The 57,671-nt window shown below is 34.8% G+C and carries 48 protein-coding genes and 1 pseudogene (1 of these 49 running past the window's edge); 4 read left to right on the top strand and 45 right to left on the bottom strand.

The features are described from left to right. The 12 genes from Q1K37_RS05490 to Q1K37_RS05435 all read right to left on the bottom strand — a co-directional run. Positions 1–623: the 5' portion of a 4Fe-4S binding protein gene (locus Q1K37_RS05490; protein ID WP_300410297.1), read on the bottom strand. It extends 184 nt beyond the left edge of the window; 623 of the gene's 807 nt are visible here — the first part of the coding sequence; it begins with the start codon at positions 621–623; its stop codon lies beyond the left edge, outside the window. Then, entirely contained in the window at positions 616–1,341 is a 726-nt protein-coding gene (tatC, locus tag Q1K37_RS05485) for a twin-arginine translocase subunit TatC (RefSeq protein ID WP_300410295.1), read from the bottom strand. The genes Q1K37_RS05490 and tatC overlap by 8 nt, the downstream gene beginning before the upstream one ends. Beyond that, positions 1,334–1,540: a twin-arginine translocase TatA/TatE family subunit gene (gene tatA, locus Q1K37_RS05480; RefSeq protein ID WP_300410292.1), complete on the bottom strand. Its 207-nt coding sequence runs from the start codon at positions 1,538–1,540 to the stop codon at positions 1,334–1,336. Before tatA ends, tatC begins: the two co-directional genes overlap by 8 nt. Position 1,541: 1 nt before the next feature. Further along, entirely contained in the window at positions 1,542–2,069 is a 528-nt protein-coding gene (locus tag Q1K37_RS05475) for a 4Fe-4S dicluster domain-containing protein (protein WP_300410289.1), read from the bottom strand. 13 nt (positions 2,070–2,082) lie between these two features. Further along, positions 2,083–4,611 carry a molybdopterin-dependent oxidoreductase gene (locus Q1K37_RS05470; RefSeq protein ID WP_300410287.1) on the bottom strand — a complete coding sequence of 843 codons (2,529 nt, stop codon included), beginning with the start codon at positions 4,609–4,611 and terminating at the stop codon, positions 2,083–2,085. Beyond that, complete coding sequence (locus Q1K37_RS05465; RefSeq protein ID WP_300410286.1) at positions 4,608–5,219, bottom strand: molecular chaperone TorD family protein; 612 nt, start codon at positions 5,217–5,219, stop codon at positions 4,608–4,610. The genes Q1K37_RS05470 and Q1K37_RS05465 overlap by 4 nt, the downstream gene beginning before the upstream one ends. Before the next feature lie 402 nt (positions 5,220–5,621). Next, the gene (locus tag Q1K37_RS05460; RefSeq protein ID WP_300410283.1) at positions 5,622–6,473 is read right to left on the bottom strand and encodes a DUF169 domain-containing protein; all 852 of its coding nucleotides are present in this window, start codon (positions 6,471–6,473) and stop codon (positions 5,622–5,624) included. After that, positions 6,474–7,274: a MetQ/NlpA family ABC transporter substrate-binding protein gene (locus Q1K37_RS05455; protein WP_300410281.1), complete on the bottom strand. Its 801-nt coding sequence runs from the start codon at positions 7,272–7,274 to the stop codon at positions 6,474–6,476. Between the two features lie 365 nt (positions 7,275–7,639). Continuing rightward, complete coding sequence (locus Q1K37_RS05450; protein WP_300410279.1) at positions 7,640–9,007, bottom strand: amidohydrolase; 1,368 nt, start codon at positions 9,005–9,007, stop codon at positions 7,640–7,642. A gap of 11 nt (positions 9,008–9,018) precedes the next feature. Then, a complete protein-coding gene (locus Q1K37_RS05445; RefSeq protein WP_300410276.1) occupies positions 9,019–10,203 on the bottom strand; it encodes a M20 family metallopeptidase in 1,185 nt (394 codons plus the stop codon). 20 nt (positions 10,204–10,223) lie between these two features. Next, on the bottom strand, positions 10,224–10,886 hold the full coding sequence (locus Q1K37_RS05440) for a hypothetical protein (RefSeq protein WP_300410274.1): 663 nt from the start codon (positions 10,884–10,886) through the stop codon (positions 10,224–10,226). Positions 10,887–10,895: 9 nt separating this feature from the next. After that, positions 10,896–11,612: a DUF5058 family protein gene (locus Q1K37_RS05435; protein ID WP_300410271.1), complete on the bottom strand. Its 717-nt coding sequence runs from the start codon at positions 11,610–11,612 to the stop codon at positions 10,896–10,898. 236 nt (positions 11,613–11,848) lie between these two features. Between Q1K37_RS05435 and Q1K37_RS05430 the strand changes: the two genes are divergently transcribed. After that, the gene (locus tag Q1K37_RS05430; protein ID WP_300410268.1) at positions 11,849–12,397 is read left to right on the top strand and encodes a TetR/AcrR family transcriptional regulator; all 549 of its coding nucleotides are present in this window, start codon (positions 11,849–11,851) and stop codon (positions 12,395–12,397) included. A 334-nt stretch (positions 12,398–12,731) separates the two neighbouring features. Here Q1K37_RS05430 and Q1K37_RS05425 read toward each other — a convergent pair whose 3' ends face one another. Continuing rightward, a complete protein-coding gene (locus tag Q1K37_RS05425) occupies positions 12,732–13,970 on the bottom strand; it encodes a M20 family metallo-hydrolase (RefSeq protein WP_300410265.1) in 1,239 nt (412 codons plus the stop codon). Positions 13,971–14,503: 533 nt separating this feature from the next. Between Q1K37_RS05425 and Q1K37_RS05420 the strand changes: the two genes are divergently transcribed. Further along, positions 14,504–15,151 carry a Crp/Fnr family transcriptional regulator gene (locus Q1K37_RS05420; protein WP_300410262.1) on the top strand — a complete coding sequence of 216 codons (648 nt, stop codon included), beginning with the start codon at positions 14,504–14,506 and terminating at the stop codon, positions 15,149–15,151. Between the two features lie 62 nt (positions 15,152–15,213). Here Q1K37_RS05420 and Q1K37_RS05415 read toward each other — a convergent pair whose 3' ends face one another. The 7 genes from Q1K37_RS05415 to pepF all read right to left on the bottom strand — a co-directional run bounded on the left by Q1K37_RS05415 (position 15,214) and on the right by pepF (position 24,520). After that, positions 15,214–16,719: a sodium:solute symporter family protein gene (locus Q1K37_RS05415; RefSeq protein WP_300410260.1), complete on the bottom strand. Its 1,506-nt coding sequence runs from the start codon at positions 16,717–16,719 to the stop codon at positions 15,214–15,216. Between the two features lie 219 nt (positions 16,720–16,938). After that, on the bottom strand, positions 16,939–18,096 hold the full coding sequence (locus tag Q1K37_RS05410) for a serine/threonine protein kinase (RefSeq protein ID WP_300410258.1): 1,158 nt from the start codon (positions 18,094–18,096) through the stop codon (positions 16,939–16,941). A 78-nt stretch (positions 18,097–18,174) separates the two neighbouring features. Then, on the bottom strand, positions 18,175–19,167 hold the full coding sequence (argF, locus tag Q1K37_RS05405; protein WP_300410256.1) for an ornithine carbamoyltransferase: 993 nt from the start codon (positions 19,165–19,167) through the stop codon (positions 18,175–18,177). Positions 19,168–19,185: 18 nt separating this feature from the next. Next, positions 19,186–20,409: an arginine deiminase gene (arcA, locus tag Q1K37_RS05400; protein WP_300410253.1), complete on the bottom strand. Its 1,224-nt coding sequence runs from the start codon at positions 20,407–20,409 to the stop codon at positions 19,186–19,188. Positions 20,410–21,341: 932 nt separating this feature from the next. Next, on the bottom strand, positions 21,342–21,860 hold the full coding sequence (locus Q1K37_RS05395) for an isochorismatase family cysteine hydrolase (RefSeq protein WP_300410250.1): 519 nt from the start codon (positions 21,858–21,860) through the stop codon (positions 21,342–21,344). A gap of 81 nt (positions 21,861–21,941) precedes the next feature. Next, positions 21,942–22,742 (bottom strand): pyrroline-5-carboxylate reductase, encoded by an 801-nt coding sequence (gene proC, locus Q1K37_RS05390; protein WP_300410248.1) that lies wholly within the window; start codon positions 22,740–22,742, stop codon positions 21,942–21,944. After that, complete coding sequence (gene pepF / locus Q1K37_RS05385; protein WP_300410246.1) at positions 22,742–24,520, bottom strand: oligoendopeptidase F; 1,779 nt, start codon at positions 24,518–24,520, stop codon at positions 22,742–22,744. Before pepF ends, proC begins: the two co-directional genes overlap by 1 nt. Positions 24,521–24,746: 226 nt before the next feature. On the opposite strand from pepF, the gene Q1K37_RS05380 reads away from it, so the two are divergent. Continuing rightward, the gene (locus Q1K37_RS05380) at positions 24,747–25,982 is read left to right on the top strand and encodes an aminopeptidase (protein WP_300410244.1); all 1,236 of its coding nucleotides are present in this window, start codon (positions 24,747–24,749) and stop codon (positions 25,980–25,982) included. Between the two features lie 147 nt (positions 25,983–26,129). Here the strand turns inward: Q1K37_RS05380 and Q1K37_RS05375 are convergent, their stop codons facing one another. The 23 genes and pseudogenes from Q1K37_RS05375 to Q1K37_RS05265 form a co-directional block, all read right to left on the bottom strand. Next, on the bottom strand, positions 26,130–26,555 hold the full coding sequence (locus Q1K37_RS05375; protein WP_300410241.1) for a DUF3139 domain-containing protein: 426 nt from the start codon (positions 26,553–26,555) through the stop codon (positions 26,130–26,132). A 123-nt stretch (positions 26,556–26,678) separates the two neighbouring features. Then, positions 26,679–27,395: a hypothetical protein gene (locus Q1K37_RS05370; protein WP_300410239.1), complete on the bottom strand. Its 717-nt coding sequence runs from the start codon at positions 27,393–27,395 to the stop codon at positions 26,679–26,681. 139 nt (positions 27,396–27,534) lie between these two features. Continuing rightward, a complete protein-coding gene (locus Q1K37_RS05365; protein ID WP_300410236.1) occupies positions 27,535–33,855 on the bottom strand; it encodes a cell wall-binding repeat-containing protein in 6,321 nt (2,106 codons plus the stop codon). Between the two features lie 162 nt (positions 33,856–34,017). Further along, positions 34,018–34,704, bottom strand: coding sequence for a TIGR00266 family protein (locus tag Q1K37_RS05360; protein ID WP_300410234.1), 687 nt, complete (start codon positions 34,702–34,704; stop codon positions 34,018–34,020). Between the two features lies 1 nt (position 34,705). Next, the gene (locus Q1K37_RS05355; RefSeq protein WP_300410232.1) at positions 34,706–35,209 is read right to left on the bottom strand and encodes a GNAT family N-acetyltransferase; all 504 of its coding nucleotides are present in this window, start codon (positions 35,207–35,209) and stop codon (positions 34,706–34,708) included. Between the two features lie 69 nt (positions 35,210–35,278). Beyond that, positions 35,279–36,679 carry a beta-Ala-His dipeptidase gene (pepD, locus tag Q1K37_RS05350; RefSeq protein ID WP_300410230.1) on the bottom strand — a complete coding sequence of 467 codons (1,401 nt, stop codon included), beginning with the start codon at positions 36,677–36,679 and terminating at the stop codon, positions 35,279–35,281. Continuing rightward, complete coding sequence (pepT, locus tag Q1K37_RS05345) at positions 36,679–37,890, bottom strand: peptidase T (RefSeq protein ID WP_300410312.1); 1,212 nt, start codon at positions 37,888–37,890, stop codon at positions 36,679–36,681. Before pepT ends, pepD begins: the two co-directional genes overlap by 1 nt. A 29-nt stretch (positions 37,891–37,919) precedes the next feature. After that, positions 37,920–39,449, bottom strand: a complete 1,530-nt coding sequence (locus tag Q1K37_RS05340) for a YfcC family protein (protein WP_300410227.1) — start codon at positions 39,447–39,449, stop codon at positions 37,920–37,922. A gap of 86 nt (positions 39,450–39,535) precedes the next feature. Then, positions 39,536–40,651, bottom strand: coding sequence for an ATP-NAD kinase family protein (locus tag Q1K37_RS05335; RefSeq protein ID WP_300410224.1), 1,116 nt, complete (start codon positions 40,649–40,651; stop codon positions 39,536–39,538). A gap of 131 nt (positions 40,652–40,782) precedes the next feature. Then, positions 40,783–41,544, bottom strand: coding sequence for a hypothetical protein (locus Q1K37_RS05330; RefSeq protein ID WP_300410222.1), 762 nt, complete (start codon positions 41,542–41,544; stop codon positions 40,783–40,785). Positions 41,545–41,618: 74 nt separating this feature from the next. Next, positions 41,619–42,749, bottom strand: a pseudogene (gene mtnK / locus Q1K37_RS05325) (S-methyl-5-thioribose kinase); the annotation flags it as partial. A 73-nt stretch (positions 42,750–42,822) separates the two neighbouring features. Beyond that, on the bottom strand, positions 42,823–43,476 hold the full coding sequence (locus tag Q1K37_RS05320) for an L-fuculose-phosphate aldolase (protein ID WP_300410219.1): 654 nt from the start codon (positions 43,474–43,476) through the stop codon (positions 42,823–42,825). Then, a complete protein-coding gene (locus Q1K37_RS05315; protein ID WP_300410217.1) occupies positions 43,476–44,528 on the bottom strand; it encodes an S-methyl-5-thioribose-1-phosphate isomerase in 1,053 nt (350 codons plus the stop codon). The genes Q1K37_RS05320 and Q1K37_RS05315 overlap by 1 nt, the downstream gene beginning before the upstream one ends. Before the next feature lie 526 nt (positions 44,529–45,054). Beyond that, the gene (locus Q1K37_RS05310; RefSeq protein WP_300410215.1) at positions 45,055–45,786 is read right to left on the bottom strand and encodes a hypothetical protein; all 732 of its coding nucleotides are present in this window, start codon (positions 45,784–45,786) and stop codon (positions 45,055–45,057) included. A 1-nt stretch (position 45,787) separates the two neighbouring features. Further along, complete coding sequence (locus tag Q1K37_RS05305) at positions 45,788–46,621, bottom strand: hypothetical protein (RefSeq protein ID WP_300410213.1); 834 nt, start codon at positions 46,619–46,621, stop codon at positions 45,788–45,790. A gap of 11 nt (positions 46,622–46,632) precedes the next feature. Further along, positions 46,633–47,226: a hypothetical protein gene (locus Q1K37_RS05300; protein ID WP_300410211.1), complete on the bottom strand. Its 594-nt coding sequence runs from the start codon at positions 47,224–47,226 to the stop codon at positions 46,633–46,635. After that, positions 47,216–47,857, bottom strand: a complete 642-nt coding sequence (locus tag Q1K37_RS05295) for an ATP-binding cassette domain-containing protein (protein ID WP_300410208.1) — start codon at positions 47,855–47,857, stop codon at positions 47,216–47,218. The genes Q1K37_RS05300 and Q1K37_RS05295 overlap by 11 nt, the downstream gene beginning before the upstream one ends. A gap of 12 nt (positions 47,858–47,869) precedes the next feature. After that, the gene (locus Q1K37_RS05290; RefSeq protein ID WP_300410206.1) at positions 47,870–48,685 is read right to left on the bottom strand and encodes a hypothetical protein; all 816 of its coding nucleotides are present in this window, start codon (positions 48,683–48,685) and stop codon (positions 47,870–47,872) included. 9 nt (positions 48,686–48,694) lie between these two features. Continuing rightward, positions 48,695–49,339: a hypothetical protein gene (locus Q1K37_RS05285; RefSeq protein ID WP_300410203.1), complete on the bottom strand. Its 645-nt coding sequence runs from the start codon at positions 49,337–49,339 to the stop codon at positions 48,695–48,697. Between the two features lie 78 nt (positions 49,340–49,417). Next, entirely contained in the window at positions 49,418–49,870 is a 453-nt protein-coding gene (locus Q1K37_RS05280) for a hypothetical protein (protein ID WP_300410201.1), read from the bottom strand. A gap of 408 nt (positions 49,871–50,278) precedes the next feature. Next, positions 50,279–50,923, bottom strand: coding sequence for a hypothetical protein (locus Q1K37_RS05275; RefSeq protein ID WP_300410199.1), 645 nt, complete (start codon positions 50,921–50,923; stop codon positions 50,279–50,281). 255 nt (positions 50,924–51,178) lie between these two features. Further along, the gene (locus tag Q1K37_RS05270; protein ID WP_300410195.1) at positions 51,179–51,391 is read right to left on the bottom strand and encodes a molybdopterin-binding protein; all 213 of its coding nucleotides are present in this window, start codon (positions 51,389–51,391) and stop codon (positions 51,179–51,181) included. Positions 51,392–51,400: 9 nt separating this feature from the next. After that, positions 51,401–52,159, bottom strand: coding sequence for an exodeoxyribonuclease III (locus tag Q1K37_RS05265; RefSeq protein ID WP_300410192.1), 759 nt, complete (start codon positions 52,157–52,159; stop codon positions 51,401–51,403). 257 nt (positions 52,160–52,416) lie between these two features. On the opposite strand from Q1K37_RS05265, the gene Q1K37_RS05260 reads away from it, so the two are divergent. After that, positions 52,417–55,320, top strand: coding sequence for an insulinase family protein (locus tag Q1K37_RS05260; protein WP_300410189.1), 2,904 nt, complete (start codon positions 52,417–52,419; stop codon positions 55,318–55,320). A gap of 835 nt (positions 55,321–56,155) precedes the next feature. Here the strand turns inward: Q1K37_RS05260 and Q1K37_RS05255 are convergent. Next, positions 56,156–56,926 carry a hypothetical protein gene (locus Q1K37_RS05255; RefSeq protein ID WP_300410187.1) on the bottom strand — a complete coding sequence of 257 codons (771 nt, stop codon included), beginning with the start codon at positions 56,924–56,926 and terminating at the stop codon, positions 56,156–56,158. Continuing rightward, positions 56,913–57,554, bottom strand: a complete 642-nt coding sequence (locus tag Q1K37_RS05250) for an ATP-binding cassette domain-containing protein (RefSeq protein ID WP_300410184.1) — start codon at positions 57,552–57,554, stop codon at positions 56,913–56,915. Before Q1K37_RS05250 ends, Q1K37_RS05255 begins: the two co-directional genes overlap by 14 nt. Positions 57,555–57,671: the final 117 nt, after the last annotated feature.

The raw sequence follows: 57,671 nt of genomic DNA, 5'->3' as shown, positions 1-57,671 counted from the left end.
TTTACTGTAAAAAATGATATATGAGTTTTTAGTTTTCTTTGCAGTATAATAAAATATTGAAAAACATTTTCTTTTTCCCCAACTATAAATTTAGCTCCGTTTAATATACTAGTAGCAAAATTTTTTAATAATGCTTTTCGATTAATTAACTCGTCATTTTTCTTATACTCAACAACCTTATCTGTGTGTACGTTCTCAATTGTTTCAAGTGAATTAACTTCCAATATCGAATTAAACTCCATTAGTCTATCAATGAAATTCTGTTCTTTTATATTATGTACAATTCTTTTTACACCGTTTAAATACCATTTGGAAAAATAGCCAAAGCCAATGTAAGAAAAAAAACCATCTGGAAAATCTTCCATGTCTATAATCAATGTATCTTTAATGTATTTAAAATTTATTTTTTCACCAGTTAAGGCTCCTACTGGACAATTATTTACACAGGAATTACAATTTTTACAATTGTCCTTTACTATGATTTTTCCATCTTTAAATTCTATTGCCTCTTCTTGACAAGATATAACACATCTTTTACACTGGCTCTTAGTAGATTTGTTATAAAGACATTTTGAATTATCAACTTGAGTTTTATAATCAACAAAATCGAATAGATTAAACATGTTTTTTTCTCCTAAAAACAGTAGATAATTTAACTAAAACATTTCCAATTTCCATTAACAAAATTAATGGTCCTGCCATAAAAAGTTGAGAAATAACATCTGGAGGAGTCACTATCGCAGCAAATATAAAAATGATAAGTACAGCGTATTTCCTATGTTTTTTTATAGAATTTTCAGTAATTAAGTTAAACCTCCCTAAAATAAACATAAGAAGTGGAACTTCAAATATAAATCCAAATAAAATGGATGTATTAGTAACAAATGATAAGTACCTTGAAATTTCAAAACTCACAAAAACTCTTTCGCTAAAATCCATAAAAAACTTTAACATATTAGGAATTACTATTTTCACCGCAAAGAAAAGACCCATATTGAATAATAGCAAACCCATAGCTATGGAAATAAGACAAATGCCCCTGTCCTCTAACTTTACAGCTGGTTTAATAAATTCCCAAATGTTATACACTATAAAAGGAATCGTAAATAATAACCCTCCTAATAGAGAAGTATTTAGCTGAACTTTTAAAAAATCCACAGGAGAAAGATATAAATACCTTATTAAAAATCCATATTTAATATAATCGTAAAAATAAGGTATGTATTTAAAGAGAAAAAGGGATACTATGACCCATAATAATACACAATATACTATCCTCTTTCTCAGTTCCTCTAAATGTCCAGCTATAGTTAATTTTTTTTCATCCAACTTTTTATTCATCTTCTTCTTTTTTTGTTTCTACTTCCTTGTTTATTTGATTTTTTGGTTCTTCCGTATCTTTACCATTTATGCTATCTTTAAAATTTTTAATAGTTTTCCCCATAGTTTTACCTAAATCAGGTAAATTTTTAGGCCCAAAAATTATTAACACTATAACAAAAATAACTAATAGCTCTTGAATTCCTATTCTTCCAAACATTTTATAACTCCTTTACATAAAAATTAGGTTTAATATCTACTCTTTCATCATTTTCTAAATAGTTGTTTATACGCTTATGATTTTTAGTAATATCCTTTTTTTCTATAACATTTAGACATCGTGTTACACAAGCTCCTATACAAATAGGTTTTAAATCTTTTTTTAATCTTTCAATACAAAAATCACATTTTTGTATCTTATCATTGTCATCAAGACTGATTTGATGATACGGACATTCTTTAAAGCAAATATGACAATTAATGCACTTTTCGTAATTTACTTGTATAGTGTTAAATTCCTTTTCAATATGCATAGCACCTGTAGGACACTTTTCTACGCATTTTGGTTTATCGCAATGATAGCATGAAGTGGAAAGAGTTAAAGCTGAAACTTTTGGAAATTTTCCAAATTCATACTGTTTTAATTTTCTTATATCACACTTTGTACCGAGATTATGATAATCTGCACAAGAAATAACACAAGCTCCGCAATTAGCACATCTATCTTTAACCATTTCAAATTTAAGCATATTTATACCCCTTTTAAAAGAATACCTTAGAAGGTCTTTCATAGTCATCTAAAACTTTATTATCATATTTCTCCATCTGACCTATACAAGTTTGAAAGGCTTCAATATCTGGCCCCGATGGATAAGTACCTGTCAAAATATTCGGTTGCCCGGTAATACAATTTCCTTCATCATCAAATTCCACAGCTGGCCCTTCCATAATATATACAACCCCTGGTTGAGCTCTCTCTGTAAGAAGGACTTTTCGTACAATTGATCCATTATCATTAAATATCCTTACTGCATCCCCCATCTTTAAATTTCTCTCTCGTGCATCTTGAGGGTTAACATAGGCATTATAGGGAAATGTGAATTCTAACCACTTAACATTACCAACTAGGGAGTGAGTATATCTTTGCTGGTGAAGACCACAAATTTGAAGAGGATATTTACCTTTAATTTGTCTTTCAAAATCCTTAAAAGTAGCTTCATAACCCTCACTCGCTGGTTCATATTTTGCAATAGGAACACCTTCATTCCATCCAGCCTTTGTGACTTGATCTGCTAAAGTTTTGCAATATAGCTCTATTTTGCCCGATTCGGTATCTATAGGATTTTCCTCTGGGTTTTCTCTAAATTTTTTGTGATGAATATAGCCTAATTTGTCGTTCTCGCTTCGTTTCACTTGATATATACCATCTTCTCTTAGTTTTAATATAGGAACTCTACCATTTTGAACGTTTCCCTTTACACCCAATTCATTTAAATCTTCTTGTGTTATTGAAACTAAATTTTCATAAACACTACCATCTTCTTTAATGACCTGGGCTCCTTGAATAATATTAAATAGTCTTTGAGATTCGTCGACAGGAGCTATTAATTTTTCATCTATCCCTAATCTTTTGGCTAATTCAATTGCTATCCAGATATCATCTTTAGTTTCAAAAATAGGTTTTGTAACTTGTTTAGTCCATATAAGAGTTTCTCTATTTCCTTTCATAATATGGCCTTCTCTTTCCCAAGGAGTAGTTACAGGGAGTACAATATCGGAATATCTAGCATTTGTATCAAAATAATGCTGGTGTGTAACTACCAAATCAACTTTTCTATGAGCCTTTATCCCCATATTTGTATCGGGTGTTTGTGATAAAGCGGCGCAATGGCTATGATATATCATATGAATGTCCAAAGGCTCTTTCTTATTAACCCCAGCAGTAAACTCCCCATCTAAAATTGCTTTCCAATGTTCATTAGTGCAAAGTTTTTTCTTTATGGGATTTTCAATCTCAGGAAATTCAAAGTCTCCAGGTTTAACTAAATACGGCCCTCCATTAGTAGATAACTCTTGATTACTAACCGCAACCGCTCCTCCTTCGACACCAGTATTTCCAGTTATCGCCATTAGTGAAGCTATAGCTAAACAAACATGTGTACCTTTCTCAATACGAGCAGATCCCCATCCAAAGTATATAGTTGCAGGTTTTTTAGATCCTAATTCTCTTGCCAAATAATAAATATCTTCTACGCTAGTTCCACATATTTTACTAGCCCATTCTGGAGTTTTTGGTATTCCATCATATGTACCTAGAACATAGTCCTTAAAATTTTCTTTTTTATCAGCGCCTTCAGGCATCGTTTCTTCGTCAAACCCAATAGTACATCTATGAATAAAATCCCAATCCACATAATTATTATCTTGAGAATCTTCTTTAAGCATAACATAACAAACAGCTAAAATAAGAGGAGTATCTGTTGTAGGTCTTATTGGAATATACTTATCAGCTATCATCTCAGCAGTTTGAGTATACATAGGATCAACAACTATTACAGGAATCCCCAGCTCTTTTGCTCTCAGTATATTATTTACTTGTCCGCCTATTTGAGTAGTTGCAGGATTATTTCCCCAAAGTACAATTAACTTAGATTTTAATATATCAAATCTATCATTCATGCAGTGCTGCTTTTGGTCAATCCCAAAAATAGGCTTCATAGATTTTTTCCATGCCCCACGGGATCTGCTACCATACTTGGCTATATATCCACCATATGCTGCAAAAGTCCTGGCAGTTTCCCCTCCATCTAGAACATAGATAGCCTCATTCCCATATTTAGATACTATTTTCTTTGTACCTTCAGCTATATAATCTAATGCCTCATCCCATGAAATTCTTTCCCATTGATCTTTACCACGTAATTCACCATTAGGATTGTCAAGTGACCAATTTACCCTCTTCATCGGATATTTAAGTCTATCTATACCATATACTCTTTGCCTTTGAGCTCTTCCTCTTGCACATGCACGTTGTTGCGGATAATCTAAACTATCTTCATGACTATCATCAGTTTTAAGCTTTAAAACTTTATCATCATTAACAAATGCGTTTAAGACACATTTACCTCCACAATTATCCCAGCAAGGAGCCGGTATCCACTTGCCTTTGTTATAAGTTTCTTTTTGTATATTTTCTTTTTTTACCTTTTCAAATCTTTCACTACATGCAGTTAATCCAAATAAAGCTAAGGCTGATGACAATTTCAGAAAAGTTTTTCTTGTAATTTTCATTCTTTTTTCCTTTCTATAATTTTTGCTAACTCTTCCTGATCTTTAATTGTAAATAGAATTGCAAATTCTAAAAGATACCTATAGAAAGACTTCTTTTTATTAAAACCTTTTGTTTTTAGCATTAATTTAATCCAATTTAATAGATGTTTGGAGATAAACATTTCTTGAACTTGTAAACTTTTATTATTATCACTTTCAGTATTAGAATCTAATAACATGTCATTTATAAGGTTTGCAACAAATCCAAATTCCAACACCAAACTATCCTCAGGAACAAATTCTTCTCCGACAATTCTATATTCATTGTCTTTATAAAATTCTTTAACTTTTATTGTCTCTTCGGTAAAAATTAAAGTCTGATTGTTTAAATAGTATGAAGCGAATAAAGGTATTGCTTCTTCTTCATCTAAAAACAAAGCAAAGAGTTTGTTGAATTCTATCTTTAAATCCTCTACCTCCCTGTCTAAATCTGTCACATCATCAATCATATTTATAATCTTGTTTTTTAAATTAACTAAAGTAATCTCTCCGTATGTATATAGGTCAAGAAAAATATTGTTTTCTTTAATTTTTACCAATTGTTCCTTGGTTAAACTATTGTCAAACATTGTTCCTAAAATAATATAATTATACTCTCTAAGAGCATGAGTTTTGTTGTCTATTTTTTAACACCTTCTTATTTATTAATTCTTTTGGTTTTTTATTTATTCAGATTTCATGGTACCAAACATATTTATCTGTGTCAAGAATATAAAATACTTAATCCGTAGAACTCAAGCTATTTTTGTTAAACTTTTATTGAACTTTTTGAAATTAGATTTACATAATCGAATTACTACACTTATCTAGATTAGTTTAATGAGTATATAAAGATATAATCACTAAACAAATTGAGTCCGTCTTTTGTTCTTTAAAGAACGAAAGGCGCATCTTATCATGATGCACCCCTTTAACTATAGGTATTAATATTTAATTTAGGATAATATATAAATTAATTAAACTTTCGTAATCTATCTATGATTTTCATTAAATTCTTGTATTTCTTTTTCCGTCATTCCCACATAAGCGGCATCATCATAATTTTGATCCAGTTTTATATCAATACCAATATCCAAATCCTTGTCTTTTAAATTTTGAATAATCTTTCTTTTTCTCTTCTTTCTTTCAAAAGGATTAATAGTATTAACAATCCCTTCAACTGTGGAATAAAATTGAGAAAATGGAATTCCAACTGCCATTTCATTAATGTCCCATTGACACAACATTCTAGTTCCTGGGCACATCATTGAAATATTAATTTTATTATTCTCATATGGAAATGATGTCACTTCTCTACAAATAGCTCCCAAGCCGATAAATTCAAATCCATCATAAAAAGAATGATTATGGTTATAACCTTGAATTATCCTCATAGCATTATTAGGATTGCAGACGATTATTACCACGTCAGGTTCGAAATCAAAATCTTCCAAAGGACCAATGGAAACACCATAAGTTTGCATCTTTATATGAGCATGTCTTTTCGCATAGGATATACTTATTGGCATAGTACCATAAGTAGAGTTTTCGTACTGTCTAAAACCTGTTTCAGAATTTGTCCTTGCTTTTGTAATACCCAAAGAGGCCGCCGCGCCAACGCATGCAAACTTGTCTCCCGCTATCTTAATTGAATCTCCCCTAGTGGCATTCCTAACTAGTGTACAATATGCAATTTTTCTATTAACCTCTCTAAATTTAGATTTGACAAAATCATCTTTTGTCACATGGACTTTAACCCCTACAATTTCTCGTTCTATATCTAATATGGATTTTAAGACCTTAATATAGTAATTCTGTTTTGTTGTTTTGTTTTCTTTGTCCATTTAGTAAAGCACCAATACACCTTCATATTTCTCATTAAAGCCATCTCTAAATTCTTCACTTTTAATTATTTCTTGAGCAGCTTTAACCCAGTCGTCATCTTTTGAACCCTCTTTAACCACTAGTCCTGTAGGAAAATCTTTTTTGTGCATATTTTCAGCTAAAAAATCATCAACATTTAATCCATAATCTCTAGCTCCATTTACACCTACTATTACAGCATCTGCATCTTCAATACTTCTTATAGTTTCAGTTATTTCCGTTTCTAGTAAATTTAATTTTTTTGGATTTTCAACAATATCTACCAAAGTGTAAAAATCACCTTTTTTCTCTCCTAGGGTAATAAGTTTATTATCCTCTAAAAATTTTAGAGATAGTTCTAAATTAGTTGGATCACCAGGAAGGGCTATAGTCGCATTATCTGGAAGATATTCTAGACTTTTATGCTTTAGAGAATACATGGCAGTTCTAGCATAAAATATGTATGGCTCAACTGTTACCAAATCCGCTCCAGTTTCCTTATCAAACTTTTCAATCCATGGAACGTGATTGTAAACCAAACCATCGATATCTCCTTCATTGCAAGCAGTTGCAGGAACATGATTTCCAGAAAATACCTTTAGTTCAACTTCATATCCTTTTTTTCCAAGTTCTTTTTTTAGTAACTCAATAATGGGTTCGTATCTTGGCCCTGTACCCAAGATTATTTTTTTAGATTCATTCGGTTTGCCACTACATCCAATTAAACAAGTTGTTAGAAAAGACAATGTAAACAACATCAATAAAACTTTAAATTTTCTCATATAAATCCCCCTTTTTTATTACAAATCATTCTGATTTATTAACAAGTTGATTATACTATGTGAGGAGTTATTGGTCAATTAATATAAAGATAGATGTTGGCGTCTATGTGTGTTTCATAATTAAATCTAAGTTCAATTTTTAAATAGGCGAAAACCAGAAAAATGTTTTGTTATTGTTATAAATAATAGTAACCTGTTATTTTGTTACTGCTATTTAATTTACATACCTATTCCAAAGGTAATCTATAATATGCTGAAATCACCAAAATGCCCTTTCAATTTAAAAGTTTAACATTCAAACTTAAAAAGAGAGCGTTTGGAGGCTCTCTTCTTAAATATTATTTGCAGTTTAGAAGTTGTCAAATTTATAATTCTAAGTCCTTTGGAATCGGACAGATATACTCTTTGTCTTGCATATCAATCTTAAACTGTTCTTTTGCTTTTTTAACTAAATTTTCATCTTGAAGGAGTTTTAGTCCTGCTAAACCCATACTCTTAGCAGCATATAACATCCCTTTAAATCCTATACCCATTCCAGCACATGCTGTATTTTGCCAACTATGTCCTGCTGCTCCTAAATTGGTAGTAGCAGTTATAAATAAAATACCAGGACAAATATGTTGAACATCTCCTACATCTGAAGATCCATATGAATCTAAATAACTAATAAATGGTTCTCCTTCATACAAATACTCTCCAGTGTTTTTGTCCGTTGGGAAGGCGCCTCGAGCATTGGTTCTTACTTCTTCCATTTTTTGGGCAAATTTTATATCTTCTTCGGACCATTTTTGACTAGGAGTTTCTTTCATAGCTTCTAACAAAACGTCCGCTAGAACTTTATTTCCTAAGGTATTGTAACATCCACCTAAATATTTAACACTAGACTCTGTTTCAGTCATTATAGCAGCTCCTTCTGCTACTTTTTTTATTCTTTCGTAGGTATCAGTTACCGCCTCTCTAGATAAAGCTCTAACAAAGTACCATGAAGATGCACTATCTGGGACAATATTTGGAGCTTTGCCACCATTTAATATACTATAGTGGATTCGAACATCATCTGTAACATGTTCTCGCAAATATTGTACACCTACATTTGTTAGCTCTAAAGCATCTAATGCAGACCTTCCATTTTGTGGATCTGCAGCAGCATGAGCAGTTTGTCCTTTATAATGGATTTCAAAGGTATTTAAAGCTGTTAATTTTCCCATAACTATAGCATTTCCATTCCCCGGGTGCCATGAAAAACTTACATCTAGATCTCTAAAAGCTCCTCCTCTTGCCATAAAACCCTTTCCTGTTAATTCCTCTTCTCCTGGACAGCCATAAAAAACCACCGTTCCTTTGGCTTCTTTATTCTTAATTGCATTTTTTAGGGCAATAGCCGCTCCTAAATGCCCAACTCCTAAAAGGTTATGTTGACAAGCATGACCTGGATCCCCTTCTTTTACAGGTTTTTTTACAGTATCTACTACTTGGCTCATACCCCTTAAGGCATCGTATTCTCCTAAAAAACCTATAACTGGTGAACCAGACCCATAAGATGCTCTAATAGATGTAGGCACTCCGTAGTCTCCTACAGTGACATCAAAGCCTTCCTTTTCTAAAAATTCTTTATACCACTCTACAGCTTTATATTCTTGAAAAGAAACTTCTGGATTTTCCCAGATTTTCTTAGCTAGTCCGATTAGCTCCTCTTTTTTTTCATCAATATATTTAGAGATTTGATTTTCCACAAAAAGCACCTCTATTCATTTAAATACTCTACTGCTACAGCTGTCATTACGCCCACAGCCTTATAAAACTCAGCTTCATCCAGTGCAAATTTAGGATTGTGATGAGGATGAATTTCGCCATCTATTTCCATTGGATTGTAGAAGAAAATAAAGGCTCCTGGAACTTTTTCTAGATACTCAGCAAAGTCTTCTCCACCCATAACTGGTGTAGTCATTTCAAATACCGCACTTTCATCAAGTACTTTATTTAAAGTTTTTTCAAAGAATTCTATACTATCTAAGTCATTTACTAGAGGTGGTGCTGCCCATCCATATTCAAAATCTGCTTCTCCTCTAAAGGATTTAGCTATAGATTCAGACATTTCTTTCATTCTTTTAGCTATATATTCTCTAGTTTCATGAGTTACTCCCCTAGCTGTTCCCTCTACATGAACCTCTTTAGGTATAATATTATAAGTTTTTCCTGCTTCTATTTTCCCAATAGTAATAAGCCCAGGTTCAGTTGGAGCAATTTCTCTACTTATTATCTCTTGGAAAGCAAGTATAATATGAGAAGTGATAACAGTTGGGTCAACACTATCTTGTGGATAAGCTCCATGAGCCTGTTTTCCTTTAACAGTAAATTTAAATGAGTCTAGTGAAGCCATCATCGGCCCCTTACAAACTGAAAATTGACCTTGACTCATCCCTTTTCCTATTGAGCCTACATGTAGTCCATATATTCTATCCACTTTTGGATTATCTAAAACTCCAGCTTCAACTAACGGTTTAGCTCCAATTGATAATTCTTCTCCTGTCTGAAATATCAATTTTACCGTTCCTTTGATCTTGTCCTTATTGGAAGATAAAAGTTTAGCCACTCCTAATAAAATAGAGGTATGAGCATCATGTCCACAAGCATGCATGCATCCATTTTTAGACTCAAAGTCTAAACCCGTTTCTTCTTTAATAGGTAATGCATCCATGTCCGCTCGTAAGGCTATAACTTTTCCATTTTCTTTGCCTTTTATGATTCCTACTACTGCATGTTCAACCCCAACATTTTCTAGAACTTCTACACCCATCTTTTTTAATTCTTCTCTAACGAACTTAGAAGTGTTAGGCAAATCATTACCTAGCTCAGGTATTTGATGTAAATATCTTCTAGATTCAATTACATAATTTTCAATGTTTTTAGCTTCTATTAAATAGTCCATGATCTCTTCCTTTCTTTAAATTATTTGTTTTTCCTTTTATACAATAAAACTGCAACTATTACACAAGTAAATACATTTACAGGAATCATAATTGCAAATGAGCTCCACTGTAAAACCAGTAGCATAAATAGTCCAAGTACTAGAGATAATAAACCTAGTTTTAAGTCTTTTACAGCATTCATTCCAAACACCGCTCCAAATATAGCTGGCCCAACATATGTGAACGCTTCTAAAACAGATGGTGGGAAAATAGACATTAGTGCTTGACCACCAAATGCAGCAATAGTAACAACAATTATATTAGTTACAACTGACCCTGCAATTCCCAAAGTTGAAACCAATTCTGCCTTTTTTGTTCCTGGCTGAGTTCCTAAAGCTTCCTGTGCTATAGCTGAACAAGGAACCCTCATATTTCCAATATTTCCAGCTATGAAAGACATATATGTTCCTGGAAGTCCTAATACTGGAAAGTATGAAACAGCCTCTACGATAGCAACAATTAAGTAAGCGGATAAAACTAACCCCCAACCTTTGAGGATATTCGCCACACCTGGAAATGCTCCAAACTTTATATAAAGCATTATAGCTGGCAACATACAAGTCAGCACAGCAAATAGATTTACCGCTCTACCTACTTTTATAACTGGTCTTGTAAAGACATCATTGTAATTTTTATTTTCCATAATTTTCACCTATCCTATTACATTCTTGTAGATTACGCCTGCAATCATTCCTAAAACCATTGCAATTCCAAGAGTATATTCAGTCAATTTAGGGTATTTCTTTGAAACTTGATGAAGTAATACCATTGCAATAACAGAAGTAAATCCCGCTGCAATTGCAGGTGTATTTCCTCTTACACCTTTAGCTATTTCATTAGCAAAGAAGAATCCCATAGCACCACAAATTGCACCTATTGAAATTACTCCAAGAAGCTTAGTGTCTCCTCCAGTAATTTTTTTACTAGCTATGTCTAATTTATCTGCAAATAAACCAGAAATAACAAGCCATGAAGCCCCATTCAATGCGGTAACCCATGCTGCATTCGCAAAATTAAGCAAATTATAATCAGCAGCACCTAGAGTAGTTCCCATTGCGTTAGCTGCCATTTCAGATGCAGCTAATTCCGTAGGTGCAGCACCGATAATAGACAAACGTAACCAAGCTAGAGGTCCACCAATTTGTGAACTAAGCCCTAACATTACTACAAATACTCCAAATGCAGGTCCTATCGCGGACATTGCACCAATTTTAAATGCTTTAGTCACTTCTCCTGATCCCATATCAACTAGGACTGAAGCTTCTTTAACCCTTTTATAAAAATATATTGCTTGATAGATGACCAACAGCAATGTTGGTACACATGCTAACCATAACCAAATGGAGTTAGCAGCTTTTAAGTATGACATATTAACCCCCCATTAAATATAACGAATCGTTTTCATTTAGTAAGATAATTATCTTCTACTTCAATTATTTCACACTGTAATAATTTATCAATGCACAGTATTAACGTTATGTAATGCTATCGTTTTCATAGTCTTTTGAATGTTTGATTAACGTGACACTTATAGTTAAATGTAACTGTTGTGTTGACATCTTGAAGAAGGGTATATATTAGTGTAGAATGAGGTTGAGGTGAATTATGGAAAATTTAAACCCAAAAGATGTTTTTCGAGATGCACTTCTCGAATTATCTGAAGTCAATAAAATTAATAATATTACAGTAGTTGATTTGGTAGAAAAAGCTGGTTTGTCAAGACAAACTTTCTATAGACATTTCTATAATATAGATGACCTTGTGTTTTATATACATAAGAAAAACGTTGAATCTGCCCATATTTCAATGGATCAATTAAATGATGGAGCTATGTTTATAGACTTATATGTAAAATTAATGCACTCTAATAAACGCTTCTATAAACAAGTGATTTCCTTTAATCCTCAAAGTCCTTTTGTTCAAACCTATATTAGTGAGACTAAGAAAAAAATGCTTGTTTATACTTTTAATAAAAATACCCAAGAATTGCTGGAAAGTCGTAAATTGTATTTTGACTATTCCTTTTATTGCATTGCTTTTTGCATTTCCTTATTAGAATGGTTGAAATATGATAACGATATACCACCACAAGAAGTGGCAAACTCCTTTAAAGCTTTGATACCTAATAGTTTAGTTAGATTTTTATATTTTTAAAACTTTATGTAACAATACAAACGTTTATAAATCTTAGTGGTGAATAGGCTGTTACTATAAGTTGAACCGCTACTTAATCACAATGGCATAAATCAACTATTATTAAACGGGTTTAAATTTTTAATGTATATGAATTTATAGGCAGATGCTTATATTTTTTGAGCACAAAAAGCATATAAACATATAATCTAACGAACTTTTATACGTAAGAATAACTTAAATTGACATAGAAGAAGGATGCCAACTTAAGATGTTAGCATCCCCTCTCTAAAAGTTTTTTATCCGAAAAAATAAGCTTTTGTTTTATTGCATATTTTCCTTACAACTGATAATTTCATTCATTGCTTAATTTAATTACTGAATTCAATAAGGCTTGAACACCTAGTTTAATGTCTTCTTGTTTCGTAAATTCTTCTTTTGTATGGCTTTTACCTAAAACACTAGGTACAAATATCATTCCTGTAGGAGTAATATCTGCCATCATAGCAGCATCATGAACCGCACCACTATGTAGTTTCATCCATGAATCCGTTAGTGATTTAACTTCATTTGTTATAATATCGACAATTGATGGAGATAATCCTACAGGATCCGAAGCTCCTAATACTTTAATTGCTATTTCAAAATTTTTTTCATTTTCAATTCTTTTAGCTTCTCTTCTAATTAACGTTTCTGCTTTCTCTAAATCATACTGATTAATATCTCTTATGTCTACTGTAAATCTAACCTCTCCAGGAATCACGTTAGCCATATTAGGTTTAGAAGATATTTTTCCCACTGTAGCTACAGTTGTCTTTTCAACTTTGTATTTAGCTATGTTCTCAATTTCTTTTATTAAATCAGCAGCTATCACTAGAGCATCTTTTCTCATATTCATAGGAGTAGATCCCGCATGATTTTCTTCACCCTTAACTGTAACATCTAATGTTATCATTCCCGCAATAGCTTCAACAATTCCAATTTGTTTATTTTGATTTTCTAATACAATCCCCTGTTCAATATGCAGCTCTAACATACAAAAGATCTCTTCGGGTTTTAAAACATGTTTCTTCATTTCTTTTGGATCTAATCCAAAATCTTTAAGAACTTCAACAGCGGACTTTCCTTCACTATTTTCTAGTTTTGATAAACTTTCAAAATTAAGTTTACCTGTCAATGCTTTACTACCAACCATAGTTGTTCCAAAATTGGAGCCTTCTTCTTCAGAAAAAATTATTAACTCAACAGGTCTATTAGGAATATAATTATTTTCTTTCATTACATTTAATACTTCTAGTGCTCCTATTACACCTAAAACACCGTCATACTTTCCTCCATTTTTCACTGAGTCAATATGAGAACCTATTAATAAAGGAGGCAGTGAGTTAGATTTACCTTCATATCTTGCTCGTAAATTTCCAACTGAATCTACAGAATAATCCATGTTTAAATTATCTAAAATGTTTCCTATCCAGTCTCTTGCTTTTTCGTCTTCTTTGCTATAAGAAAATCTAGTTACTCCTTCTCCTTTTGTACTATTAAACTTGGAGATTTCTTCAATTCTTTTTGCTATTCTAGCTCCATCTACTTTCATTAAAATCCTCCTACCACTTTTTAGATATCTACTATTTATCATTTTTTTATTAATCTTTAAAAACAATATCAATAATAATTTTAAACGAATCAATAATAACCTTTTCTTCTATTTATTAGTACCCATTGATAAACACATCATATACAAGCGAACATTTTTAATCCAAATCTTACAGATTTGAAACACTAAAGGACAAAGCCCTATACTGGACCATGGACCAATAAAAACAACTTTATTGATAACTAGACTACTATAAGCCTAGAAACTCCTAGGCTTATGTCTTTTTATCTGATGTATTGTCTTTTTGGCTGTCTATGATTTAATTTCTATTTGTTATTTGTTAATCCTTCTTTATGTTCTATATCGATTCTACAACAACTTAACATCAACTCACAACCCCAGTACCAATACTTTTTCTAATCTTTCATTTGTCATACTTTATTACTACTTTATAGTGAAGTTTTACCCATGGGAAATCCTTTGTTATAATAGTTATAGGTAATTTCTCATCTTTACAAAGAAAGGAGGAGTTTATGAATTTACTGGATTTTAAAATTTTTGAAGGCATTTCAGAAGAGAGTAAACAGGCCATTTTGGATATCAATCCGCGAATTTACCATTACGGTGCAAGGAGAATTTCCGTTAGAAATGGTGAGATTCTAAAGTATGTACTGTTGATTAAACGAGGATGTTTAAAGACTACTGAGTATATGATTGATGGCAAGGAGATTGTTTCTTCTTATTATAATGAAGGGGATGCTTTTCCTTTTTATCTTCATTATGGAAAGTACACTCACTTTCCCTACGACGTCTATGCTGTTAAACGTTCTGAGGTTTACTTTGTTCCCTTTAAGGAGTTAAAGCCTATTATTGACAAGGACCCTGTTCTGATGAACAATATTTTGACCTTTGTAGCTGAATACACTTGTTTTAATAAGTTTGTCCTTCGTTCTACTCAGTATCATAAGATAAGTCAGAGGATTGCATATTGGCTTCTTCATATAGATGAAATCGATTCTTTAAAACTTCCTAAAACCCAGGAGATGCTCTCTGATATCTTGCAGGTTAACAGGTCTTGTTTAAATACGGAACTGAAACTAATGGAAAGTCAGGGACTAATCCAGGTTAAGGGAATAAAGATAAAGGTTCTAAGACCAGATCTTTTAGAGGATTTAATTTAGGCATAAAAAAACAATCAAGCTATGGATAACTAAGGGCTTGATTGTTTTTAACTTATTTCTTTTTAACTATTAACACTCAGATTTTCTTTTTGATTATATACTAATTCTTCTTCTTGTTCTTTCTTTTTATAGTACCCTTCCGGTATTCTCTTATATCCATTTGTTACATAGCCCATTACTGCATATACTACCGCTGAAGCAAGTCCTCCTAGGATTGGCGCTTCCACCCATCCTGTTTGAACTCCTAATACTAGCACTACATTTGTAATAAGCCCTGCCAACATGGATATAAAGCAGGTTTTGGCATTACCTTTAATGAAGATTTGTACTATTGTAGGTCCAAGGAACATTGCTATTAGTCCACCTGTACCTATATAAGCTATTTGATTTAACATTCCTTGAGGAGCCACAAAGGTTAGCCACAAGGAAACCAATGCAATTACAAGTACCATCCATCTGTTGAACTTGTCTCCCTTTGGATGCATCTTCTTCTTTATGGACACATACATATCGTGGGAAAGTGCTGATGCCTGTGTTTGCAATACAGAACTGATGGTGGAAAGCATTGCAAATAGTATGAATAGGGTTATGATTCCCCCTATTGCAGGATGTAAGTAGGTGTTCAGAAATACTGGCATTGCCGCATCTGGGTTTTCAAGTCCAGGATTTTTGTATCTCATATAAAGTCCTACTATTGGTATGAAACTTAGTATTAGTCCCATAGGTGCCATGTACAAGGCCATTTTATGAACTTTCAGGTCGTCTTTTAATGACAAAAACCTTACTGACATATATGGCAATGTTGTGGTAAATAACAGCGCATATATGAATACCAGAAACACTTGATATTTGTTATGTCCATAGGGCGCCGAACTGGTTGGATTGATAATTTTAGGGTCTATCTCTCCTAGCTTATCTATCAGTTCCATTATGGAAATGTCCTGCTTTATAACAGTCACTACAATTACTGCAGAGATCAACATTCCTATACACATGATGGTGTCTGTTATGGCCACAGCCAACAGTCCACCTTGCATGGTGAATATGATTACAACTAGTAACAATATGGTAGCGGCTATACTTTCAGAGATTCCAAGCCATTTAGAAGCCACAAGTCCAACGGCTCTGATCTGACCAACTATATACACTGTCAAAAATAGCAATGTGGCAAATCCCGCCAATAGATGGACTCTTCTCTTTTCAGCTTCAGTTCCTCTATGTATCTTTGAAAGATACTCAGGTACCGTAAGTCCTCCCATGGACTCGGCGTTTTTTCTCATATAGTTTGCAAACCATAGGGTACCAAAGGTTATTGCAGGTGCAAAGAAGAAGTTTGCAAATAACTCTATGGTTCCATAGGCATAGGCAGTTCCTGGAGAACCTATAAATCCCCATCCACTATAGCCTGTGGCCATTAAAGTTCCTGCACCGATAAAAGGTCCTATTGACTTTGCTCCAAGTAAAAATCCTTCTCCTTCTACTTGATCTTGTTCTATCTTCCTTCCTGAGAAGTAACCTACCCCAATTAAAACGCAGGAAGCTATGATAAATACTATCCAATTAGCCATGCTTACCTTCCTTGTCCTTTTCCTTTACTTTCTCTATATATGAATACTATAGCAGGATATGCTAAAAGGACTGCGCAACCTACTATAAAACAATTCATAACCCATGAATTTGTCATAATTACCTCCTTTGAAGGCTGTTACAATTCATCATCTATACCCTTAAGGTGTTAAAGTAAAGCCGTTACATCCTTTGTAACAGCTTTACTATTAACTATTCAATTACCATCTTTTGTCTTCAAAAGTGATAAGAGTAGGATCTTCAACTTGGTTAGGGAAGTAGTCTTGACAGTCACCTTCACGGTAAACGTCAGCTGTAGCACAGTGTAATCCTCCACCAAATGGATATGCATCTCTAAAAGGAACCGGTATTACGTTCATACCCAACTTATCCATCTGTTCACATTGAGCAGTTTCAGAAGCTTCTACTATAACTGTGTTGTGGTCAAGAACTAAACAGTTCATTGATAGCCATACACTTGAGTAGCATAGTTCAGGTGGTTCCTTATGTGCAGGCATTGCTGCATCTACAATTTCCCAATCGTTTGCTTCAAATATCTTTCTTTGTTCCTCAGGTAATCTTCTATGTGGGTTGTTGATGATTAGACCAGGTCTAAGTGGTACAAATGTCGCATCTATGTGGATTGGGTATGGGTCGCCAGGGAAGTTTAGTGAGTGAACTCTAAATCCTGGGTACATTCTTCTCAACCATTCCATAGCCTTCCAGTTAGTAGTTAAACCCTTTTGAACAAATAGGTCTTTACCAAGTCTTAACACGTCTGCCGCGTCAAATAGGATTTCATGTTCCTTAGTAACCATTTCTAGGTTTGCAGTTCTTTCAAGTAAAATCTCTTCGGTAACAGGTTCTCCGTCTACATCGTCCCAGTAGTGCATGTCATAACTTTTGTCGCTAAGTTGTGGTCTTGGTCCGTAGAACCATCTGAATTCTGGGTCTTCTTCAAAATATTTACGAAGATTTCCATGATAGCAATAATGTTCAAAGAATCTAGATCTAAAGGACATAGATGCACAGATAATATCGCTACCGATTGTAAGTAATACGTCTCTAGGTGGCATACAACCAAATTGAGAACCAGTCATAAAGTAAGGTGTAACAACCGCTTGATTAAATTGTAACGGTTCAGGTCTATCTACAGTAACACCATGTTCTTCCAATACCTTTGCCAAATTGTCCAGTTGAGCATTTGCCTTTTCAACAGTATCAAGTGGTCTTGGACCAGTCATACCTCTCATAGGACTGTCTAGTGGCACCTTAGCTTCAGAAGCAGGTTCTGAAGGTGAAATACAACAATTGTCTGCTCTACCTACGATAACTCTTTTTAAAGGGTCAAAATCATTCCATGAATTAACTATTTTCATTTTTTCCTCCTAATTTTTATAATTTAATTGCCTTGCAATTATCTTCTTCTTTTAATTTATAGTCCTGTCTAAAATTTATTATTTCAACGTTGCATACATAACAGCTTTGATTGTATGCATTCTATTTTCCGCCTGATCAAATACCTTTGACTTGCTGGATTCAAACACTTCATCAGTTACTTCCATCTCTGGAATATTAAACTTTTCATTTACCTTTACAGCAGTTGTGGTTTCCAAGTTGTGGAAAGATGGCAAGCAATGTAGGAAAATTGCATCGTCACTAGCATTGTCCATAACCTTTGAATTTACTTGGTAAGCCTTTAACTCCTTGATTCTCTCTTCCCAAATCTCCTCAGGTTCACCCATTGAAACCCATATATCCGTATATAGAACATGTGCATCTTCTGTAGCCTTCATAACATCGGATTCAAATTCTATAGAACATCCGTTTTCCAAAGCTAGCTCTTTAGCCTTTTTAATAAGATCTTCTTCAGGTTTTAAGTTTTCTGGACAACATCCCACAAAGTTTACACCAAGTTTAGCTGCACAGATCATAAGAGAATTTGCAACATTGTTTCTTGCATCTCCAAGATATACAAACTTTAGTCCCTTTAAGTCCCCAAACTCTTCCTTAACTGTCAAGAAGTCTGCAATCATTTGAGTTGGATGAAACATATCCGTTAAACCATTCCATACGGGAACTCCAGAGTACTTTGCCAAGTCCTCCACAAGATCTTGGGAAAATCCCCTATACTCAATACCATCAAACATTCTACCTAGTACAAGGGCAGTGTCCTTGATACTTTCCTTATGTCCCATTTGAGAACTTCCAGGATCCAAGTAGGTCACTCCCATACCCAGGTCCCTTCCAGCAACTTCAAAGGAACATCTGGTTCTGGTCGAAGTCTTTTCAAATAGAAGTACAATGTTTTTTCCCTCTAAGTACTTGTGAGGAGTGCCAGAACGTTTCAAGTTCTTAAAGTCCTCCGACAGACTCATCAAATATTTGATTTCATCCGTTGTATAATCTAACAGCTTTAAAAAGCTTCTACCTCTTAAATTAACTCCCATTAATTCCCTCCAAATCTATTAAATATCTTCTCTGACAAATGGCATGCTCATACACCTTGGGCCGCCACGTCCCCTAGATAGTTCACTGTCTCTAATTTCTAAGACCTTTATTCCCTTATCTCGAAGAATCTTATTTGTCACAGTGTTTCTTTCATAAACTACAACCGTTCCCGGTGCAATACATAGAGTGTTAGAACCGTCGTTCCATTGTTCCCTTTCAGAAACCAACTTGTCTCCACCACCGCAGTAGATAAGTTCAACATCCCTATCCAGATACTTACTTAGGATATGTTCTAAGTTGTCATACATCTCAACAGATTTTATGTCGCCATTGCCCTTTCCCTTGGTTAGTTCGAAGACCCTTAAAGTCTTTAAAATACCAGGGTGCACTGTAAACTTATCATAGTCGATTTGAGTAAAGACAGTATCCAGATGCATAAAAGCTCTAATCTTTGGAATGTCGATAGCTAAAATCTTTTCTATCTTACTACTTGAATTATAGAAGATGTTTTGAGCCAGTTTTTCAATGGCCTCTGGGTCAGTTCTTTGAGAAATACCAACTGCCAAAGTAGTTTCATTAAGATTTAAAACATCCCCTCCTTCAATGGAAAACTCATCATATCTGCTATAAAGCTTGTCCACATCCTTATATTCATCGCTATAGTTGAATAAAATATCTGCAAAGACAGTTTCCCTCTGTCTAACCAGATTCCTCATCCTATTGATGATGACTCCAGTTCCAGCGTGTGCAAAGGGGTCCCTTGTAAAGTAGAGATTTGGCATAGGAAGTAAAGCCATCTCGAAGCCTTTCCCATTGTAGGACTTGATAAAGTCAGATTGTTTTAAATCCAACTCGCTACATCTAACTCCTGCAATCACCTTATCCACAAGCTTTTTTGAATCTTCAATTGCATTCAGATACTCTCTAACTGCCTCTTCTTTATACTTACAAGAAATTTGTGAATCCTCTAAAACTTGTTCGATAAATTTCTCTCTAGCCTCTGGCTTCGCCTTTAGAATATCGGCGATTAAACTCTCTATGTAAAGGACTTCAACCCCCTCGTTTTTGAGAACGTTTGCGAAACCGTCGTGTTCTTCCTGGGCCCTTTCTAGAAAGGGTATGTCATCAAACAATAAATCTCCTAAGGTGCTAGGTGTCATATTTAACAATTCCTCACCTGGACGATGTAATAATACTTTTTTCAATTTTCCAATTTCATTAGGTACATAAATACTATGCAAGTCGCCACCTCTTTTCTATATTTGAAATTATACGAATACACATGAATATTCTAATAATTTGTTGTACTTGTTCCTTACAACTATATTTTCACACGAGAAGAGACCTGGTTCAAGTTGTACGTCCAACAAAATTTAAATTATTGTAGAAGTAACATTTAGTAGTCTGTACTTGTTAGATAGGTAACTTTATTGCATGAATATTTAAAATATTCCCAACATTGTCGTTAATTATTAAACTATCAATCGGTAAGTCTTCTATTATATAAAGGAGGAACGTTTCATGCTAATTGAATATTTATTAATTGATATTTATTTTCTGTGAATCAAAAAGTATTCTTTTTCTTGAAATTAATTTTTATTTTTCTAGAACTTATTTTTGATAAGCTGGTGAACCGGTTGTGAAGTAAAAAAATATAGAGAGTAAAAAGTGGTGGTTTAACCCATCGACACCTGATAGCAATATAGAGAATAGATATAAAATAAATAGGAAATCATTTCCCTTGGTCTACTTACTTGAAAATGTCCATTAAATTTTATTTAACAGCCACTAAGTTTAAAACACTTTAAAAAGCTTGGAATTAAGCCAATTCCAAAGGATATCTTATAAAAATTTTTTTGCACAATGTTTTGTAATAAGAATTGAAAATCTAATTTTTTTCGCCATAACACAACAACAGAATGTCTAGGCAAAACCTTCTAACTTATGGGATTTACCTAGTTTCAAAGGCTTTTTTCTCATTTTCCATGTCAAAGATGATAATCCTCTACAAAAATATATTTGTTTTCTCTAATGTTAAATATCTTCCGAGTTAAATTTTCTTTAACATCCACTAAGTTTAAAACCCCTTGAAAAGCCTCTAATTAAGCTAGTTTCAAGGGGTTTCTTTTAAATATTTTTTTGCACAATGTTTTTAACGGGTCATACCAAAATACTATTCTACAAATATTTGGCAGGCTTTCATGGACTCTAAGGCCCTTTCGTGACTTTCAGGACTCACACCAGCACAACAATTTTCATCAACGATGATCTTTACTTCCGGTATAAAGGCCTTTAGTATTAGGGCATTTGAAATCACACATATATCCGTACATAGTCCAACCAATGTAATAGAGTCTATCTTCTCCTTCCCATGTACTTCTTCTATCTTTTCTGCCAGTTCTTTTGACCCAAAGGTCACTTTGTCGATTATATTTTCCTTTGCATACTTCTGTATTTCTGGATGAAGTTCCCAGCCCTCTGTTCCTTTAATACAATGTTTCACTGGAAGCACTTTTCCTTCCTGTGTATTTAAATAGTCTTCTTCGTGGGTATCCCTTGTAAAGTAGATTTCTCCATCAAAACCCTCTATCTTTTCTACCACCCTTGGTAAGATCGCCTTTGCCTCTTTAGTTCCAAGACTTCCAATTACAAAATCATTTTGCATGTCAACAACTACAAGTATATCCTTCAACTTATTCCTCCTAATTCTACTGCCTATATCATATAAAAAGAGGGATTTCTCCCTCAATTTAGCTTTAGGTTGTATCAGCTGCTACTTTTCTTCATTCATCTCATTAAATCTATCCAAGGTCTTTTTAAGACCTTTGATAATACTTCCTCTAAAGCCATTTTCCTCCAGCTCCATAACACCTTCTATGGTACTGCCCTTTGGTGAACAAACTTCATCTTTAAGTTCGCCAGGATGTTTTTTTGTCTCAAGGACCATTTTTGCAGAGCCTTCTACTGTTTTGGCAACTAAATTGTATGCATCTTTTCTCTTTATCCCTGTGGAAACTGCCATATCAGCCATAGCCTCTATTAACATGTACACATAGGCAGGTCCAGAACCACTTACTGCAGAGACTCCCCCCATTAGGTTTTCCTCTATTTCCAGCACTTCTCCAAAGGATTTTACAAAGTCAAAGACTTTTTGTCTTTCCATTTCTTCAAAGTTTCCACTAAAACAAAGACCTGTAATCCCACAGTTTACAAGGGCTGGAGTGTTTGGCATGATTCTAGCAACTTTAACCTTCCATCCAATCAGTTCTTGAATGTCGACAGTACTAAAACTTGGAGTTATTGGCATGAGGATGGTAAAGTCTCCTATTTCATTTTTTATCTCTTCAATTACCTTAACATATTGGTAGGGTTTGGTTGCAAGAATAACTATTTCGCTATTTCTAGCCACTTCAACATTGGATTTAAACCCCTTTATTCCAAATTCATTTTGGGTTTCTTCAATGTTACAAACCTTTGAAAAGGCCATATCCTCCTTGGAATATCCACTCTTAAGGGCTCCAAGTGCCATAGCCTTGCCCATGTTTCCAAACCCTATAAATCCTAGTTTATACATTATTCCAACGCCTCAACAAGGGATCCAATGTACTGGATGGTGTCCTTTAGGGGTTTGTCTGTAGAAATGTCCACTCCCGCCTTCTTGGCAAAGTCCATAGGCTTTAACTTGCCACCAGTCTTTAGAACTTCAATCCAGTTCTTAGAATTGTCAGGATTTTCTTCTATCAACTTTGCAACCTGTGTCCCAATGGTAAGTCCTGCAGAATAGGTGTATGGATAAAGTCCCATATAGTAGTGAGGCTGTCTCATCCATGTAAGTTCTGCACCCTTTGTAAACTCAACATCGTCACCCCAGAACTTCTTCAAGGTTTCTAAAAATATTTCAGACAAGTCATCGGCAGTAAATGTCTTACCTTGATCAATCAATTTAAGAACTTCCCTTTGGTAATAGCCTTCAATAAAGTGGGTCACAAAATTATGATAGTAGGTTCGTGCAATAATTTGACCCTTAAGGTATTTCTTTTCCTCTTCAGACTGGGCCTTTTTCAAAAGCTCCCTTCCCATAATAAGTTCATTGGCCGTTGATGGCGCTTCCACAAGGTACATGGAAAGATCAGTATCTAAAATATTACAGTTTTCATTGGTGTACTTACCCTGTCCTGCATGACCTAGTTCATGGGCCAAGGTCATGGCTTCCGTCATAGTTCCAGTCCAATTTATTAAAACATAGGAATGGGTTCCATAAGGGGATGAACAAAAAGCTCCAGTGGACTTTCCATGGTTGTTTACAAAGTCAATCCACCTGTGCTCAAAGGCTTCATCAAGCATTTGAACATATTCCTCTCCTAGTACTTCAAGGCCTTCCTCAATCAAATCCTTAGCCTCTTCTACGGATATCTGTCTATCAAAGCCAGTTATAGCGTCAATTTTTAAATCCATATAGGTCATCTTGTCCAAGTTGTGATTTCTCTTAAGAATCCTTGCATACTTTCTCATTATTGGAGAAAGTTCCTTCATGATAACATCAAGTTGTCTATCATAAAGCTCCCTTGAAACCCTTTGGTCATGTAGTAGAAAGTCGAATACAGAATCGTAACCCCTAAGTTCAGAAAGAACCTTCATCTTTTGACATTCTCCGAGGTAGGCGGCAGCAGTTGAATTTTTATGCTCCTCCAATACCTTTGAAAACTCCACAAAGGAATTTCTTCTAATCTCTGTATCATTAGATGCCTCATATTGTCCTTCAAATAGATTATAGGAAAGCTGCATTTTCTTTCCACCCGCTTCAAAATCAGGAAATTTCATATCCTGTAATTTAATAGCGTTATATATGGAGTAAAAAGAATTTAAAGGAGTCATCTTAGCCAAGGCTTTTTCCGTCTCTTCAGATAGCACATAAGGTTTATCCTCTAAAACCCTTTGAATATATGCCCCATAGGTTTCGTCCTTTTCCAAATCCTTTAACACATCTTCATTGGTAGTTAATATCCTTATCTTAAAAAATGAAATCTTAGCCATTAAGTCACTTAATATTCCATCGGTTTCCATAAATAGCTTATAATTCTCTTGATTTCCATAGTCCGTCTCCATACTTAGGCTGGTATAGGCCCAACAAAGGTACGCCTTTTCCAAGATTTCACTATATAAATCCAAGGCATTTTTCACATCGTCCTTATTGGAATAGAGCTTATTGTGTTCATCTAGGAATTTATTAACCAGTTGTTCAACTCCACTTAACTGTCTTTGTAATTCCTCCTTGGACTTGAAAATATGAGTCAAATCCCAAGTGTATCTTTCATCAACATCTTTTCTATCAACCATTTTTAGTATATCCATAAAACCCCTCCTTGTTATTAGTATATATCTTTTGAAAACCTTTTGAAACATTTCTTCAAAAAACATGCTATGATATTAATACCAGCTTGATTTTAACTAGACAAGCCCTATGATGAAATAGCTTTCAATAGTTCTATCTTTCCTTGGGTATATATATTTGAGGAAAAGATTTTAAGCTAAATTCATAAAACTACCTTTTGGTAAAATATTTTGATGAGGTGATATAATGACAAATATTCAAGCAAATATGGAAAAATTAGCAGATTTAGTTGTAACAAAGGGAGTTAATGTTCAAAAGGACCAACCAGTATTACTACGTTGCCCAATTGAAAGAGCAGATTTTGGGAAATTAGTGGCAAAAAAAGCCTACGAAAAGGGCGCAGTAGAAGTAATAGTACAATGGTCTGACGACGACCTAACCCTAATGAAATATGAAAATGCACCAGTGGAATACTTTGAAGAAGTTCCACAATGGATGGTGGATAGAACAAAGTACTATATGGAAAAGGGAGCCGCTGTAATTTCCGTTGCTGCAACAGACCCAGAACTTTTGAAGGATGTAGATCCTAAGAAGATGGCAAATTGGAACAAGGCCTTTTCTGCAGCAAATAAAGAAAATATGAAGTACACCATGAACGATATCAACTCTTGGTGCGTGGTGTCCGTTCCAACTAAGGGCTGGGCTAAGAGAGTTTTCCCTAACCTTCCAGAAGATAAAGCTTTAGAAAAACTATGGGAAGCAATTTTCTACACCACTAGAACCGATGTAGAGGACCCAATTAAAGCTTGGAATGACCATATAGCAATAATGGACAGCCATGCCAACACTTTAAACGAAAAGCAATATAAAAAATTACACTATAAAAACTCAAAGGGAACAGACCTTGAAGTAGAACTTCCTGAAAATCACATTTGGATATCCGGTGGTTCAAACAATGCTAAGGGAAATATATTTATCGCCAATATCCCTACAGAAGAAGTGTTCTCATTACCAAAAAGAGATGGAGTAAATGGAAAATTGTATTCCACAAAACCTCTTAATATCGGGGGAAATTTGGTAGATGAAATGGTCTTTACCTTTGAAAATGGTAAAGTTGTGGACTATGATGCAAAAGTTGGAAAACAATACCTAACAGACCTTTTCGACGTAGATGAAAACGCAAAATACCTGGGAGAGATTGCCCTTGTGCCATATGACAGTCCAATTTCAAACTCTGGCCTGCTATTCTATAACACATTATTTGATGAAAATGCATCCTGTCACTTTGCCTTTGGTAAAGCCTATCCAACCTGTATAAAAGGTGGAGTTGACCTATCCGATGAAGAACTATTAGAAATTGGAGTTAACGACTCCCTAATCCATGAAGACTTTATGGTGGGATCAAAGGACTTAGAAATAACAGGAGAACTTCCAAACGGTGAAGTAGAATATATCTTTAAAGACGGAAACTGGGCGTTCTAGTAACCCAAAGATATTTGGCAAAGTTACTCAAAGACATTGTGCAAAATTTCTAAATATAATAACCCCCTAGAAAAGGCCAATTTCACACCTTTCTAAGGGGTTTTATGCTTTATTACTGTCAAAGGTTTAGTAGCCTTTCTACATCTATTACTTTAATATCTTTTCGAAATCTCTTAAAAATTCTCCATTACTATCTAAAGTTCCTTCGGAGTATTTCTCATCTTCCTTGTTATTTTCGCTATCTAAACTCCACATAGTACTATAATTTACACCTTTATAAAATTTCTTATCCTTTTTAGGATATACAGCAACTATTATATCTGGAGCAGAAAAAGAGTACCGAAGCTCACATTCAGGAGTGTTCTTTAATATAATGGTTCTTTCATATTCTTGAGTCTTAGTTCTTGAACCTATCCCGATATCTTTTAAAATATCCTCTTGCTTAATCCCCTGTTGGGAAATATAAGCATCAATTGAATTTTTTGCTATTGTTTTTGTGATAAAACTTGAAACTAGATAAATAGCCGCAAGAACAACTATAATAGCTATTACAATATTAATTTTTTTCTTCATTTCTAATACCTTATTAATAATAATTCTTTATGCTGTGTTCAAATTGAGAAGTTGGATTATCTTTAAAATAATCTTTTAAGCTATATGGGGTAATAATTTTATTACTTGAAGGCAAATCATGTCCTATTTTAGCTCCAAATTTATATGCTGGAAAGGAATTTTTGAGCAATAAGTAGGATTTATTGAGGGTAAATTCTTTGAAATACCATATTTAATATTGGTTTTTCCAATTCCATTATTAGTGTAGTTTTTCAATGCCCAGGTCTTTGCAATATGCCTGTGTGTTGACAGTGCTTTATCCTTAGGTCTAATTATTTGTATCCAAGCACCATTATCTTTTGCACCCTTTATCCATCTATCAAAACTTTCTACAACTGGGTGCTTTCCTGGTCCATTAATAGTTAATACTTTATTATTATCTACAACAAAACCTGCATGCCCTGTTAATCCAAAAGAAAAACTATTGTTAGTAACGACTATATCTCCTGTGTATACCTTGCTTTTATTAATTGCAGTAAAATACTCCAATGTACTATTTTCTTCTAGTTCTTGTTCAATTTCATGTTTAGACTTCATATCTTCAATTATGAAATCTTCATATTCTTCAAAAGTTTCAAATATTTCACCGTTAATCTTTACAAAATCTTCATAAACCGTTTCAAGATTTTGATACTGTTTTTTCTCACTTATTTGACCGGTTTGGTAAAAATAATTTACCTTTTCATTTTGTTCATTCAGGAATTCATTAATTAAATTCTCTTTTGCTAGTGCATTACTCTTAATAATAATAATAAGAGCAATTACCAATACTATTTTAAATATTTTATTTATTTTTTTCATGTTATCACCTCTAATTAATAATAGCAAATTTTTTTAAATTTATCAACGTTTTATGAATAAAATTTAAAACATTTTAGTACTACCATACAAAAAATGCCGACTCATCGAGCCGGCATTTTGTATTTTGTATTATATTTTCCTATTTCGAAATACTTCCGCTTCCACCGACTATCTCTATCTCTTCAACACTTGAGTTATTTAGATAATCTTTTACGGATTCTGGTATTTCATTTTGTTTTAGTAGTAGTATTGGAGTTTCACCATGGACTGTAACTGGTCCTGCCACTAATGCATCTATATAGTTATAGCCATTTGCAACCATGATCTTCTTTGCTTCTGGGTATAGGTATTTCGCTATTTCTACTGCTGTTTCAAATCTATCTTTACCCTTTAGCCTTGTCACTGTGATTCCCATATCCTTTAGTTCTTGTTCTACTTCACTGGATACGGAGGATCTTCCTCCAACTATAACTACTTCTTTCACATCCCATTTCTTAATGGCTTCTCTTGTGGAATTTTCTAATCTTTCTACTTTTGTTAGTAGTATTGGTATATTTTCCTTTGCAGATATGCTATTTCCTGCTAGGGCATCCACTAGGTTTACTCCACTGGCAAGTACAATTTTATGTTTGTTGCCTGCTTTTTCGATAACTCTTTTACCTACTTCTACTGCTGTTTGGTATCTGTCTTTTCCTGATACTCTTTCAACATTGTAACCAAGGTTTTTAAGTTCTTGTTCCACTTCTGGTGAAACTGTGGACTTACCACCTACTATGGTGATGTTTTTACTATTGAGCCTCTTAAGTTCATCTATTGTCTCCTGTGGTAACTTGTCCTTTCTAGCAAGTAGGATTGGACTCCTTAATGAGTATGCAAGTGGCGTTGCTGTAAGTGAGTCCACCACTTCCATTCCAGAGGTTATTACCACATTGTCTGAAGAACTGTAGTAGGCTTTGGAAAGCTCTACAGCGGTTTTGTATCTGTCTTCTCCGTAGATTCTATTGGTCTTATATAGGTTGTAGATGTCCTCAAATTCCCTAATCTTATCTTTTTCCACAGGACTTGGTGTGCTTGGTGTACTTGGTGTTGGGTTAGGTGTTGGTCTTGGTGTTGGTTTAGGATCTGGTTTTTCTTCTGGTTTTTCTTCATCCTTTACCACGACCTTTATCTCCACAGCCTTTGTAGATCCATCAGCAAAGGTAATCTTTACCTTTCCAGTCTGCTCTCCAACTTTGTTACTGTCTATTGGAGGGTTTGAAATGTCTTCAATAGTTGCATTTTTTGGAAGGTTTTTGATATTGTCCAAAAGACTTACCTTATCTCCCTTTGTAATGGTCTCATCTATGACTTCAGGAACAAACCTTTCACTTTCAGTCTCTGTAGGTTTTTCTTCTTTAATAACTCTAATATCAGATCTATTTCTAATCCTAATCCTGTTTCCAAGGCTGTCTATGGAAGAAAGTCCTATCGCTTCAACAATGTTTTTTTCTACAATGTCTTCCATTGACTTGCTTTCGTCCTTATCATGGCCAATGTATCCATCAATAAAAACCCTTATTGTCTTATTATCCTTGTCCTTTAAAATGATGGATTCAATAATGTCGCCTTTTTTCTCAACCTTTTCTACTTCACCACTAACTTTTACTAGTAGTCCAAGATTTTCTGGAACTTCTCCTATACTCATTTCAGTTGGCAATACTTTTTCTTGATTTTCATCGATTATTTCAATCTTGTCGATATTTAACTGATGTTCTCCTTGGTAGGAGGAAGTCATTCCAAAGATCCTAACCTTTTGTCCCTCTCTAAAGTCGCCTGATATCGGGAATATATTGATTCCGCCGCTTTCATCTTGTACATAGGCAGAGTCGAAGAAGGCTGTGTTCTTGTCATATCCGCTGGCATTTGAAGTAAGTCTGCCTTCGATGGTAAAGGCCTGTCCTTCTGGGGCTTTTTGAACCTCTGCTATAGGTGTAACCTTAGCTTCTTTGTCGTAGACATTTAGGTCGATACTTCCTGTCCAAGGTTCTTTTGAGTCCTTAGGATAGGCTTTAACTAAAATTTTAACTTTACCTGTTTTTGTTGGAATTACACCAGTTGTAAAATCCTCTGTTGACTTGCTTTTCAAAGTAGGAAGGCCTGTGTCCACTGTCTTAATCAGCTCTTCCTTTTCGCCAACAACTTGGTAGTATTCTATCTTGCTTAGTTTTATATCCTTGGCGCTGCCATTTACAAATTTTGTGCTGATTGGAGTTTCTTCCTTTAGGTATTCCACTTCCGTAGACTTTGTAACAGAGTCAATTCCTACACGTTCTACAGCCGCTGTCCAAACAGGGGAAGTAACTGCAATGTCTCCATCAGCTTGGTCAATTCTCAAATAGTAGTAGGTTCCGTCGTTAGGAATTTCAAAGCTTAAGTCTCCAACATTGGAGTTTAACTCCTCTTTATGTTTTACAACTCCACCATTTGAGATTACAGAAACTGTACCAATAATATCGGTGCTATCCTCATCGTTGATGTTCAAATTGAACTTCAAAGTTCCAGGAGCATTGGTTATTCTGGAACCCATCATTTGACTATTTACAGTAAAGTCTACAAATAGGTTGTTGTCCTCTGTTGCATAGACCCTATTTTGTCTTATTGCGTCAAATAGAGAAGTTTTATCCAAATTGTCCGCTATTACAACGGTCCTTGTCGTATTGGCATCTCCCCATTTTCTCTTATGGTTATCCTGGTTATTACTTGGAGATATGTGCCATCCCTTGTCTAGTGCTAAGGTGTATTGGTCATAGCTTGTAAAGTAACCCTGTCCCCTTACAGGTCCTTCTCCGTTTCCAACTTCAACTAAGTTTAAAACTTCATCATATTCAGGGCTATAATGACCAAAGTCATCAAAGTTTCCAAAGACAGTTCCAGGGTGGTTTAACTGACTTATAACATTTTGATTCTTATCCTTAAGTCCTGCCAATAGGTCGTAGTACCTTACAAGTCCCTTGGATTCAGACTTATCGTTGTAGTATTCGTCGTTTCTAGAAACAAACCCTTCGGTATTATAGGTGTTGATATGTCCGTAGTTTGCTCCAGTCTTGGTCCAAGTCATCTCATAGCCATATATCGCCAAGAAGTCCTCGGTGTTGTACTTTTCTATGATTTCCTTATAGGCCTGCCATTTTGACTTTCCAGATTGAACAGGATCCCTCTTTCCAGAATTTGCATCATCTATTTTTCCTAAATTACCAGCATCATCAAAATAGTTAGAGTGATCTGTCAGGGAGAAAAAGTCAAGGTTGTCTACATTAGACGCATAGGAAACCGCTTCATCAGGAGTTCCTGAACCGTCAGAGTAGTTTGTATGGGAGTGAATTTGACCAAAATATGCCTTTACAGTGGCCTTCCCAATGTAGAAGGACCAGGTAAATTCTTCAGACTTAGTGCCATCTTCTTTCCTTGTTACAATTACCTTAGCATTTACCTTTCCATCATCTAGGTTAGATGGTGTAAAACTTGCCTTGTTTCCAGAGACTGTCATTTCCACAGGCTCTTTATCATTTAATACTAGTTCTACCTTTGGGTTGTCTCCAGCATTTGTAAAGTCTACTTCTATTTTAGGACTCTTTGTATCCATAACTTCAGAATTTGTCTTTGGACTAACCTCTAGCACCTGTGGCCTACTGTCCACCTTTACAATTACAGGCTCCTTGGAAGGAGTGGACTCCCCATAGATAAATTCCCCGATATAATGTTCACTAGTGGTATTTCCATTTACATCCTCTGCTTTAAAGGTAAGTTCTATATCTTTTCCGTTTTGAATTTTATCTCCAGGAATTATTCCTTTGAAGTTTCCACTTATTGGGTCTTTTTCCATGGAAATAGGCGCTAGAGTTTCTTCGCCAATCTTTGCAATAAACTCTACAGATTTTACATCCACATTATCCATAGCCCCAACGGTAAAGACATAGTCCACAGTTGCCCTTGCATCTAATAGGTTTGGAACTATGATAAATGGAGCTAGTTTATCTTCTTTTATTATATAGTCCGTCTTGTCCCCAAGTCTTATTTGAGGAGTTCCATTAAAGGTTGATATAGAACCCTTAATATCCACCTTGTCTCCCTGAACAGTTCCTATAGGATATTCTGGTGCTCTAAAAGTTTGAACATTTCCTGTAGGACTTACAAATTGCATTGTTGAAGAACCGTTGTACTTAGGAAGGGTTATGTCCTTTATATATACATATTCATTAATAAACTCCTTAGAGAAGTTTTTCAAAGTTTCAGCGGTTATCTCCTGTGCTGGAACAGGTTCAGTCTTGTCAATAAGTTTCATCTCGGAAACATTGGAAATTTCAGGAGTTGAGTAGTAATTTATATGTTTACCTTTAACAAGTACAATATCACCCATTTGCACGGTTTCTGTAGGTCCATATACTTGGTATCCTACAACTTTTCCATCTATAATATCTTCAAGGATTAAAGCTGATCCACCACCATAGGAATGTGTGGCAACACCATAGACCATTATCTCAGTATCAAAAGGAGTTGCCATAGCCTCATTGATATTTAAAGCTTCTGGGAAGTCCTTTTTTATTTGAACTTCCATTTCTGGTTTTATAGGATCTTCAAAATCCGGCTCTTCGTATACCGGTTCTTCCCCCTTTTCAACTAGGGTAACATCCTTAGCCTCTACAACCCTAAGCTGCATATCATTATATTGTGATACGATTGCTATGACATTTACCTTGTCATAGTCAGAAATACCTTCTTTAGTGATATCAGGTATTTTGTAAATGTTCATTTCATTATTATCTTTATATATAGAGGTGTTTCCAGAGGTGTTAATCTGTCTTAAATTTACCTCTTTAAGTTCCACCCTTTGAGACTCTAAACTCTCTGCCATTTTATCGGCTACAAGTTCCTTTAAAGTTACAACCTTTGGACTTGGCAGTTCATTTCCAGAAGATAGTACCTTAAAGGTGGAGTTATCCAGTTGTTCAAGCCCATTATATGTGCTTCTAGTACCTGTTGCTTCGATTTTATCTCCAAGATTTGCCTTTGGAATGTCTTTAGTTCTAACTACAATTCCTGCCACGTCATCTTGGATTGTAAGATTTCTACCATCTACAAAGGTAACTATTCCAGAAGTAGTAACGGTCTTTCCAGTTGCAGTGTCCCTGGCTTCCTTTACATTTACACCACCTGCTACTGGTTCCTCGGGATCTGTTGGAGAATTAGTACTTTTTACTACTACATCCTCATCAGAATTTATTCTAATTTGAGGACTATTGAAAACACCAACAACGCCAGTAACATCTACAATATCGCCAGCCTTTGCAGTTAGTACCTTATTCCCTTCCCCCTTTGATTGATAGATATTGATAGAATTACCCTTATCATCAGTTAATGATATATTACCTTTTACATATTCTCCTAAAGTAAGTCCCTCTAAAAGAACCCTTTGGGATTCTACATCTTTATAATTGGAAATTAGAGATGCCAAATCCATCTTTACAGGGCTAGGAAGTTCATTTTTTTGAGAAATTACCTTTATATCAGTTGTGTTGATCTGTTCAAGTCCATTGTAAGTTCCCCTTGAACCAATTACTTCAACTTTATCCCCTAGATTAAAATCAAAGTTTGTTGAATTTCTAAGGGCAATTCCTCCTGTTTCATCTTGAATCGTTGCATTTTGTCCGTCGATAAAGGTTACTATTCCAGAAGTTGTAACTTCCTCTCCAACTGCCTTATCTCTTGCTTCTTTGACAGTTAGAGAAGTTGTTACAGGGTCTGTTGGGTCTGTGGGATCTGAAGGGTTAGGAGCTTCTGTTTTTTCGTTTAAATAGTCTAGTACAGTTTCATTATGAGGAATGGATTCATAATCTTCACCATTATCACCAGTATTCTTTACTGTCTTATCCTCATTTAATATCCTTCTTATGGAGGAAACATTTGAAGCTTTTTGCGCAGGATTGTCACCTAAAAATTCGTTAGCACTTCCAACGCCAATAAAATCCACAACCCGTGGACTGTTTTTATCAGTTATAGTTTCAGTAGAATTAGCTAGGGCAAGTTTAAACTTACTAGCACTCATTGTGATCTTGCCGATAACATCAGGAGTTCTTGGAAGATCTTTAGCCTCATTATTACCTGCAGCTTCCCGAATTAAATAGAACTCTCCAGGCTCGATCTGCCCTTGTAATTCCGTCTTGTTATTGTATTTATTACCTGTTGCAGAAGCGTATTGAACGCTCCATCCAGTTAGGTCTTGGGGCTTATCGCCAATATTTTTAAGGACGATATAGTCATATTTAAAAGTGGATGATAGATTGCCCCCTCCACCGTATACTTCATATATTATGACCTTTGGCCCTACTTCTCTTGCTTCTACTGTTTTAAAAGGTAGAAAGCTTAGTATCATCGTTAAAGCTAGGAAAAAAGTCATAACTCGTTTGTTAAATATCTTTTTCACCAATTTTCCTCCTCATTCATTCTTTTCTTTAACTCTAATATATTTCTATTAAGTTGGTATTAATTAAAGTAAATTGGATGTAAAATCCCAAGGGCAAAGGGAGTTTTCTACATGCAAAAAGCACCCATAATGGGTGCCTAAAATTTATATAATAATATTAAATCAATCTGCAGAAGTTCCATAGTAGGACTGTATTAGCCCAGCAATATTTGAAATAGGCATTCCTTGAAGATATACCTTTCCTGGCCCTGTCACAATGGTGTTAAAGATTCCCTCACCACCAAGGAACATATTCTTTAAGCCTTCCACTGAACGAATCTCCATATCACAGCTTCCTTCCATTGCAGCTAGATGACCAGTACTTATAACTATCTCTTCTCCTGCTTGTAATTCATAAACTTGACAATAACCGTCTATCTCTATAAAGGCTTTTCCTTTTCCAGAAAGTTTTTGCATAACAAAGCCTTCGCCACCAAAGAACCCAGTACTAAGCTTCTTTTGTAAGTATACTGAAAGGTCTACCCCTTCTTCACAAGCTAGAAAAGATGACTTTTGTGCAATTATCTCTCTACTAGGGTCTATATCCACAACTAGGATACTTCCAGGAAAAGAAGATGCAATGGCAAGCTCGCCTTCACTTCCCTCATAGCAAGTATAAGTATTTTGAAACATCTTCTCTCCAGAAAAAAGCCTTCCCAAGGCCTTTCCCACACCTCCACGGGACACTGTTTCCATCTTCAAGTTAGGAGTCATCCAGCTCATGGCTCCTCCTTCTGTTACAATGCTCTCCCCATGGTTAAGCTTTATCTTTAAAACAGGGAGATTCTCTCCCACAATTTCATATTCCATTCTACAAAACCTCCTTATGATAGGCGTTTCTCAAATCTCCATTATCCAAGGTAATGATACCACAATAAAGATAACCCAAGCTAATCAACAGGCTATTCATCTTTAGATTGTCGTTGTGGGTGTCCACCCTAATACTGGTAATCCCCTTGGTCTTTGCCAACTGTTCCGACTCATGGAACATCAATTTACCAAAACCTCGATTCTTTGAGGACTTTGAAACTGCAAATCTGTGGATGGTAATGTAGGGCCTTTGGTTTAACCACCTACCTTTAATCTTCAAGTAAGTAGGCCCAACCCCCTCAACAATTGCAAGGGTACCTAAAACTTCTCCTCTGTCTTCTAGTACATAGGAATAGCCTCTCTCCATATCCAGTTTCAGACTATTTAAAGTCGGTCCTTCATCTTGCCACTGGTCAACCCCATCCTCCCTAAGGGAAGACCTGCCCTCTTCATAAATTTCCAACACTCTTTTTATGTCTTTAGTTTCAGTCTTTCTAAGGTTCATAACTACCACAATTCTATTATTTATCCTTATAAAATGGGACAAAAGTTGGTTTTCCTTTGCCCCACTCTTCTATTTTATCCTTTTTAAAAGTTCTACTAGATAATCGTTGACCCTTTTTACAGACTCAATTTCCACCTGTTCCTTTATGGAGTGGGCTCCTGTAATATTTGGTCCAATGGAGATTATGTCCATATTTGGATATTTTTCATAAATCGCCCCACATTCCAGGCCGGCATGAACCACAATGGTTTCAAAGTCCTTTCCTTCCATCTCCTTATATAGCTGTTGAGCTAGTGGTCTAAGCTTTGAATCTTCATTGTATTCCCAACCAGGGTACTGTGAACCGATCCTATATGAAAATCCATATTTTTCAACGACCTTAACAATCTTTTTTCTTAAGCTTTCTAAGACTTCGTTATCAGAAGAACGTAGGGATATTTCACTTAATAGTTTATTGTCCCTTTGCTTTATAAAGGCAAGGTTGTTGGAGGACTCCACAGTATCACTATTATCCATTTTACTATTTACTCCAGTAGGCATTTCTTCAATCATTTGAATAAGCCTTTGTGAAAGCTCCTTAGAATAGCTTTCCCCCTTACTTTCAGATATTTCAATGGCGATTTCTTCAGAAACGTCGGAGTACTTTTTAATAACTTCTTCCTTAACTTCCTTCAGTTTTTCTAAAGTTGTTCCAAAGACTTTAACTCTACCTTCGGAAGGTATAACATTGTCTAAAGTTCCACTGTTAAATTCGCCAATTGTAATCTCTTCTCCTAACATACTTAAAAAGTCGCCAAGGATTTTTACAGAATTTCCCCTATTGTCGTCTATTTCCATCCCAGAATGGCCGCCCTTTAGTCCATGTAGGTAAACTTCAAAGCCATCTTTTTCTTCCAATTGGGATAGATCTTCCTCGATAAATACAGTAAGACCTCCAGCAGATCCCACAGTTAGAATTCCCTCTTCTTCCGAATCCAAATTTATTAGGTAGTTACCCTCCAATACACCCTTTTCCAAATTCAAAGCTCCAGACATACTGGTTTCTTCATCGGTTGTAACAAGCAGTTCCAATTGTGGTCCTTGATAATTTTCATCCTCCAGTAAAGCCAGTCCCATGGCAACGGCAATTCCATTATCGGCTCCCAAAGTAGTGTCCTTCGCCTTTAAATATCCATCTTGGATTACAGGCACGATCGGATCTTTTTCAAAGTCGTGGTTTGAACCAGAAGCCTTGGCTCCCACCATGTCCATATGGCCTTGTAAAACCACTTTTGGAGAATTTTCATATCCTTTAGATGCATCCCTTTTCAAAATCACATTTAATGCCTTGTCCTGGTAAGTCTTAAGACCTAGCTTTTTACCAGTTTCAATTAGAAAGTCGGATACTTCTTTTTCATGACCACTGGGTCTTGGAATCTCCATAAGCTTTTGAAAATAATAGAAAACTCTTGAAGGCTTTAAATTCTCCATTATTTACCTTCCTTTCCATTGTTCAAGATTATATTTTTAATGACTTCCAAGGATTTTTCCATCAAGTCCACAGAAACTATTTCATATCTTCCATGGTAGTTGTAGCCTCCAGTGAAAAGATTTGGTGTTGGAAGGCCCATAAAGGACAGTCTTGCACCATCAGTACCACCCCTAATAGGCTTAATAATCGGAGTAAGTCCCGCTTGAGTGATGGCTTCTTTTGCAAGGTCCACAATTTCTATATGAGGTTCTACCTTCTCCTTCATATTGTAATAGGAGTCCTCAATTTTAAGTTCTACAATGTTGCCATACTTTCTATTTAAAAAGTCCACAATATCCTTTAGTAGATTCTTCTTTCCATCGAAACTTTCTTTGAAGAAGTCCCTTATGATATATATCATGTTCACCTTAGCAGAAGTCCCCATTATCTCATCTAACATATAGAATCCTTCGTAGCCTTCAGAGTACTCCGGTCTCTCATTTACAGGTAACATCTGATTTAGCTCTTGGGCAATTAAAAGGGCGTTAATCAGTACATTCTTTGCAGAACCAGGATGCACAGCCTTTCCTTCAATGTCAATAGTTGCAGTGGCAGCGTTGAAGTTTTCATATTCCAGTTCTCCTACAGGTCCACCGTCGATGGTGTAGGCAAAGTCTGCGCCAAATTTCTTAACATCAAATAGATCTGCCCCTCTGCCAATTTCCTCATCGGGAGTAAACCCTATCTTTATATCTCCAAACTTTAAGTCCCTATTTTCCATAAAGAACTTAGCCGCTGTCATTACAATGGAAAGTCCAGCCTTGTCATCGGCACCAAGTAAAGTGGTTCCATCGGTTGTGACAATTTTATGACCAACTAAATCTTTTAAAAAAGGAAATTCCTCTTCAGTCAATTTATACTTGTCATTTAGGATGATATCTCCACCCTTGTACTCTTCTATAATTTGAGGATTATCACATTTACCAGGCATTTCCAAAGCCGTATCCATATGGGCGATTAGACCAATCTTTGGAGCATCCTTAACAGTTCCTTCAATGGATGCATAGATATAACCATGCTCATCTAAGACTGCATTGTCTATGCCCAAGTCCTTCAATTCCTCTACAAGAACCTTTCCCAGCTCCAACTGACCCTTTGTTGAAGGACATTCTTCATTTTTGTCATTACTTTGTGTATCATAACTTATATATTTTAAAAATCTTTCTAACATCTGTGACATAATTACCTCCTAAATTCTTATTAAATTACGGTTTGCACTCCAAGCATTACCACTGATAAAACCAGTAGCATTCCCATTAGTGGCAAGATGAATTTTATCCACTTATCATAAGAAACATCCACCATTTCAAGGGTTGCAAGGATTAGCCCTGTCGGTGCGATTATCGCCATCCAACCTTGACCAAAGTTATAGGCTGATACAACCACGTCCCTCCCTATGGAAACCGTATCTGCTAATGGCGCTATAATCGGCATGGACAAAGTGGCAAGTCCTGAAGATGAAGGTATAAAGATTCCCAAGAAGGAGAATAGTATCATCTGCACTGTGGAGAATAGCACACCATTCATTCCACTTATGATATTAGAAGCACCATATAACATGGTGTCTGAAATCATACCATTGTCTAAAATGATATTTATACCTCTAGCTACCCCTATGATCAGTGCAACAGAAACCAAATCTGCCGCCCCATTTAAGAAGGAGCTTACCGCCTTTTGTTCTGGTAACCCGGAAAGGATTATAAGAGCAATCCCTACGATTAAAAAGAGAGTACTCATCTCTTCAAACCACCAGTCCAGTTCCATAACTCCGTATATCATTAGAGGAAAGGCCGCTATAAACACTACCAACATGGCAATTCTTCTAAAGTTAAAAGGTGCAACGGTGCTTGGATCGTAGCCTTCTAGGTATTGTTTCCTAATCCTTGGCATATCCTCTGCAACTATGGACTTAGCTGGGTCCTTCTTAACTTTTTGAGAATATCTATAGATATACCACAGAGACATTGCCTGTCCAATAACCAAGGTGATAATTCTAATATATAGACCCTTCTTAAAGTTGATACCTGCTGCATTGGAAGCTACCACCACAGAAAAGGCATTTGTCGTGGAAAACATGGTTCCAATGGATGAACCCATGTAAATTGCAGCAATTGTAACCATAGCATCAAATCCAGATGCCAAGAAAATCGGCATTAATATAGGGTAAAAGGCTATGGTCTCCTCGGCAAGTCCAAAGGTTGTACCCCCTAGAGCAACAATACTTGAAATAATTGCCACCATAAGAAATTCCTTACCCTTAGTCTTCTTAGAAAGAGCAGCAATACCAGCATCAAAAGTACCTGTAGTATTTAAAATCCCGATGCAACCACCTAGGATAAGTACAAAGACTATAATTCCAATGGAGTCTGCTATACCTTCAATAGGTGCTCTAGCAACTTTCATAAAACCTTGGGGCTGTTGTTGTAGAGTATGATATGACCCTGGAATTGCAACGGGTTTTTTGATGTCCTGGTTTACAAAGTTTTCAAGGGGTATAGTAACCTTAAGTTCATCTAAAACCTCCTGAGTTGCAGGAAGAGCAGTCTCTTCTCCATCGATTCCCATCTTAATAAACTGTTGACCTTCTGTGTCATACTGTAATCTCTCATAGGATCCAGCAGGCACAACGTAGGTTAAAATAGCAGCTAAAACCAGCACTATAAAAAGCACCGTAAAAGCCGATGGGAAACTACGTTTCTTCTTTTTCTTGTTTTTAAATAATTTATCCATCTAAAATTCCTCCTATATAGATTAGTCTAGTTAATATGAGAATAAAATTCAATAGTAACTAGACTAATTCCTTAAGGTTATAGTTTTTAATCCATCTTAAAGACCAAGGTGTGATTGTAGCCAATTAGTATCTTCCAGTACCCCTTTAACGCTTCGTCAAGTTCTGGGTCGGAAGTGTCTGCCTTGATAACCCCATTTTTTATAGAGTAAAGCTTGGCATGAGTAGCAATTATTATAATATTGTCCTTTCCAATATGGCGAATTATCCTTGGACTAAGCTGTTGGTTCCCTCTACCAAAGACATGGCCCTGTCCTCCGATTACAGTGACAATTAAACAGGCTTCTTTGTCCTTGATAAAATCATAGATTTCATTTTCCGTAGCATCCTTTAGGATGATTTCTCCTTTGTAGATTAAGTCCACTCCCAAAAGAGACACATCATATCCAATATCCTCCATTACGGAGTTTACAGTACCGCCTGTTCCAACCACGAAGACAGTATCCTTGGATTTTTGTGCCATTATCTTTTCCAATTCCTCGGCAATTCCGTCAATCTCTTCAGCACTAGAAGCAGATACGGACTTGGAACTTTGCATAAGCTTTTCCATCCTTGGAACATTTAAATATCCATAGAGCTTAGCTTCCAGGATATTGTTTCTAAACTTTTCCTCGTCTATATCCATAACCTCTGCATTACTTGTGATAATACTACTAGGATCTTCTACAAAGCTCTTTGCCACAAGACCAGCATCCTTTGGACTATTGGCATAGACTGCAGAGTGAATCTTAACCCCTGCTGGGATACCTATACTTGGAATAGAAACTTCAATGGCATTGAAAATATTTCTAGCAGTACCATCACCACCGGCAAATAGGATAAGTTTTACACCCTCATCCTTCATCATCCTGGCAATACTTTCCGTGTCCTCAAAAGTGGTCTTATCCTTGTTTTCGCCCATTACCTTATAATTGAAGTCCAGTTCCTTTAGAACCTCTTCCCCCATCTTTCCAGGACCGGTAATAAATTCAATTTTATCCCTCAAGTCCACCAGTTCCTCTAAGGCAACCTTGGCCTTTTGATTGGATAAAAACTTACCTCCCTTTTCTAAGGCAAGTTTTTGAGTCTGTTCCCCGTCACTTCCCTTAAGCCCTACAGAGCCACCAATACCAGCAACAGGGTTTATTATTAAACCTATTTTCATCAATAGTCATCTCCTTGTAATACTAATTCCATCTATTATCATAGTTATATTCTTACCCTATTTTAATACATTTGTACCAATGCCCATTAATTAAAGTCAATATAAAAAGACCATGGTTCATCCACGGTCAACTAATATATAAGATATTTTCTTGAAAACTCTCTATAGTACTCCTCTTCCTCTTCAGTTAAATCCCTCTTTAAAATAAAGTATAGGAGTTCATGTAAATCCACCTTTTTAAGATTTTCAAAGTCAAACTCTTCCATTCTCTCCTTCAAAGCCTCATTTTCAAAAGGATAAATAAATACAATATAGTCACTTTCGTCTTCCAAAAGGGATATATTTCTATTGATTCTAAAATTCTTACAGAAATCTTGTCTATCCATTTCCTTTAAATACAAAGATCTATCCCTTTGAACAGAGAACTCCTTCTCCCATAACTCTTGGTTATTTTCTCCAATAAAAGATCCAAAGTTGTCCTCCCAATAAGTAAACTCAAAATAGATTTTCTCCCCAGTTTCCAATTCTATAAAAAGATCCAAAGCATTATTAAAGTCCCTATTTAAAACCCTATCAAAGTCTATGTCTTTAACCTTTCCAAGCTCTTCCCCATTTCTTTCTAAAACATGGGCCAACACATCCTTTAACAGCATAGAGTTTTCAAAAAGGGGTAAAAATAGATTCATCCCCAAAACCTTTGGAGACTTTAAGTCCCCTCCATAGGATTCAATAACTTCCTTATTATAGTACTTAGTCATTAGCTCAAAGGAGTCTTTAATAAAATTCGACCTTAGGTCTACTTTAAGCTCATCATTAGATTTATCCCTAAGTACCTCATCCTTATAGTTCTTCAAGTAATCTTCTATCCTAATATTTAATTCGTCTTGTCTCATGTCCCATTCCTTGTCTAATATTGGTTAATTTGTTCTTACCTCTTTATTATTACCCTTTTCAGTCGCAAGTACCATTATATAGAATTAGAAGGATTCTGCCAAATGTGATAAATTTGTATAATATTTGTAGAATTTATACTTTCCGGTGAATTAATTAAATACTTTCCAAATTGAAGGATCTGTCTATCCATTTTTATCCTAAGGTTTGCGTCCTCTATGGAAGTAAGTTCCAAAACTTGAGAATCTCCAATGGTCCTACGGATTATTTCCGTGCCACAATAGGAATACATATCAGCCATAATGGATTTAATCTTTCTTTTAATATAGGATGGATTGTTAAACATCTCATCTTCCACAGGATTGTTGTAAAAATAGATCTTTAGATTTCTAAAGACTTCCCCTATAAAATCTTCAATTTGCCCTTCAATTCTTTTTGTTATATTATGGTCTTCCTTGACTTTTTCATTGTAGATAAGGCCAAAGAACATATGGCCAAGGACATTTCCCAGATCGTAACCCATGGGACCAAAGACTGCAAATTCCGGGTCAATGACCTTTACCAAATCCCCCCTCACAAAGATGGACCCAGAATGTAGGTCTCCGTGAAGAAGGGCCTGCTTTTGAGTCACAAATTTCTCCTTTAGTAAACCAACCCTTAGATTTAACTTCCTATCTTCATAAATATTTTCCCGAACAAAATCCTCTAAACCTTTAGTTATCACATTTCTTCCCCTATAGTCATTATAGGGTTCCGTCAATACCAAATCTTCAGTAATATCACACATTTCGTCATTTATAAATAGCCCTTGAAGCCTTCTAAACTTTTTTAAATCCATATAAAAATAGGAGCTTTTCAATAGGCTTTTAACAGAAAACTCTCCCAAAGCCTTAGAGAGATGCGGATAAAAATTACCCTTGATATACTCCATTCTAAGGTTTTTATAGTCCCTTAAATCATCCATTATCATAAGTTTTAGCTCCTTATCATAATAATGGAGTTTAGGAACGTATTTTGGCAAAGTCTTATTGTAATAGTTTAACATAAAGGCTTCGATGTCCGCTCTTTGCTGATTTAACGGCCTTCCTGAAGACCTTAAAAGACTATGGGCCTGTTTTAAAATATAGGACTTATTTTCACTTTTAACTCGAAACACATAGTTGATATTTCCGTCTCCAATCTCCTCACATGAAAGACCCTGGGTAGAATTAAAAGCCCCTTTTCCACAGCATAATTTATTATCTCATTTTCATTAAGTAGTCTATATGTCAAAATATCCCTTACTTTCCCTTTATATTTCCATAATTTGCAAACTTTATCTTCATCAAGTCCATCTCTTCATCAGAAAGGATTACAGGATTTCCCACAGATTTTGTTAGAAAGTAGATTTTTGCCACAAATTCCAACTCATCCGTTATATTGATGGCATTTGCAATATCCTCTGCCCCTGCCAATAGACCATGGTTTGCCAAAAGTACAGCCTTTCTGTCCTCCATGGCCCTAAGGGCGTTTTTAGCCAATTCCTCAGTGCCAAAAGTAGCATATTCAGCGCATCTAACATCCTTACCACCACCAACGGCAATCATATAATGTACCGCCTTTAAGTTCTCCCTTAAACAGGAAACGGCACCACAATAGGTGGTATGAGAGTGGACAATTGCATTGATGTCATCTCTTGTTTCATAGACAATGGAATGCATCCTATGTTCAGAGGACGGCTTTAAGTCCCCCTCCACAATATTTCCCTTTAAGTCCATCAATACCATATCCTCCGGTTTTAAATTAGGATACTCAATTCCCGATGGAGTGATAAGCATTAACCCCTCATCTCTAATATAAATAGATAGGTTTCCCCCTGTTCCCTTGGTTAGTCCCAAGTCCAACAACTTGTTTCCACCGTCTACAAGTTCAAGTCTCTCTTTAAAAAATCTCATCAATAAAACTCCTTAGTCTCAGTCTTAGTATAGTCTTCTATATTATAGGATGTAAAAATTCCCTTATCCGTCACAATTCCAGAAATTAACTCTGGTGGGGTAATATCAAAAGAAGGATAGTAGCCTCTTACCCCTTCCATGGCGTTTCTTATGCCTCTTGCTTCCAAAACCCTGTCCCCATCTCTATATTCAATTTCCACATTAGCGATGGTCACTTTATCTACATCGGGAATCCCTGTAACAAAGTAGGGCACACCGTGGTACTTGGAAGAAAGAGCAATTTGATAAGTGCCAATTTTATTTACCACATATCCGTCCATGGTTATGGAGTCGGCGGCAGATGTGAAGATGTTGATTTCTTTTTCCTTAAGCACTTGGCTTACCATATTGTCCGTTATTACAGTTGTATCAAAGCCCATATCATGACTCACCGATGCAGTTAATCTGGAACCTTGAAAGTAGGGCCTTGTCTCAGGAACCCATAGAGAAAGATTGTACCCTCGTCTTTTAGCTTCTCTAAGCATGGTTCCAACAATGGTCTCTCCAAAACACTGGGTCATAACATTAAAATCTTTGTCCATTAAGTCCACAAGATACCTTCCAACAATGGACATAGTAGAATATCTTCTATTTAAAGAATCCAAAGTCCTGTTAAACATAGCTTCTACAGTATCCCTGGACTCCTGCAATGCCAACTTAAATTCCTCCAAACAGCCAGAAGTGATCTTACCCATGCGATTGGAAGTAGTTGGCCTTGCATTGGAGAGAGTCTTTGCAGCCCTTTCCATAAAAGAAATCTGTTCACTTTCAGTCATACCCCTACATTCAAAAGCAGCCAAAGCCATTCCCATGCCACAAGCAGTGTAGGGACCTGCCGATTGAGTCACCATATCAGCTATGGCCTGGGCGACTTCCCCATAGGACTTACATCGTACAAATTCAACACTAGTAGGATAGATCCGCCTGTCTAAAATCCGAACTTCCCCATCCTCATACCAAGCCACATTTTCATACCTAAGCATAAAAGCCATATCATAGTCTTGTCTGTTCATTTCCCACCTCCCAATAATTATATAATAACCTGGAGCATTAATGAAATTTGGGGAATTTTAGAGACCTACAATTAAATTAAAACAAAACCGCCTCCGAGTATATACCCAAAGGCAGTTAATAAACCATTATTAAATTTATAGTCTTACATTACCTAATTCAATTTTATCTTTTTATGTACTGGATAATAGGACACTGTAAGGTCCCTGTGATTGTTTTCGAAATTCTTCCACACATCTGGTGGATTATTTGAATCTAGAAATGTCACCACCATATAGACTTCCGTCTCTCCACAAGGTAAAATTTCGGGGAATTCTCCTCGGATAATATTTTACTGCCCTTCACAGTGATATAACTATTTTCAGTCCCGTATGTTTTAACCTTATCTCCCATTTCAAAAATCTTTGTTGATGGAGCTGGGTATTTTAAATGTCGCAGCACAATTTATACCCTATAAAACTATCAACATTACTGCACAAGTTCAAAAGATTATCTTTAACTTGCTATTTAAACTATTCATCTTTTTACCTATAGAAAATCCTTCTTTAGGTATGCTCTTTTACCTAGTGCATATAATACTATAATCTCTATAATGCCTATTGCCATATATCTAAGAATTAAACCTTGATAAATAACAAAATCGTATTGTATTAGCGCATGACCTACCAAAAAAGCATATTTCCCAAAGAACATTTCATTAACCATCAAGGCTAGAAAAATCACCCATGCATAGGCTTTTGACCCAGTGTACTCGGTTATTACTATCATAAATAAGCTTGTAACTACTGAAGCAAAAAGCAGTCCATTCATAAACAAAAAAACTATCCACTGAAATCCAATATCAATAGTTCCATTGGTCAAACTAGAAAAATAAGACTCTGTACTATCCCAATTTATCAATGCCATATTTGGATACTTTAATTTATAATAAGCTATTACGCAAATTGTTAAAAAAAACACAAATTTAAAGCACATTAAAATATTATCCTTTACAATATTGTTATAGATTTTCTCTCGGGATTTGTAGGAGAGGATGGCGTTAAAATCTTCATATTTTTTATTTAAGGAGTTAAGCATAATCATCAAAATCGGCAATATAAAAAATCCAATAAGTAAACGGCTACAATACTGAACCAACAAATCAGCTAAGGAATAAAAGCTAATATACTTTTCAAAGTCGTCAATTGAAATCAAAACTGCCCTTGCAGAAATTATGCTAATTATTAAGGTTAAAAGATAAAATTTTATTTTCTTTACCATATTAAAAATCCTTCTTATATTTATATTGATACCAAAGAGGAATAGCAGAACTTAAGAACAAAATTACTATAAGTACTAAGGATTTTGCTAATGTTATGCTCCCTCCTACAGGGTTCAAATAATTCTTTAAGCTAATAAAAAAACTAGGATACAATATGGACATAAGATCTGTAAACATCCAAATAACAAATGGAACAAATAGGGGTACAAAAAACCTTTCCTCTACTATTACAGATACCAGCCCAATATTAGATAGTAGTCCTGCAAAGATAAAGATATTGATAAAATATATCAGTTGGTATAAAGCTGTCTTGTTGTAAAATAGATAAAACATGGTCTCACTACTTTGGTAACCAACTTCAAATGTTGAAGTTTCTACAAAGGGTCTCATCCAAGTGGAAGTAGTTGAATGTAATGCCAGACTTAATAGTAGTGGGAGTATACTTGCAATTCCCGCTATCAAAAAATTACTAAGCCATATGGATATATAGTAGTCCTTTGGGTTTGTTCTCGTTAGCACATTTTTTATCCTTCCAAACTTTCTATCTACAAAGTAGGACCTAGCAAAGGGAATTGTTATTAGAAATGGGAAGACCGCCCAAAATATTGAGCTATAAAAACTATTTAGCTCTCCACCTAGCCAGCTATTGTGAATATTACTAATTCCAGCAGCAACGGTACTTATACCATGCTCTTTTAAAACTTCCATTTCATCTCCAGACAAAAGACCCATTTTTATAAACTGGATAAAGGCAAGCACAAAACCTGCCAATATAGTCACTTTAAAAGCTCGACTTCTAACTCCCCTTTTAAATTCTATAGAAAATACCTTCACTTTTACCTCCCTTAGTTTAACCTAATCTTTTGATGTACAGGATAGTAGGACACAGTCAAATAGATTGGATTATTATCAAAATTCTTCCACACATCCGCAGGATCATTGATTTCTAAAAATGTCACTACCATATATCCTTCCGTTTCTTCTCCAGGTAATGTTTCAAACTTTACCCCTCTTTCAGCCTTCCACTCCTTTGTATTTTCATCATATTTTATCTCTTTAAAGAGCTTATAAGGTCCAGCCATGTTTTTTGAAGCCAAGTAGCTTATGGGAAACCTGTTGTATTCTATATTTTCAGGATTTTTACCTTCGTTATTTATAACAAAGTGGACTACTACTGCTTTTAAATCACTATCTGGATAGTAATCTTCATCGCCACTAAAGGCTAAGTAGTCCTCCTTGGATACTATTTTACTATCCACAACTGTAATATAGCTGTTTTCAGTCCCATATATTTTAACCTTGTCTCCCCTTTCAAAAACTCTAGTCGCAGGGGCAGGATAATTTATCTGTCTTCTTACAGCAAAAAAGAACAATACCGCTAGGGTTAAAAAAAGAAAAACAAAAAAAATAGTCCTTTTAGTCCTAGTATTATTTTTCATTTTTCTTTACTACCTCTCCATTATGCATCTCAATAATTTCATCTGCCAATAGTTCTAAGTCTTCCATATCATGGGATGCTATGATAATAAGCTTATTTTCATTCTTCTTTTCAAAAAGAAAATCCTTCAATGTTTTAACAGCTTTTTCATCTAGTGCATTCATCGGCTCATCCAGTAAAATAAGCTCCGGGTCTTCCATAAAAGCCATACAAAGACCTAGCTTTTGTTTCATTCCCAAGGAATACTTCTTAACTGACTTCTTATTTCCTGGGTCCAAATCAAAGTGCCTCATGGTATCTTCTATTTTTTCATCAGTTACAATCCCTTTAATCTCAGCAATATTCTTAAGATTATCCTTTCCTGAAAGTTCAGGAATATACCCAGGATTTTCAATTAGCACTCCAATACTTGGAGGAAAAGAGATGTCCTCACCCAAAACCTTTCCATCCACTGTAACTTTTCCTCTATTTGGCAAGATAAGTCCTGCAATAACACGAAGAAGCATGGTCTTTCCACTACCATTTCTTCCCTTTAAACCATAAATCTTTCCACTTTCAAAGGTAAGGTTAATATCATCTAGAACCTTTCCTTTATCAAAGGATTTTTCTACATTTTCTATTTCTATTTTCATTTTCTTCCCCTTTTAAATTATTTCTAGTCTTTCAACCTTTTTATCTCCTATTATATAGGTTATAAGAATAATACCTAGTAAAATTACAATTCCCAAAAGATCGTTCACCAACATCTCTGAATAGTTCATATTCCTTATGGTCATGGCGTAGTTCATAAATAAAATCGGAATATCAAAAAACATGGACGCAAATAAGAGAACAAAAGCAGTTAAATAGGAAGCCATATCTTTGCTTATGAAAATCTCTATTACTGCAATCACAGAAGTCATACAACAAATGCTCATGAGTGGTAAAATTAGCAAACGCAGCACTAAGATTCCATTATTTAATACTTTGGGAATTGTCATTTGATTTGACATCAAGTACAAGTCGTTGATAAAAGAACCACCTTCTCCTACAAAGTTGTAAAAATTGGTGCTAACTATGACTATAATAAATATAACAAAAAGCAAAATATTATTTACTTGAACTTCTGCCCATTTTCTTCTCCACCAAGTTTTTCTACTTCCCTCCCTTATTATTTTTTGCACTGTAAAATTATCCCTTGAAAGGCCGAACTCTTTAAAGACAATATAAAACCAGAGTCCATGGAAGGTTATCCAAATATAAGGTAGTTCTTTAACAAAAAAGAGATCTCCAAATTCAAAGTACTTGGCACCATTAAAAAATAGCCATACCATATCCACAGGTGAAAGGCTCTTCTTAACCATTGGATCCATGATTTGCAAATATCCATAATGGTATAATTGAAAAAGAAAGATACAAAGAATCAGCAACAAAACCACCAATCTTTGTCTCTTTAAAAAGTTAATTAAATTTTTAATCATCATCTTCTCCTAATCAAGGGTGATTTGAATATTTCTAGCTAAAGGTTCTTTTTCAGCCTTTCCCTTAGGAAAATCCACTCTCCAATATAGAGAATCTTTAAATTGTTCCAAATCCTTATCCCATACCACAAAGGAAGTTACAACTTCTTTTTTTTCTCCCTTTTTAAACGTATGATTATTAAATTCCATATTCTTTCCAGCTACCTTATCGGAAAAGAGAATAGTTCCAGTAATAGGTTCTCCTCCGCCAATTAATGAGGATCCTAAATTAATCCCTTCTACCGGATCTCCACCAATATTTTCTCCTGTAAGATACAATTTCAGATAAGAAACATCATTTTCTAGTACACCATCATCAGAAACTTCAATAGGTATTTTTTTGCTATGAGGGTCGTACGGGTTTACTACCTTTCCATGTTCATTAAAATATTCCTTAATTCCTACTATATCCTCAGGAGTCTTACTAACCACTATTTTATCAATTGTCATCTGAAAGATATCATTTTTAATAGTGTCTCCAACCTTGTAGATATTGGTATCCTTTTCTATTCTTTCACTCTTTTTAAATTCTCCAAGTCCAATAGTAAATACCTTATAAAGTACTGGAATGACCATAAGTATAAGTATAATCCATTTAATATTCTTCTTTTTCATATAATTCTCCATCTAAATGTATAAATAAAATAAGGGGCATATCCTTTATAGAATTTTTCTTACTCTAAAAGTTAACCTTTAGTTTAATCTCCTAGTATCTGTATACCCATCATAATTATCAGGACTAAACAATCCTTCTACATATGGCGTTGAAAATCTAGGACCTTTTTCTATTCTAGGAACAGCCCTTTGTCCTACTCCAACCCAATTTTCTCCAACCATTTCTTGACCATTACTTAGATGCATTTTTTTGAAATTACTCATCTTTATCCCATCTCCTCCATCTTGTAGTCTTATGGATTCTACATAAAATCTATCTCTAATGCATTTTACATAGGAAGAAGATCTATCCGCCTTTTCAACTCTTCTATGTTCTCCAAAGTTCACCGTAAATTGATTTTCAAAAACTTTGAATTCATGCCAGAATTTTATGTCTTGATGGTTGTTAGCCATTGATACAGTTCCTATTGTTGAAACAGCCAATAGCAAGGTTAACGCTCCTGATAATATAAATCTCTTTAATTTTTTCATTTTATACTCCTCTCTTTGACTAATCAATGCCCCTTATTTTACTTTTAAAAACTAAACCCACAGAATACCAACGTATTCTAAAAACGCCAAAGGCTTTAGATTTATTTTTATTTCTATATTTATATTATCAAATTAAATTGAATGTTTCTACACTAAAGCTCTGAATTTACAAAGATTTATTGTAATATTAACATTAATCATATTCTACATATCACATTGGGCTTCTATAAAGTTGGATTGAAGGTTAATTTGCCAAATCCTTTTTTACTACTTACATTAATTATAAGTCATTTATTAAAGTTAAATCATAAAAGTCTTTTTTGATTTAACGTGTATATGAATTTTTTTAAATTCTTAGCATGAAATGCTAATTTAAACGTTAATAAAATTTTTAATCATCATCTTCTCCTAATCAATGGTGATTTGAATATTTCTAGCTAAAGGTTCTTTTTCAGCCTTTCCCTTAGGAAAATCCACTCTCCAATATAGAGAATCTTTAAATTGTTCCAAATCCTTATCCCATACCACAAAGGAAGTTACAACTTCTTTTTTTTCTCCCTTTTTAAACGTATGATTATTAAATTCCATATTCTTTCCAGCTACCTTATCGGAAAAGAGAATAGTTCCAGTAATAGGTTCTCCTCCGCCAATTAATGAGGATCCTAAATTAATCCCTTCTACCGGATCTCCACCAATATTTTCTCCTGTAAGATACAATTTCAGATAAGAAACATCATTTTCTAGTACACCATCATCAGAAACTTCAATAGGTATTTTTTTGCTATGAGGGTCGTACGGGTTTACTACCTTTCCATGTTCATTAAAATATTCCTTAATTCCTACTATATCCTCAGGAGTCTTACTAACCACTATTTTATCAATTGTCATCTGAAAGATATCATTTTTTATTGTATCTCCGACTAAATAGATATTGGTATCTTCGTCTTTCTTTTTACTTTTTTCAAATTCTCCAATTCCAACAATAACTACCTTGAAAAGTATTGGAATAGCCAATAAAATAAGTATTATCCATTTTATATTCTTCTTTTTCATATAATTCTCCATTTAATAATTAATTCTTGACGGATTTGTTGGTTATTTGTTATTAAATAGTCCTACAACCATATTACCAAATAAATCATATTCTTTCTATCTAAAAACAAGATTTAACATTAATTTAAGGTGTCCTAATATGAATCTTTTACATTTTTTAAGATTTTCCTCATTTTGTATATCCAATAAATTAACTCCACTTAACCTTTTCCCATTAAAAAACCTTGGAATGGCTCTTCCACTCCAAGGCTTTGTCTATTCGTCTATTCCCACCATTACAGATGTTGCTTTTATTACTGCATAGGCTGTCTTACCTACTTCCAGTTCCAATTCTTTGATGGCATTCATGGAGATTGTAGAAGAGATGGTGTTTCCTCCTCCAATGTCTATCTTTACAATTCCATTAACTGCTCCTTCTTGTATGTCTACTATTTTTCCCTTTAATTGATTTCTTGCTGATAGTTTCATTTAATCCTCCTAAAATTTTATTTCTAATTGAATGGGACAATGGTCCGACCCAAGGACTTCGTCTAATATATCGGCGTCGACTAAGTTTTCTTCAAGTCTATTGGAAACTAGGAAGTAGTCAATTCTCCAGCCAATGTTTCTGTCCCTTGACTTTCTAAAGTAACTCCACCAACTGTATCTGTCTGTAGCGTCAGGATAGAAGTATCTAAAGGTGTCTATGAACCCGGAGTCCAGTAGTTTTGTCATCATTTCTCTTTCCTCGTCGGTAAATCCAGCGTTTCTCCTATTGGTGTCTGGGTTTTTTAAGTCAATCTCCTTATGGGCTACATTTAGGTCTCCACATAGGATTACAGGTTTGATGCTATCTAGTTCTAGAAGATACTTTCTAAAGAGGTTTTCCCACACTTCTGTTCTATACTCCAATCTTTCCAGGCCTCTTTTAGAGTTTGGTGTGTAGCAGTTAACAAGGTAAAAGTCGTCAAATTCACAGGTTATAACTCTTCCTTCGTCGTCATGCTCTGGTATTCCTATTCCAAAGGTCACTTCTTTTGGTTCTATCTTGGTTATTACAGCTGTTCCTGAATATCCGGGTCTTTCTGCACTATTTATAAAGATGTACTTGTTGGGAAATTCAAAGGTCCATTGGTCTTCCTTCATTTTTATTTCCTGTAGGCAGAGTATATCTGCGTCAATACTATCAAAAAAGTCCATAAAGCCTTTTTTCATTGCTGCTCTTAGACCGTTAACATTCCATGATACTAGTTTCATTTTTCCTCCTAATAATAAATCCTTGACAAAGCACCAACGCTTATTATTTTCCTTCCTTATATATAGAGTAAAATGATGTATGCTTTTACTCTAGGTTGAAGGTTTGCATCTGGCGATTGTCATTAGTCGCTCTATTTATTATACCCTATTGTAATGATTTCAAAAATAACATTTTTATTTTTACAAAAATTTCGTTGTTTTAAAGCTTATAAATTAGGGCATACATGTTATAATGTACTAAAGAAAGGGAGGTATTTATGAATATAAATGGATTTAAATTGATATCTGAAGAGTTTATCGAGGATATTTCATCCAATGTAAAGATTTTTCAACATAAAAAGACCAACGCTCGTTTAATGGCCGTTGAAAATGATGATGACAATAAAGTTTTTGGAATTGGGTTTAGGACTCCTCCTCACAATTCTACTGGTGTGGCTCATATTTCGGAGCACTGTGTGCTAAATGGTTCTAGGAAGTTTAAGACTAGGGAACCTTTTATGGACTTGTTAAAGTCTTCTATGCAAACCTTTTTAAATGCTATGACTTTTTCCGACAAGACCATCTACCCTATTGCCAGCAGAAATGACAAGGACTTTCACAATTTGATGGATGTGTATCTAGATGCTGTCTTCTTTCCTGCTGTTAGGACAAAGAAGGAGATTTTCTTGCAGGAGGGTTGGCATTATGAACTAAAGAACCCTGAGGATAAGTTAAGTTACAAAGGTGTTGTTTACAACGAGATGAAAGGCTCTTACTCTTCTAAGGACACTATAATGTATCAGGAGTTTGCCAAGGGACTTTTCCCCGACTCCATCTATGGAAATGAGTCTGGTGGGTACCCTTATGCTATTCCTGAATTGTCCTATGAGGAATTTGTAGGTTTTTATGACAAGTTGTATCATCCTTCTAACTCCTTTATCTTCCTCTATGGAAACATGGATTTAGAAGAGCAGTTAAGATTCATTGACCAAGAGTATTTAAGCAAGTTTGAGGCTGATAAAATAGACTCTGAAATTGCAGTTCAACCAGACTTTGACAGTCCTAAGGAGTTTAATGTGGAATACTCCATTTCTTCTGAAGAAGACCCTGAAAACAAGGATATTTTAATCTATGGTGTTAGAACTGGGTTTAAATATAATCCTGTAGATGCTATAGTAAATTCAATTGTAAGAAGTACTCTTTTTGAAAATGACGGTTCTCCTTTAAAGTTAGCTCTTCTTGAAGCCGGCATTGGTGAGGATATTGATGGCCTTTACACCGACGGTATGGAAATGGGTTTAGGTCTTGTGGCTATTAACACTTCTAAGGAAAAGAGAGATGAGTTTAAGGATATCATTGAAAATCAACTGAAATTGATTGTAAAAGAAAAGATTGACACCGAAAAAATTGAAGCTGCTATAAATAAAATCGAATACGATATTAGAGAGGCTTCAAATTTTCCAACTAAGGGGATAATTTACTTTATTTCTGCCCTTGATACTTGGCTATACGACAAGGATCCTACTTTGAACTTCAAGTTTGAAAAAGTTCTTACAGAAGTTAGGGAAAAGATTGACACTGATTATTTTGAAAAATTTATCGAAGAAAATATTTTAAACAATCCTAATAAGGTAATCATTTCACTAGAGGCAAATCCTGGAAAGAACTTTGAACTGGACAAAAAGGTGGATGAAAAGCTTCAAGCCTATAAGGACAATTTGTCTAAAGAAGAGCTGGATAAACTTCTGGAAGAGAATAAGAGATTGGAAGCTTTCCAAAACCGTGAGGACACCGAGGAAGAAAAGGCGACTATTCCTAAGCTAAAGTTAGAGGATATCGACAGAAAAGTCCTGGAAATCCCAACTGAGGAATTTAAGGAAAATAACTATACTGTGTTATTCCACGATTTATTTTCTGGAAAGATAAACTATATCACCCTATGTTTTGATTTGTCTTGGGTTAAAGAGGAAGATGTTCAATATGTCGCTCTTCTTTCAGACCTTTTGACTAAGGTGGACACTATAAACCATTCCTATAGGGATATGGAGACTAAGATATACCTACAAACTGGTGGAATCAACACCACTATTTCAACTATTTCAGACTACAAGAACCCAGGTAACTACTATAAGAAATTTATGGTTTCTTCAAAGGCCATCGGCGAAAAGTCAAAGAATATGTTTGAACTGATTGGAGATGCGCTATTAAATAGTAAGTTTGATGATAAAAATAGATTGAAGGAAGTCTTATCTCAAATCAAGATAAATCTTGAAAATCAAATTCTTCAAGCTGGCCATAGTATTGCTATTTTAAGGTCTTTGTCCTATCAAAATCAAAAGGAAAAGTTCAATGACTATATCAGTGGCGTTTCCTATTATGACTTTATCAATGAGTTGAACAAGGACTTCGACTCTCGTTTTGAAGCTTTGAAGGAAAAAATGGAAGAGATTAGAGAAAAAGTCTTCAATTCCAATAACTTAATCTTCAATGTCACTACAGATAAAGATGAATATAAGAGGGTTTTAGAGGAAGGAAAGGGCCTAATTGAAAAGTTTAATTCAAAGACTCAGGATAAATCGGACTTGGTCTTTGATCTAGAAAAGAAAAACGAGGGTATAACTTCATCTTCCAATGTAAACTACGTGACTAAAACCTACTCCTTCAAACCAGATGAGTTCCACTTCGACGGCTCTATGCTTGTAATTTCCTCTATGTTGACCTTAACCTACATCTACAATAATATTAGGGCTCAAGGGGGAGCTTATGGTTGTGGAATGTCAATCAATGAAGCAGGAAATATTCACATGTATTCCTATAGGGACCCAAATGTTAAAAACACAGTAAAAGTGTATGACTCCGTTGGAGAATATTTACGAAATTTAAAGCTTCCAAAGGAGGAACTTGTAAACTTTATCATAGGTTCATTGACCAAATTTGACCCTCCTCTAACCAATATGCAAAAGGGAAATGTCGCCCTTACCATGTATATCTCTGGAAAGACCGTAGAGGACTTAAATAGGAATTTGAATGAGGCTTTAGATACCAAAGTAGAAGACTTTGATGACATCGCCGACTTGATCGATAGAGCAATGAAAGAAAACTACGTTGCAACAATTGGAAACAACGAAAAAATAAAAGAAGATAAAGATATCTTCATGGAAATTAGACCATTGAATAAGTAAAGTTACGAGAAAAAGAGGCGCTAGTATTTTCCTCTATAGAAACTATTAGAAGATGCTAACTCTAAAAGTTGGCATCTTCTCTTAATTATACTAAACTAATCACTTACCTTTGCAATAGCTCCTAAATAGTCACTAATTAAGAGTTTTTGGGTTCCCTTAATAACCCTATAGGCTTATCTTACTAAAATGCTGCGTTCTTCATTAAAATTTTGCATATTATTCAAGTACTAATATTCTATTCCTAAATCTATTTTATTTCATCTATGTGTAGTATTTTTGCTAATTGTAATCTCTTAATTTCTATTAGGTCTATTAAAACAGAAACAGTCTTTGGAGAAACAAGATATTTCTTTGCGGTATCTGTAATTGAAATATTACTCCTTAATCCGTTAAGTGTACTTCTTTTAAGCCTTGTTGTTAATTGACAATTTTTGAATACAAATGGATTGTTTTCAGTAAAATTTTTATTAAATTTCGTATTTTTATATCTTTTAACATCAATTCTGGGTATTAGATGTTTATTTCGGTAAGAAATATCTCCTATATTTTGTTTTCAATGATCATGTATTTCCAACTATTAATAACCATAACAAGGTCTCTTACATATTTTTACTTTTAATTTACCTTCCCTTTTTTTCGTGCTAACTTTATTTTAAAAGATTTGTAGCGTAATTGTAATTTTTTAATTGAAAACTGTTGAGTAGAATGATTATTCACCCCTCCAACAGGTTTCTTTGACCCAAAAGATTAAATACTGATATCCTTAGTCTAATATTTTAATAACACAGCAGCTATCAGTATTTATTGGTAGTTGTTTTTAAATTTAATATATTCATTAATAGAATAGCAAATTGCCTTTTACCTTTGATTTTTCGTAAAAAAACCTAAACACTAGAATGCCAACAACCACCCAAATTATACTTATAATAATTCCAAAAAGAGCTGTGTAAGAATAACTTTTTGAACTTATAATAAGTCTACTTATTTCATTACAAATTGTAAGTGGTATGTATCTCGTTATCTTTAATATCGTATCTGAAGAAGGCAATGTATCTGTGACAAACAAAGTAACTAATTGCATCAACAATGTTAAAGCCCCTGTTTTTTTAAAAAACAACGAAACACCGCATAACACCATTCCTATCCCATACATACCTACTAAGTTTATTAGAAAGGGGAGAATTAATGTTGGATTGAATGACAGTTGCACATGGAATAAAAATCTCGATATTAAACTCAACACCAATATAATTATTAGTTGAACTATTTGAGAACTAATTAATTTTGCAAACAAAAGAATTTCTACTGGTGTTTTAGAGTGCAAAAACATAACCAAAGTACCATTTCTTGCTTCCGAGTTTAACCCTGTAGCCATCGTAGAAATAGCCGCAGATGCAAAAGTCCACATCATATATCCTACTAAAAGCAATTCTTTGTTATCTTGGCTAGAGTATTTATCTGAAAACGATGAGCCCGACGATGATAAAAAGAAAAATATCAAAAGTACACTAAAAACTGCAATATCAGAGAAAAATGCAAACTTATACCTTACAGTAGACTTTAATTCCATCTTTATTTGATACAAAAACGCTCTAATTGATCTCATTTTCTACCTCTTCATATATTCTAGAATTCTTTATTACTATTTTATTACAGACTAAATCGTTCACAAATAGGATATCATGTGATACTATTAAAATTATCACGTCTTTTTTTATCTCATTTATGAGATTTACCAAGATATCTATATTTTCTTGATCCAACCCTTCAGTAGCTTCGTCCAAAATAATACATTTATTGTCGGTAATTATAGACGAAAAAATAGAAACTATTCTCTTTTGTCCGTGTGATAATTCTTCGCATAAAGTATTCCTAAGCTTGTCATAATTCACAAATATTGATTTCATTTTTTGTATATTTGATCTTATCTTATCTTTTCTAAGTCCTCTTAAGAATCCAAAGTAATATAAATTTTCATCTACAGTATTTTTCATGTAGAGATTTTTATCTCCTCCGTATATTATACATACATCTTTTTGAGTTAATCCGTCAAATTCAATAGTTCCAGAGTCTTGTATCATCAAACCTGAAATCAAATTTACTATGGTAGTTTTCCCAGTTCCATTGGGCGCCTTTAGGACTGATACCTCACCTTGTCTCAAAGTAAAAGTAGCATCTTTTATGATACAATTATTTTTAAACGATTTTTTTATTTTGTTTAATTTTATTTTCATATTTACTCCCGTTTAATAATTACTTATATTAATAAATCATACATGAATACACCAATAAAATTGATAAAGTCCATATAATTGTGTAAAAAGAATAGGTCATTTGAAACCGAAACTGGT

The sequence above is a fragment of the Lagierella sp. genome (assembly GCF_029983815.1).
Taxonomy (GTDB): Bacteria; Bacillota; Clostridia; order Tissierellales; family Peptoniphilaceae; genus Mediannikoviicoccus.
This window is presented reverse-complemented; position numbering and strand designations above follow the sequence as displayed.

Bases quoted from the DNA above. Each gene is read 5' to 3' on its own strand.
- proC (WP_300410248.1), bottom strand. From the start codon at position 22,742: ATGTATAAACTAGGATTTATAGGGTTTGGAAACATGGGCAAGGCTATG.
- Q1K37_RS05335 (WP_300410224.1), bottom strand. From the start codon at position 40,651: ATGAAAATAGGTTTAATAATAAACCCTGTTGCTGGTATTGGTGGCTCT.
- Q1K37_RS05475 (WP_300410289.1), bottom strand. From the start codon at position 2,069: ATGCTTAAATTTGAAATGGTTAAAGATAGATGTGCTAATTGCGGAGCT.
- pepF (WP_300410246.1), bottom strand. From the start codon at position 24,520: ATGGATATACTAAAAATGGTTGATAGAAAAGATGTTGATGAAAGATAC.
- Q1K37_RS05300 (WP_300410211.1), bottom strand. From the start codon at position 47,226: ATGAAAAATAATACTAGGACTAAAAGGACTATTTTTTTTGTTTTTCTT.
- pepT (WP_300410312.1), bottom strand. From the start codon at position 37,890: ATGTTAGAAAGATTTTTAAAATATATAAGTTATGATACACAAAGTAAT.
- Q1K37_RS05320 (WP_300410219.1), bottom strand. From the start codon at position 43,476: ATGAGATTTTTTAAAGAGAGACTTGAACTTGTAGACGGTGGAAACAAG.
- Q1K37_RS05330 (WP_300410222.1), bottom strand. From the start codon at position 41,544: ATGAGACAAGACGAATTAAATATTAGGATAGAAGATTACTTGAAGAAC.
- Q1K37_RS05470 (WP_300410287.1), bottom strand. From the start codon at position 4,611: ATGAAAATTACAAGAAAAACTTTTCTGAAATTGTCATCAGCCTTAGCT.
- Q1K37_RS05425 (WP_300410265.1), bottom strand. From the start codon at position 13,970: ATGAAAGTAGATGGAGCTAGAATAGCAAAAAGAATTGAAGAAATCTCC.
- pepD (WP_300410230.1), bottom strand. From the start codon at position 36,679: ATGGAGAATTTAAAGCCTTCAAGAGTTTTCTATTATTTTCAAAAGCTT.
- Q1K37_RS05265 (WP_300410192.1), bottom strand. From the start codon at position 52,159: ATGAAACTAGTATCATGGAATGTTAACGGTCTAAGAGCAGCAATGAAA.
- Q1K37_RS05370 (WP_300410239.1), bottom strand. From the start codon at position 27,395: ATGAAAAAAATAAATAAAATATTTAAAATAGTATTGGTAATTGCTCTT.
- tatC (WP_300410295.1), bottom strand. From the start codon at position 1,341: ATGAATAAAAAGTTGGATGAAAAAAAATTAACTATAGCTGGACATTTA.
- argF (WP_300410256.1), bottom strand. From the start codon at position 19,167: ATGGGAGTTAATTTAAGAGGTAGAAGCTTTTTAAAGCTGTTAGATTAT.
- Q1K37_RS05285 (WP_300410203.1), bottom strand. From the start codon at position 49,339: ATGAAAAAGAAGAATATTAAATGGATTATACTTATACTTATGGTCATT.
- Q1K37_RS05360 (WP_300410234.1), bottom strand. From the start codon at position 34,704: ATGGAATATGAAATTGTGGGAGAGAATCTCCCTGTTTTAAAGATAAAG.
- Q1K37_RS05455 (WP_300410281.1), bottom strand. From the start codon at position 7,274: ATGAGAAAATTTAAAGTTTTATTGATGTTGTTTACATTGTCTTTTCTA.
- Q1K37_RS05315 (WP_300410217.1), bottom strand. From the start codon at position 44,528: ATGAACAGACAAGACTATGATATGGCTTTTATGCTTAGGTATGAAAAT.
- Q1K37_RS05290 (WP_300410206.1), bottom strand. From the start codon at position 48,685: ATGATTAAAAATTTAATTAACTTTTTAAAGAGACAAAGATTGGTGGTT.
- Q1K37_RS05435 (WP_300410271.1), bottom strand. From the start codon at position 11,612: ATGTCATACTTAAAAGCTGCTAACTCCATTTGGTTATGGTTAGCATGT.
- Q1K37_RS05310 (WP_300410215.1), bottom strand. From the start codon at position 45,786: ATGGTAAAGAAAATAAAATTTTATCTTTTAACCTTAATAATTAGCATA.
- Q1K37_RS05255 (WP_300410187.1), bottom strand. From the start codon at position 56,926: ATGAGATCAATTAGAGCGTTTTTGTATCAAATAAAGATGGAATTAAAG.
- Q1K37_RS05415 (WP_300410260.1), bottom strand. From the start codon at position 16,719: ATGGCTAATTGGATAGTATTTATCATAGCTTCCTGCGTTTTAATTGGG.
- tatA (WP_300410292.1), bottom strand. From the start codon at position 1,540: ATGTTTGGAAGAATAGGAATTCAAGAGCTATTAGTTATTTTTGTTATA.
- Q1K37_RS05440 (WP_300410274.1), bottom strand. From the start codon at position 10,886: ATGGAAAATAAAAATTACAATGATGTCTTTACAAGACCAGTTATAAAA.
- Q1K37_RS05270 (WP_300410195.1), bottom strand. From the start codon at position 51,391: ATGAAACTATCAGCAAGAAATCAATTAAAGGGAAAAATAGTAGACATA.
- Q1K37_RS05340 (WP_300410227.1), bottom strand. From the start codon at position 39,449: ATGGATAAATTATTTAAAAACAAGAAAAAGAAGAAACGTAGTTTCCCA.
- Q1K37_RS05275 (WP_300410199.1), bottom strand. From the start codon at position 50,923: ATGAAAAAGAAGAATATAAAATGGATAATACTTATTTTATTGGCTATT.
- Q1K37_RS05380 (WP_300410244.1), top strand. From the start codon at position 24,747: ATGACAAATATTCAAGCAAATATGGAAAAATTAGCAGATTTAGTTGTA.
- Q1K37_RS05260 (WP_300410189.1), top strand. From the start codon at position 52,417: ATGAATATAAATGGATTTAAATTGATATCTGAAGAGTTTATCGAGGAT.
- Q1K37_RS05250 (WP_300410184.1), bottom strand. From the start codon at position 57,554: ATGAAAATAAAATTAAACAAAATAAAAAAATCGTTTAAAAATAATTGT.
- Q1K37_RS05295 (WP_300410208.1), bottom strand. From the start codon at position 47,857: ATGAAAATAGAAATAGAAAATGTAGAAAAATCCTTTGATAAAGGAAAG.
- Q1K37_RS05420 (WP_300410262.1), top strand. From the start codon at position 14,504: ATGAATTTACTGGATTTTAAAATTTTTGAAGGCATTTCAGAAGAGAGT.
- Q1K37_RS05430 (WP_300410268.1), top strand. From the start codon at position 11,849: ATGGAAAATTTAAACCCAAAAGATGTTTTTCGAGATGCACTTCTCGAA.
- Q1K37_RS05465 (WP_300410286.1), bottom strand. From the start codon at position 5,219: ATGTTTGACAATAGTTTAACCAAGGAACAATTGGTAAAAATTAAAGAA.
- Q1K37_RS05375 (WP_300410241.1), bottom strand. From the start codon at position 26,555: ATGAAGAAAAAAATTAATATTGTAATAGCTATTATAGTTGTTCTTGCG.
- Q1K37_RS05445 (WP_300410276.1), bottom strand. From the start codon at position 10,203: ATGGACTATTTAATAGAAGCTAAAAACATTGAAAATTATGTAATTGAA.
- Q1K37_RS05355 (WP_300410232.1), bottom strand. From the start codon at position 35,209: ATGAACCTTAGAAAGACTGAAACTAAAGACATAAAAAGAGTGTTGGAA.
- Q1K37_RS05410 (WP_300410258.1), bottom strand. From the start codon at position 18,096: ATGAAAATAGTTAATTCATGGAATGATTTTGACCCTTTAAAAAGAGTT.
- Q1K37_RS05460 (WP_300410283.1), bottom strand. From the start codon at position 6,473: ATGGACAAAGAAAACAAAACAACAAAACAGAATTACTATATTAAGGTC.
- Q1K37_RS05280 (WP_300410201.1), bottom strand. From the start codon at position 49,870: ATGAAAAAATTAAAGAGATTTATATTATCAGGAGCGTTAACCTTGCTA.